Below are 57,671 nucleotides of genomic sequence, written 5' to 3'. Positions count from 1 at the left end.
GCGCGCCGGTTGAACCGAACGCCATTCCAGCAGGCCGCTGGCGATCACGTGCAGCAACCCGCCGTTGTGGCGAATGAGGGTCAGTTCCAGGCTGTGGACCTGCTCGTCGGCGGGTGGATTGGCAAACAGCAAGCGCAAAGCCCGTACAGACTCGACGCTGTAGAAGCGTTCGATCGGCTGGTGCAATGATTCTTCAGGCGCATAGCCCAATTGATCGCTCAAGCTCTCGGACAGGCTGACGAGTAACCCGTCGGCACTCAGGGTGCTGGTAAGCGGCGGGGCCTTCTGGGCCAGGAAATCAAGAGTATCCATCGGTCAATCGGCTCTGGTTGGCTCGGGGGGACCTGACTGTGAATGCTCAGGTGATCAATACAGGGCACATCCCATGCCATGTGCCGCACATTGCACACCACATCCCTGTGAGCGCTTGCGAACTTGTGGCGAGGGGATTCATCCCCGTTGGGTCGCGCAGCGGCCCCAAAACCTTTGCGACTGCTGCGCAGCCGAACGGGGATGAATCCCCTCGCCACAACAGCCTCGTGCCTCGACGGCTGCTACAGGGATGCCGAAGGGTTTGAATGCTGTGATTTTGCAGGTGATGTGCATTTTTGCAGCGCTCGCATCGAGCTTAATGCGTTTTCAGAGGGCAATGAATCTATCCGATCAATGACCATCCTCTTCGCGGCGGGTAAACTGCGCCTCTTTTCAAGGAGTTCATATGAGTTACTACCAGTCGGGCATTCTCGCCACCCCCGTTCCACTTCAAGCCCGTCATATGTTCTTCGCGCTGGAGTCCGTCGATGCACTGCCGGCAGCGCTCGACAAACTCATGCAACTGGTGGACGGCAAGTCGGCCGTGGTCGGTTTTGGTGAGTCGCTGGTGAAAGCGCTGCACGGTCAGATTGATGGTTTGCGCCCGTTTCCGGCAATGACCGGCGTCGGCGTCGACAACCCGTCGACTCAGCACGCACTGTGGTGCTGGCTGCACGGTATCGACCGGGGCGAATTGCTCAATCGCAGTCAGGCCATCGAAACGGCGCTGGCGCCGGCGTTTCGCCTGGTGCAGATGAACGAAACCTTCCGCCACCTCACCGGCCACGACCTCACCGGTTACGAGGACGGGACGGAAAACCCTCACGATGAAGCCGCCGTGGCGGCTGCATTGCTGGGTGAAGGTGCCGAAGGCCTGGTGGGTGGCAGTTTTGCTGCGATCCAGCAGTGGCAGCACGACCTGAAGGGCTTTCGTGCGTTGCCGTCCCATGAAACCGACAACATCATGGGCCGTCGCCTGAGCGACAACGAAGAGCTCGACGATGCGCCGATCTCGGCCCACGTCAAACGCACGGCACAGGAAAGCTTCGCCCCGGAAGCGTTCGTGGTCCGTCGTTCGATGCCGTGGATCGAGGGTGACCGCGCCGGGTTGATGTTCCTGGCGTTCGGCTTTTCCCTCGACGCCTTCGAAGCCCAGCTGCGCCGCATGAGCGGTCTGGAAGACGGGATCACCGACGGCTTGTATCGCATCAGTCGTCCGATCACGGGGGGGTACTACTGGTGCCCGCCGCTCAAGGATGGACATCTGGACCTGCGCGCATTGCGCATCGGCTGATATCAGGAGTGACAATGAACGTGGTGCGCTGGGGCATGATCGGTTGTGGCGACGTTACTGAACGCAAGAGCGGGCCGGCCTTTTACAAGGCACCTGGCTCGGCGTTGGTGGCAGTGATGGGGCGGCGCCTGGACGCGGTGAGTGATTACGCCGCGCGCCATGGCATCGCACGGATTTACACCGACGCCGATGCGTTGATCAACGACCCTGAAGTCGACGCGGTGTACATCGCCACGCCCCCCGACAGTCATCAGGCTTACGCCCTGAAGGTGGCCGCCGCCGGCAAGCATTGCTGCGTCGAGAAACCCATGTCGCTGAGTGCCGGGCAAAGCCAGCAGATGCACCAGGTCTTCGCTGATGCCGGACTGCACCTGTTCGTGTCCTACTATCGGCGTTCCCTGCCGCGTTTTCAGCAAGTGCGCCAATGGCTGGAAGAGGGGCGGATCGGTGAGGTTCGGCACCTCACCTGGACACTGACCAAAGCCCCGTCCGCAACGGACAACGAAGGCGCCGCCAACTGGCGCACCGATCCGGCAATCGCCGGTGGTGGCTACTTCGCCGACCTCGCCAGCCATGGTCTGGACCTGTTCCAGTACCTGCTCGGCGATATCGTCGACGTTGCCGGGTTCACCGCTCGGCAAGCCGGTTTGTATGCCGCCGAAGATGCCGTCAGCGCCTGTTGGCGGTTTGCCAGCGGCGCGACGGGCATGGGTTGCTGGAACTTCGTCGCCGACCGTCGTGAAGACCGGGTAGAGCTGATCGGCAGCCGCGGCCGGATCAGTTTTTCGGTGTTCGACGAACACCCGGTGCAGCTCGAGGCCGAAGAACACCTGAGTATGCACATCGACCATCACCCGCACATCCAGTGGCATCACGTACTGGGCATGAATGCTCATATTCGCGGTGAGTCGCAGCACCCTGCGGTGGCCGAGGAGGCATTGAAAACCGACTGGGTGATGGACCGTATTCTCGGCAGAATCTGAACCTTCGGCCCTATCTCGTATGGGAGCAAGGCTTGCTCGCGATGGCGGACTGAAAGCCGACAGGTTTCTTCCAGATACCCCCGGATCAAACTGTGGGAGCTGGCTTGCCGGCGATTGCGGTCTGATTGGCGGTGAGATTGTTGCTGGTGTACATATCCGTTTCTGCGGTCATGGCCGCTATTGGTTTCGCCCTTACGGCGAGTCACTTGGAAAAGCGCGCCAAGTAACCAACCGCTCTTGCCCCTTTCGTCCGGTGCCTCGCCTGGGCTCGGCCTTCCCAAGGGGCAAGAAGATCAAGATCAACAGCAACAACGAGGCGGCCTTCGAGCCGACCTGACGCTTCAGGCCTGCGCATTTCCCTGTAGGAGTGAGCCTGCTCGCGATAGCGCACTGGCATTCAACATCAATGTCGACTGATCCACCGCTTCGCGAGCAGGCTCACTCCTACAGGGGATCAATGGGATCAAAAGGATTTGCTGACACTCGCCACCACCGTCGCGCCGCACACGTCGTCGAAGCCCCAGTTGCTGGTGCACTGGCTCTTCGACAGGTCGGTATCGATGTAGCTCAACCCCAGCATCGCCCCGGCCAGTTCGTGGGTCAGTTTGACCTCCCATTCGCGGTACGAGTCCTCGGCTTCGCCCGAGCTTGAGTACAGATGCGGATCCTTGAAATCCATGTCGCCGTAGCGCAGCTTCAGCCCCACGCCATAGGGCAATTCGGTCTCGTAACCGACATAGCTGTAGAGCGAGTTCTGCTTGCTGTCGATCCCTGGCGCATCGTCGGAATAATAGGCGCCAAGCTTCACCCCATAGACGCTGAGAATGCCGTAGACCTCGCTCTGGTTGAACTGGCTTTCTTTCGGGTAGGTATATTTCAGGTAACCGAGGTCGAGGTTGACGTCTTCGGTGGCCTCCCAGAACCAACCGCCGTAGTAATCGACTTCCTGCCGGGTTTTCAGGCCGCCGCCGAAGTCGACGTTTGAGCTCCAAGCCCCCACGTACAGGCCGCTGCTGTGGTTAAGGGTGGCAGCCGCCTGAAGGGCCGGATCGTTCTGGGTCTGCGAGATGCCACGGGTGCGGTAGTCGCTGGCCAGGGTCACGTCCAGCACCACGGCGAAGTCATCGTTCAATGGGATGGCCTGGCTGCTCAAGGGCAGCAGACTCAAGGAACCTAGGGCGAACAAGGTGAAAGCTTTCATGGGGGCACGTTCCGCTATTGTGATTGTTTTGGGCAGATGTCGGGCAAGGCTGCGCCGGGCCTCGTGTGGACAACACGAGGTCGGGCAGTAAAGGGGTTGCGGTTTTTATTAGAGGGTTGGGGCGTAGACCTGGCGGCCGGCGAACCAGGTCTGCAGCACCTGGGTGTCGTTCAGGGCTTTTTCGTCGACCTTGAACACATCGCGGTCCACCACGATGAAGTCGGCCTGTTTGCCAGCGCTCAGGGAGCCGATCTGTTTGTCCAGGCCGATGGTGCGGGCGGCGTTGATGGTGTAGGCGTAGAACATGGTCTCGCGGTCGATGCGCTCATCGGCGTTGAGCACCCCCAGCGGGCCGATTCGGGTCATCGCCTGGGCCATGGCGTTCCACGGGTTGGGCGTGGACACCGGCCAATCGCTGGCCCCGGAGATAGTCGCGCCCTGTTTCAGCAGCGAGTGCGCAGGGTATTGGTAGCGGAACGCCTCGGCGCTGACGTAAGGCTTGATCATGTCGGTGGTGTAATCGTCGGCGCTGGCCCAGAGCAACTGCATCGAGGCGATGACGTTGAGCGGTTTGAACCGGGCAAACTCAGTCGGGTTGACCATCTGCAGGTGGGTGATGGAGTGCGTCACACCGCTCTGGCGGTCTTTGCGCGCCTGCTCGATACCATTGAGCGATTCACGCACCGCGCGGTCGCCAATGGCGTGAATGTGCACCAGCCAGCCGCGCTGATCGATGGCACTGACCAGTTCACCGAAATGCTTGGGATCGATCAGCAACTCACCCGGTTTGTGCGAGTTGGTGTAGGGATCGATCATCGCTGCGCTTTGCGCCGGGTACTCGATCACGCCGTCGGCGAAGATCTTCACCCCGGGCAGCGTCAGGTTGGGAATGCCCTGAAATTGCTGGCGGACCTTGTCCAGTGTATCGAGGTCGGCGGGAACGCTTTTGCCGTTGGCCACCAGCAGCGCTGCGACGTGGGCGGTCATGCCACCGCTTTCCGACAGCGCCTTGTACACCGGAAGCACGCCGACGGTTTTCTCCGTGGGTTTGAGGGCGAATATCGGCTCCCCGGGCGCGGCGTTGGCGGCGGGGTCCATCCACGCTGTGATGCCGAGGCTGTTGTTATAACTCACGGCCGTTTGGGCCGCTTTGAGCATGGCCGCAGCACTCGGCGCCGGCATCTTCGAGGCCACCCGGTCCCAACCGGCGTCGACGAGGAAGCCGCTCGGACGGCCGTCTTCAAGTTTGCCAATGGTGTCGCGTTCAGCTTCCGGCAATGACGTGAGCAGCGCGGCATCAATGCCGGCGCGCTTGAGCATCACGTCGTTGGCCCAGGCCGTGTGGTGGTCGCTGCCGACAAACACCACGGGGACGCTGGCCCATTCGCCAGTGTTGAATTTTTTGCCCAGCGCTTCGGATTGCGCCCAGTAACCCGAGCTCATGCCGGCTACAACCAGCACATCTTCATGCTTCGCCGTGCCGTCTTCACGCCAGGTCCGCAGGCGTTTTTCCAGTTCGTCGAGCTCGACCATCTCATCCGCCATGTTGGCCTGGACCCTTTCCAGTCCGCCGAAAATCGCGTGGGAATGGCTGTCGATCAGGCCGGGCATCAGCGTCTTGCCACCCAGGTCGATGACTTGGGTGCCAGGCTCGATCAGGGCCTTGATCTGCGCATCGCTGCCGACTTTCAGCACTTTGCCGTCTTGTACCGCCAGGGCTTGGGCCTTGGGCTGGTTGTGGTCAGCAGTGAAAATCTTGCCGTTCAACAACACCAGATCAGCCGCCGCCATGGCTTCCAACGAGGCAAAACTCACTGCCGCTACCAATAGATTCGGGATGAATCTTTTCATTGAATGTTTCCTTGTTATTGCGTCTGATGGCGAGACTAATGGCTTGCCGCGCTCGGCAGAACGCCTCGCTCACGAAAAACGTTTTTGCCTGAATGGAAAAAGAATGGACAAGTTGGGTGCACTGAAAATGTTCGTGGTCACGGCGCAACTGGGCAGTTTCAGTCGTGCCGCCGAGCAACTGGGCAAGACCCCGTCGGCCTTGACCAAGGCGGTCAACCACCTGGAGGCCGAACTCGGGGCCCGTCTGTTCGAACGCAGCACCCGGCGGATTTCGCTGACGGAATCGGGCCGGCTTTACCTGGACACCGCGCGCCAGGTCTTGCAGCGTCTGGACGAGGCCGGCGAAGAAATCGAGCAGTTACAGCATGGCCTGCGCGGCAGCCTGAAAGTCACCGCGCCGCTGGCGTATGGGCAGGCGTTTCTCGATCAGGTGTGTGGTGGTTTTCTTGAGCAATACCCGCAAATCAACCTGCAAGTGGACTTGTGTGACGAGTTCGTCAATTTGCTGGAGAGCGGTTACGACCTGGCCTTGCGCGAAGGTCATGACAACTTGCCGGGCCTGATCGCGCGCGTGGTCGGCAGCAATCGCCTGGCGCTGTGCGCCAGCCCGCAATACCTGGCGCGCAAGGGTGTGCCGGTCACCCCGCACACCCTCGATGACCACGATTGGCTGCTGTACAGCCACCCTTTGCTCAGCCGTGAATTCTGGTGGGCCGAGCGCGACGGCCAGCGCCTGAGCCTGCCGCAGCCCCAGGCACCGCGCTTGCGCAGTGACAATTATGACTTGCTGCTGGCCAATGCCCTGGCCGGGCGTGGTCTGCTGCACACGCCACTGTGGAGCGCCGCGCCGTATCTGGCCGATGGACGCCTGGTGCGCCTGATGGCCGACTACGCCATCGACCCTGACAGCTTTGGCCCGCACATTCTGGCGGTGTACCCGAGTCACCGCCGGGCCACGGCCAAAGTGCTGGCGTTCATCGACTACATCACCGGGTTTCTGGCGTCCCGTGGTCTGGATGACAACGCTCACCCCCTGTAGGAGCTGAGCTTGCTCGCGATGACGGCCTGATAGCCAACTCATATCGCCCAGATCCACCCGGATTAACTGTAGGAGTGAGCCTGCTCGCGATGACTGCCTGATAGCCGACAGGTTTCTTCCAGATGTTCCCGGATCAAACTGTAGGAGTGAGCCTGCTCGCGATAGCGGTCTGATCGGCGGTGAGATTCTTGCTGGTGTACATATCCATTCCTGCGGTCACGGCGGCTATTGGTTTCGCCCTTACGGCGAGTCACTTGGAGGAGCGCCAAGTAACCAAACGCTCTTGCCCCTTTCGTCCGGTGCCTCGCCAGGGCTCGGCATTCCCTCACTCCGGTCCTGCTTCGTGGGCCCGCCGCGATCGGCCATCCATGGCCGTGCGCGGCTAACCCGGCATCCATGCCGGGTTACCCACTGCGCAGAACCTGCGCTCGGCCTGCCGATGGGGCAAGAAGATCAAAAACAAAGCGAGGCGGCCTGACAGCCGACCTGACTTTCGGAGCGTGCGCGTTCTCCTGTGGGAGCCGGGCTTGCTCGCGATGGCGGCCTGACAGTCGCGCATTTCTGGCGGGTGTTCCCCTATCAACTGTGGGAGCTGGCTTGCCAGCGATGACGGTCTGACAGCCAACCCATATCTCATTGATCCACCCGGATCAAACTGTAGGAGTGAGCCTGCTCGCGATAGCGGTCTGATCGGCGGTGAGATTCTTGCTGGTGTACATATCCATTCCTGCGGTCACGGCGGCTATTGGTTTCGCCCTTACGGCGAGTCACTTGGAGGAGCGCCAAGTAACCAAACGCTCTTGCCCCTTTCGTCCGGTGCCTCGCCTGGGCTCGGCATACCCTCACTCCGGTCCTGCTTCGTGGGCCCGCCGCGATCGGCCATCCATGGCCGTGCGCTCGGCCTGCCGAGGGGGCAAGAAGATCAAAAGCAGATCAAAAACAAAGCGAGGCGGCCTGACAGCCGACCTGACGTTGGGGCGTTCCTCCCTCCAACGTTTCATCGGACATTTCCTATAAGTCCTTGCCAGAAAAAAACCGAAAGAGTACAAATGTACTCCATGACGACTCTCACTCCCCGCCGTACCGCCATCCTGACTTTTATCCGCGAACGCATCGCTGAGAAAGGTCAGTCCCCGAGCCTCGCTGAAATCAGCGAGGCGTTTGGTTTTGCCTCCCGCAGCGTGGCGCGCAAGCATGTGCTGGCGCTGACCGATGCCGGTTTTATCGAGGTCAACCCGCATCAGGCCCGAGGCATTCGCTTGCTCGGGCAAGCACCGCGCCCCGAGCTGCTGGACATTCCGGTCCTTGGCCGGGTTGCGGCCGGTGCGCCGATTGGCGCCGATGCCGAGGTGCATAGTCGCCTGCTGCTCGATCCGTCGATCTTCTCCCGGGTGCCGGACTACATGCTGCGGGTTCGCGGTGACTCGATGATCGGGGACGGCATTCTCGACGGTGATCTGGTGGGCGTGCACCGCAGCCCCGAAGCGGTCAATGGCCAGATCGTCGTGGCGCGACTTGACGGCGAAGTCACGATCAAGCGTTTCGAGCGGGTCGGCGACACGGTTCGCCTGTTGCCACGCAACCCGGCCTATCAACCGATCATCGTCGAAGACGACCAGGACCTGGCCATCGAAGGCGTGTTCTGCGGTCTGGTGAGGCAAGGCTGATGGGTGCCGTCGTTGCGTTGGATACGCTGTTCAATGGCGGCCAGGTCTGGAAGGGTCGGCCTGCGCCCCCGGCCGTCAGCCCGCAACCCACCGGGCATGCCACGCTGGATGCGGCATTGCCCACCGGTGGCTGGCCGGAAGCGGCATTGACCGAAATTCTGTTGGCCGGGCAGGGCGTCGGCGAGTTGCAACTGGTGTGGCCGGCGCTGGCCAGGCTGTCGGCGGCGGGCGAGCGCATCGTGCTGGTGGCACCGCCTCACGTGCCGTACCCCCAGGCCTGGCAGAACGCCGGGGTCGATCTGCGCCAGTTGTCGATCATCCAGGCCAGCGAGCGCGATGCGCTGTGGGCGGCGGAACAATGCCTGCGCTCGGGCAGTTGCGGCGCGGTGCTGTGCTGGCCGCACAAGGCCGACGACCGCGCCTTGCGCCGCTTGCAGGTGGCGGCAGAAACCGGCTCGACCCTGGCGTTCGCCTATCGCTCCATCAGTGAAGCCATCAACCCGTCGCCCGCGGCCCTGCGCATTGCCATCGATGCCAGGCCCGCGCAATTGCGCGTGCTCAAGTGCCGGGGCGGCCTGGCCCGTTCGGCACCGATTGCTTTTCCCGTGGGGCATTGAGGTTGCCATGCGCTGGGTGTGCATTCTTTTCCCGCAATTGGCGCTGGACGCGGTCCTGCGTCAGCGCGCCAATCCCGAGGAGCCGCTGGCGCTGCTGACCGGTCCGGCCCAGCGCCGGGTGTTGCAGGCGGTCAACGGTCCGGCGCGGGCGCTGGGTTTACGCCCCGGCCAGTCCATGAGCGCTGCTCAGGCGTTGAGCAAAGGCTTTGTCACGGCCGAGTACGACGTCGCCGACATCGAACACTGGCAGCAATTTCTGGCGGCCTGGGCCTACCGGTTCAGCTCCCAGGTCAGCGTGCATTACCCGCGTGCGCTGGTGTTTGAGATCGAGTCCAGCCTGGGACTGTTTGGTGCCTGGCCGCAATTCGAGGCGCGCTTGCGCAACGAACTCGGCGAGCTGGGCTTTCGCCACCGCATTGTCGCCGCGCCCAACCCGGTGGCGGCGCGGGTGCTGGCCAACGCCTATGACGGTCTGGTGGTGCCCGACGATCAAGCCTTGCAGGATCGCCTCGGGCAAATGCCGGTCGACCGGGTCGGGCTGGAAGCCGATGTCGCCACGGCGCTGTCGCGCATGGGGCTGCGCACCCTGAGTCAGGTGCAGGCGCTGCCCCGGCACAGCCTGGCCCGGCGTTTCGAAGCGCAAGTGCTCAAGCACCTGGACGCGCTGCTCGGGTTGCGACGGCTGGCGCTGGTGTACTACCTGCCGCCGGACCGTTTCGATGTGCGCATCGAGCTCAACTTCGATGTGCAATCCCATCAGGCCTTGCTGTTTCCGCTGCGGCGCTTGACCGGCGACCTGTCGGCGTTTCTCTGCGGTCGTGACAGCGGCGTGCAGCGTTTCGACCTGCACCTGGAACACGCAGGGTTGCCGGACAGCGTGATCAAGGTCGGCCTGCTCAGCGCCGAACGCGATCCGGCGATGCTGTTCGAACTGGCCCGGGGGCGGCTGGAGCAGGTTCAGGTCGAAGCCCCAGTGCGCGGTTTTCGCCTGTGTGCCGAAGACTTGCCGGCCTTTGTGCCGCAGTTTCAGGAACTGTTCGACGATCGTCCGCAGCAATCCTTGCCCTGGGAGCAACTGCGTGAACGGCTGCGCGCACGGCTGGGGGATGACGCGGTGCATGGCTTGCGTTTCCAGGCCGATCACCGCCCCGAGTGCGCGTGGCAGGCCAGTGCCGACAGCCAGCCTTGCGCAGGCTTTGGCAGCGTGCAACGGCCGGGCTGGTTGCTCAGCGAACCGCTGGCGATCCACGAAGGCTCGACCCGCATCCTCATGGGGCCGGAACGCATCGAGTCCGGATGGTGGGACGGCGACGACGTGCGCCGGGATTACTACCTGATCGAAACCCGTGCCGGCCAACAGGGGTGGGCCTACCGTGCGGTGGGCGAGGGCGGCCCGTTGTGGCTGCAGGGCTGGTTCTCATGAGCATCGGGTATGCCGAACTGCACTGCCTGTCGAACTTCAGTTTCCAGCGCGGTGCCTCCAGTGCCCTGGAGCTGTTTCAACGGGCGAAAAAACACGGCTATCAGGCGCTGGCGATCACCGATGAGTGCACCCTGGCCGGGATCGTCCGCGCCTGGCAGGCGGCCAAATCCGTTGAGCTGCCGCTGATCATCGGCAGCGAAATCCGCATCGAGAAGGGGCCGAAACTGGTGTTGCTGGTGGAGAACCTCGAGGGCTACCAGACCTTGTGCCGACTGATCACCCGAGCCCGGCGTCGCACGCAAAAAGGCCAGTATCAGCTGCTGCGGGAAGATTTCAGCGAGCCGTTGCCGGGATTGCTGGCGTTGTGGGTGCCGGACGCGGTCGATGCCCTGGAAGAGGGCCACTGGCTGAAGCAGGTCTTCGCTGAACGCCTGTGGCTGGCGGTGCAGCTGCATTGCGGTCAGGACGATAGCCGGCGCCTGCACGATCTGTGGGCCCTGGCCCGGGAGCTGGGCATTGCGGCGGTGGCCAGCGGCGATGTGCACATGCACGCGCGCGGGCGCCGGGCCTTGCAGGACACCATGACCGCGATCCGTCATCACCTGCCGGTGGCGGACGCCGGGCTGCGCCTGCACCCCAACGGCGAGCGGCATTTGCGCAGCCTCGATGCCTTGCAGTCGATCTATCCGCAGGCCCTGCTCGACGAAACCCTGAACATCGCCCGGCGCTGCACCTTCGACCTTGGACAGTTGCGTTATCAGTATCCCCGGGAGTTGGTGCCGCAAGGTCACAGCGCAACGTCCTGGCTGAGTGAGCTGACCGAACGCGGCATTCGCGAGCGCTGGCCGGAAGGGGCCAGCCCGAAGGTGCGCGGGTTGATCGACAAGGAGCTGGGACTGATCGCCGAGCTCGGTTATGAAAGCTATTTTCTCACCGTTCAGGACATCGTGGCCTTCGCCCGTGGGCAGAAAATTCTCTGTCAGGGCCGAGGCTCGGCGGCCAACTCGGCGGTGTGTTTCGCCTTGGGCATCACAGAAATCGACCCTGAGCGGATGAACATGCTGTTCGAGCGCTTCCTCTCCAAGGAACGTAATGAGCCGCCAGACATCGACGTGGATTTCGAGCATGAGCGCCGCGAGGAAGTCCTCCAGTACGTGTTCCAGCGCTATGGTCGCAATCGTGCGGCGCTGACGGCGGTCGTCAGCAGCTATCACGGCGCCGGCGCGGTGCGCGATGTGGCCAAGGCGCTGGGCCTGCCGCCGGATCAGGTCAATGCGCTGGCCGACTGCTGTGGTCACTGGAGTGATCAGGCGCCGCCACTTGAGCGCCTGCGCGAAGGCGGCTTCGACCCCGACAGCCCGGTGCTGCGCCGGGTGTTGAGTCTGACGCAACAGCTGATCGGTTTCCCCCGTCACCTGTCCCAGCACCCCGGCGGTTTCGTCATTTCCGAGCAACCACTGGACAGTCTGGTGCCGGTGGAAAATGCCGCCATGGCCGAGCGCACGATCATCCAGTGGGACAAAGACGATCTCGACGCGGTCGGGCTGCTCAAGGTGGATATTCTGGCGTTGGGCATGCTCAGCGCGATTCGTCGTTGCTTCGATTTGCTGCGACGCCATCGTCATCTCGACTTGAGCCTGGCATCGATCCCTTCCGAGGACCCACAGACCTACGACATGATTGGCCGTGCCGATACTGTCGGCGTGTTCCAGATTGAATCCCGGGCGCAGATGTCGATGCTGCCCAGGCTCAAGCCTCGCACGTTTTATGACCTGGTGATCGAGGTGGCCATCGTCCGCCCCGGACCGATTCAGGGCGGCATGGTGCATCCGTATCTGCGGCGTCGAAACAAGGAAGAGCTCGAAAGCTATCCTTCCGAACAGCTACGCGATGTGTTGAAGCGCACGCTGGGTGTGCCGCTGTTTCAGGAACAGGTGATGCAGATCGCCATCGTCGCCGCTGACTATAGCCCCGGCGAGGCGGATCAGTTGCGTCGTTCCATGGCGGCCTGGAAGCGTCACGGCGGACTCGAGCCGCACAAGGAACGACTGGCGGCCGGAATGAAGAAAAACGGCTACACGGCGGAGTTCGCCGCGCAGATTTTCGAGCAGATCAAAGGCTTTGGCAGCTATGGGTTTCCCGAGTCCCACGCTGCCAGTTTTGCCTTGCTGACCTACGCCAGTTGCTGGTTGAAATGCCATGAACCCGCGGCATTCGCCTGTGCGCTGATCAACAGTTGGCCCATGGGTTTCTACAGCCCGGACCAGATTCTGCAGGACGCGCGGCGTCATCACTTGCAGATTCGCCCGGTGGACGTACGGGCCAGCGACTGGGATTGCAGCCTCGAACCGATCATGGGGGCGCAGCCGGCCATTCGCATGGGGATGCGCATGATCAAGGGCTTTCGCGAGGACGATGCCCGGCGCATCGAGGTGGCACGGGCACGGGGGGGATTTGTCGACATCGCCGACCTCGGCGAACGGGCACGACTGGACGCTCGCGCCCAGGAACAACTGGCCGACTCCGGTGCTCTGCGCGGGCTGGCCGGTGATCGGCATCGGGCACGCTGGGAAGTGGCGGGGGTGGAAAAACAGCTCGGCCTCTTCGCTGGCCTGCCGCGGCAGGAGGAGGGCGCGGTGGCGTTGCCCAAACCCACGGTCGGCGAAGACCTGCTGGCCGATTACAACAGCGTCGGCACTACCCTCGGGCCACATCCGCTGGCGTTGTTGCGCACTGAGCTGAAGGCCCGGCGCTGCCGCAGTTCGAAGGAACTGCTTGAGGTCGAGCATGGGCGACCGGTAAGCGTGGCCGGACTGGTGACCGGCCGACAACGTCCGGGCACGGCCAGTGGCGTGACCTTCGTCACCCTGGAAGACGAGTTCGGCAACGTCAACGTGATCGTCTGGCGCGACCTGGCCGAGCGGCAACGGCAAGTACTGGTGGGCTCGCAGTTGCTCAAGGTCGATGGGCGCTGGGAGAAGGAAGGCGAGGTCCGGCATTTGATCGCCGGACGCATGAGTGACCTGAGTGAACTGCTGGACGGCATCAGCGTGCGGAGCCGGGATTTCCGCTGAACTGTTGCGAAGGAATGCCTGCATTGCCTGCTATTGGAAATGGAAAACCTGTGGGAACCTGCTCGCGATGAGGCCGGCACATCCAACATCACCTTCGCCTGACACACTGCCATCGCGAGCAGGCTCACAGGGATGGGTGGTCGTTCGCAGATTTTGTGCCCGCTACAGTTCACTGTAGGAGTGAGCCTGCTCGCGATGAGGCCGGCACATCCAACATCACCTTCGACTGACACACCACCATCGCGAGCAAGCCCGCTCCCACAGGTTATGTGTGAAGGCTGGTTACTTGGTGTCAGGCCAAAAACGTTCGCCACCGCCCGGTGCATCTGTCCATGCCTGCAACGAGCGTGTCGGCAGGTCGAAATAATCACGGGTGCGCGCATAACCATGGCCGCCCATCCGGCCAATGGCATCCAGCCCCAGTTGATCGATGTACAGGGTTTTGGGGTCGATCAGTTCGTCGCGCACATGGGCCATCAGCACTTCGCCAAAGATGATCTCCCGGGATTGCCCGATGGACAGCGCCATCATCCGTCGGCATTCAAGCGCTACCGGTGCTTCGCCGATGCGTGGGCATTTGACCGTGGTGCCGGGGATGGCCGTGAGGCCGGCAGCGGTCAGTTCGTCGAAGCCCGGCGCGAAGGGCACGGCGCAGACGTTCATGGCTTCCACCAGCGCATCGCTGACGATGTTGACGGTGAATTCCTGGTTGAGCTGAATGTTGCGCGTGGTGTCCTTGGGGCTTTGGTCGCCGTAGTTTTCCACGCCCAGCGCAAGGATCGGCGGATCGGCGGACAGCGCATTGAAGAAGCTGAACGGCGCGGCGTTGATGCGGCCTTCGCCGTCGATGGTGGTCACCAGTGCAATCGGCCGTGGCACCACACTGCCGATCAGGATTTTGTATTTGTCACGGGCACTCAATGTGCTGAAGTCGAAGCTTTGCATAGGCAGAAAACTCTAAAGGAGAGGATCAATCGCGCTCAATGGCGCGTGTGCGCTGTAGTCGTCGGCGAACGGGATGGCCGGTTGGAAAAGACCTTTCCAGTCCGGTTGGCCAAAGGCCCGGTCGCTGTGACTGCGCATCAGTTTTTCGAATTGTTGTTGGGCCTGGCGTTGCAGGGCGGGGTAGTCGACGCCCTGGACCTGACCGTCCTGCATCACGCAGCGGCCATCGATGTAGCTGGCGATACAGTCGTCACCGCGCCCGGCCAGCACCAGGTTTTTCAAGGGATCAAACAGCGGCCCCAGGTGCAGACCGCGCAGGCTGAACACAGTAATGTCGGCCTTGCACCCCGGTGCCAGCCGGCCGAGGTCATCACGACCCAAGGCTTTGGCGCCGCCGAGGGTGGCAGCGTTGTAAAAGTCCAGTGCACAGGTCAAAGCACCATCGCCTTCCATCAAACGGGCGATGTTCAAGCCCTGGCGCATGTTGTCCAGCAAGTCCGCCGGCCAGGTATCGGTGCCCAAGGCGAAGTTGATGCCTTTTGCCCGGTAGCGACCAAACGAATTCAGCGCCTCACCATCCCGGGCAAACACCACCGGGCAGTGCACCAGGCTCGCACCGCCGTCCACCACCCGTTGCAGGTCATCATCGCCACGGGTGTAGATGCCGTGGGGCAGCAGGCTGCGCTGGGTCAAAAGCCCAAGCTGCTGCAACCAGCCCAGGGGTGAAACACCACGAAGCTGCTCGACCATCGCCACCTCACCGAGCCCTTGACAGCAGTGCAGCCGCATCGGCGCGTTGAGTTCGCGGCTCAGCGCGGCCGTGCGTTGCAGCAGCGCCGGGGTGCAGGTCTGGATGCGGTCGGGCAGCAACGCACCGCGAATCAGGCCGTTGTTCGCACCGTCGAAATCCCGAAAGAAACGTTCAGCGGCATCGAGCCCGGCCATGCCACGGGCTTCATCCCAGTGGTGCGCCAACGTGCCGTCGGCCTGCCAGTAACTCATGCCGCTCATGTAGCAGGGACCGAGGTAGGTGCGCAGGCCCAACTCGGTCGCCACACCGGCCACGGCAGAAAACTCGTCGTAGGTTTCCGCCCACTCGCGGTAGTACATCGAGGTGATCGGCATGGCGGTGGTGATGCCGTTGCGGATCAACTGAGTGAAGGCGTAGCGGTACTTGAAGACCTCTTCCTGCGGGCTGTAACTCTCGCGCGGACCGCTGGCCAGATAGTCCGAAGACCACATCCGGCCCATGTCACGCTCGTCGCCGTTGTCCAGGGTCAGCACGGTGGAATCGAGATCACCCAGCGCATCCAGATCGATAAAGCCGGGGCCGATCAGGGCATTGCCGTAGTCGATCCACTGATCCACCGGCCCGCCATAGCCGCGCCCGACAAACAGGATGCGCGAACCTTCGAAGACCACCTCGCCATCGCGCCACAGCACGTGCTGCGTGCCGTCGAAACCGACCACGCAGCTGGCTTTAAGGCCGACTGTTTTGACCGCTCCGGGTTTCACAGGCGGCTTTCCAGCAAGCGTCCATCGGCGGCGATCAAAACACCCGCGCGATAGACCTGCCGCAGCGGCCGCGAAACCACCGCTTCACCGAGGGTCGGCACCGGCATCAGCAGAAAGTCCGCTGGCTGGCCGATCTCCAGACCATAACCTTCACACCCCAGTGCCCGAGCGCCATTCACCGTCGCCGCCTCGAACGCCGCCGCCAGTTCATCGTCCTTGTTCAAATCGAAACGAAATGCCAGCAGCATCGCCCGTTCCAGCATGTCGCCGTTGCCCATGGGCGACCAGGCATCGCGAATCCCGTCCGAACCCAGGCACACATTCACCCCCGCTTCACGCAACGCGAGGAACGGCGGCACCGCGCAATCGGCCGGTGCCGAGCTCATCAACGAAATACCCAAGGCGGCCAGACGTTCGGCGACGGGTTTGACCTGGCTCCACGGCAGCATGCCGAGGCAGTAGGCGTGGCTGATCATCACCCGACCCTGAAGCCCAAAGCGTTCGGTGTAGTCGGCAATCAGCGAAATTTGCCACAGGCCCAACTCACCTTTGTCGTGCAGGTGAATGTCCACGCCACGCTCGAATTCGCTGGCCAGTTTGAAGACGAAATCGAGCTGTGCGATCGGGTCGTTGTCGATCCCGCACGGATCCAGTCCGCCGACATTCTCCACGCCAAGGGCCATGGCTTCGCGCATCAGTTCGGCGGTGCCGGGACGGCTGATCAGACCGGTTTGCGGGAACACCACCAGTTGCAGGTCGATCAGGTCACGGTATTTTTCACGCAATTGCTGCATGGCTTCGACGTGGCGCAGGCCGAATTCCGGGTCGATGTCGACGTGACAGCGCAGGGTCAGCGAGCCACGGGCGATGCAGTTTTCCAGCAGCGCGCCGGCGCGTTGGGCGATGGGGGTTTCGACTTCACGCAGGATGCGGCGCTCGTTGGCGATGTAGTCCTTGAGCGTGGGACCTGCGCTATTGGGGCGCCAGGGTTGGCCCCAGAGGGTTTTGTCGAGGTGCACGTGGCTTTCCACCAGGGCCGGGGTGAGGAGCTGGTGTTGGCCATCGATGTCGGTGGCCAGCAGCTCGGTGGTCGAGGCGGGGCGACGTTGGGTGAACCGGCCGTTTTCGATCAGCAGGTCTTCGGCGGTGGCGCCGTAGGGGCGCACGTTGCGTAGCCAGCGGGGTTTGGACATATAAACCTCATTCATTCTTTAAATCAGCGGTGTTCCGGCTGGCCTCATCGCTAGCAGGCTAGCTCCCACAGTGGTTTTGTGTGGGGCCAGAATCTGAGGCAACCCCCACAGTAGTTTTGTGTGGGTCACAGAATCCGGGGCAACCCCGAATCCTGTGGGAGCTAGCCTGCTAGCGATGGCCGCGACCTGGTTTCAAGTCAAACGATCAGCCTTTAAGCTTCGCCCAGATCCGGTCCTGCAGTTCCCGCGCCTTGTTGCTGCATTCCTTTTCAGGCCGCAGACGCGAGGCGAATTCGTCGGGCATGTTGATGGCGTCCATGACCTTCCATTTGGCGTCGAGCAGCTTGTCGCTCTGGATGCCGTTGGCGTAGGCAATGGCGTTGGACACGGCGGCAGCGTTTTCCGGTTTCATCATCCAGTCGATGAACACCTTCGCGTTGCCAGGGTGCGGCGCGCTTTTGGGTACGGCGAAGTTGTCCTGGAACATCGCCACACCTTCACGCGGATAAACGTACTTGATGGTGTTCTTTTGCAAGGTCGCCCGCGCCGTCGAACCGTTCCAGTTCTGCATCATGATCACTTCACCGGAGGCCATGCGGTCGACGGTGTTGTCCGAGCTGTACATCTTCAGGAACGGCTTCTGTTTTTGCAGCAGCTCCAGAATCCGCTTGGCGTCCTGCGGGTTTTCGCTGCATTCGTCGACATCCAGGTAATGACTGGCAGCGTTGATCACACTGCTGGAGGTGTCGAGCGCCGCCAGTTGGCCTTGCAGTTCCTTGCGCGGCTCGAAGAACTCCTTCCAGGAATCGTCCAGCTTGCCGCCAGGCACCCGCGCACTGTCATAGGAGAATCCGGTGGTGCCCCACAGGTACGGCGCCGAGAACTTGCGGCCGGGGTCGAAGCTGGGGTCGCGGAACGCCGGTTTGACGTACTGGAAGTTGGGCAGGGCCGACGCGTCGATTTCCAGCAGCAGGTCCTGTTTGATCAGGGTTTGCATGATCGACTGCGACGGCACGATCACGTCATAGGCCGCACCGCCGGCCTGCAATTTGGCCAGCAGGGTTTCGTTGCTGTCGTAGCCGTCCATGGTGACCTTGATGCCGGTCTCTTTTTCGAACTTGGTCAGCAGCTCGACCGGGTAGTAATCGGTCCAGTTGTAGAAGAACAATTCTTTGGGCTCGGCGGCCTGTGCGCCGAACGCAGTGAGTGCGGTGAAGCAACTGAGGGCCAGGCCGGCGACGCCGCAACGCATGCTTTTATTTTTCATCGAGAACGCTCCAGAGGGAAAAGGACTCATTGGTTTTTGCCGCGCTGTCCCAGCCAGAAGGCCAGCACCACCAGCACGATGGAGATCACCAGCATCAGGGTCGAGATCGCGTTGATCTCCGGCGTCACGCCGGCCTTGATGGCCGAGAAGATGTACACCGGCAAGGTCGTGGAACCAGGGCCGGCAACGAAGAACGTCATGATGAAATCGTCGAGGCTGACCACGAACGCCAGCACCGAACCGGACAACACCGCAGGCCACAGCAACGGCAACGTGACTCGACGGAACACCTGCCACGGATTGGCGTACAAGTCGTTCGCCGCCTCCAGCAGGCTCTTGTCCAGATCATTGAGCCGGGCACGGATGGGCAGGTAGGCGAAGGGAATGCAGAAGCCGACGTGCGCCACGATCACCGTGAGCAAACCGAGCTTGATCCCCAGTGCCATGAACAGCAGCAGGGTGGCGACGGCGGTGACGATCTCCGGCAGGATCAGCGGCAGGTTGATCCCGCCCTCGACCATCTTCTGTCCATAAAAAGGCCGGTAGGTCGCCAGCGCTGCGAGCAAGGCAATCGCCGTGGCGCAGACCGTGGCGATGCTGGCAACGATGATCGAGTTCAGTGCGGCGGTCTGTATCGACGGGTTGGCCAGGATCCGCCCGTACCAGGCGAAGGAAAACTCGGTCCACACCGTCGCCGAACGGTTGGCGTTGAAGCTGTAGGCGATCAGCACGAAGATCGGCACGTACAGATAGGCCAGGATCAGCAGGCTGACTTCGCGGGTGAGCGGCAGTTTTTTCAGGTGCAGGGCGATCATGCGGTGGCTCCCCGACGAAGAGTTTTGGCGGCGCTGCGGCTATAGAGGGCGTACAGCACCAGCGACAGCAACAGAATCCCCAGCAGCAGGAATGACAGCGAGCTGCCCAGCGGCCAGTTGCGCGCCGTGCCGAACTGCTGCTGGATCAGGTTGCCGATCATCAGCGTCTTGCCGCCGCCGAGAATCGCCGGGGTGATGAACGCGCCGAGGCTCGGCACAAACACCAGCAGCGCACCGGCAATCACCCCCGGCATCGACAGCGGCAGGATGATCCGCTTCAGCGCATGCCAGCGATTGGCACCCAGGTCGTAGGCGGCTTCGACAAGCCGCCAGTCGAGTTTTTCCAGGGTCGAGTAGATCGGTAAAATCATGAACGGCAGGAAGCTGTAGACCAGCCCGACGCTGACCGCGAAGTCGTTGTAAAGCAGGGTGATGCCACCGGCCTGGGGGAACAGCGCGTTGAGGCTTTGCGCCACCCAGCCGTGCTCGCGCAAGATGATCAGCCAGGCGTAGTTGCGGATCAGCAGGTTGGTCCAGAACGGAATGGTGATGAGCAAGACCATGAGGTTACGTCGGCGGGGGGTGAGGCTCGACATCCACAACGCCACCGGAAAGCCGAACAGGAAACACAACACCGTGGTGCCGCCGGCCTGGAAAACCGAGCGTAACAATGCCTGGGCGTAGACCCAGTTGAGCTCGAGTTCACCGTCGAAACCTTCCTGGTAAAACAGCTGCACATAGCTTTGCAATTGCCAGTTGGCCTGCCAGTCGACACCGCCATAGACGTTGCGAGGTAGCAGGCTGATATAGCCCATGATCCCCAGCGGGATGGCGATCAGGGCCAGCAGGGTCAGAACCACCGGGCTGAGCAACAGCGCACGGTTGAGGGCGGGGGAAGTGCTGCTGACGCTCATCTCAGGCCTCCATCAACAGGCAGGCATGGGGCGGCAGATTGACCGCGACGCGATCACCGACCAGCCGGCCGCGGTTCAGGCCTTCGTTGTTCTCGCGCAGCATGACCTTGATGTCGTTGTTCAAACGGCATTGATAGAGCGTCGCGGTGCCGACATACAGCACCGCTTCGATCACGCCCCGCAGGTGATGGGGTTGCGTCGGGTCGACCAGTTGCGAACGCTCCGGGCGGAACGCCAATTGCACCTTGGCGCTGTCGACGCCTTGAGGCGCGCAGGGGATTTCCACCGGCATGCCATTGGGGATGAACAGGTTTTCGTTGTGCAGGCCGCGCTTGAGGTGGCCGGGAAGGAAGTTGATGTCGCCGATGAACTGCGCCACGAATTGATGTTGCGGGCGTTCGTAGATGTCGTTCGGGGTACCGATCTGCAAGATCTTGCCGGCGGACATCACGGCAATGCGATCGGACAGGGTCAGGGCTTCCTCCTGATCGTGGGTCACGAAAATGAACGTGATCCCGGCTTCCTTCTGCACGCGCTTGAGTTCGACCTGCATCTCTTTGCGCAACTTGAGGTCGAGGGCCGACAAGGGCTCATCCAGCAACAACACTTTCGGTTTCGGCGCCAATGCCCGTGCCAGCGCGACACGCTGCTGCTGGCCGCCGGACAATTCGGCGGGTTTGCGTTGAGCCAGGTGCTGCATTTGCACCAGGGCGAGCATCTCTTCCACTCGCTGGGCCGTCTGCTTGCAATCAAGACCCTGCATCTCGAGGCCGAAGGCGATATTCTGCGCGACACTCATGTGTGGAAACAGCGCGTAACTCTGGAACACCGTATTGACCCGACGTTTGAAGGGCGGCAAGTGGTTGACCGGTTCGCCAGCCAGGCGGATCTCGCCGTCGCTGACGTGCTCGAAACCGGCAATGGTGCGCAGCAGGGTGGTTTTGCCGCAGCCGGAGGGGCCGAGCAGGGTGAAGAATTCGTTGTCGGCAATGTCTACAGAGACATTGTCGAGGGCGGGCGCCAGCCCGGGATCGTCGGAATACCGCTTGGAAACGTTACGCACTTCAATCGCGACTGGATGACCCATAATGGTGCATTCCTCTAATTATTGTATGCAATATCTGGATGCAATCTAGAAATAACCGGATTAATCTGCCTGTGCAACCCCCTTTTTCAATGGCTGCTCATCGCCAGGGGCTGGTTGCTCAGCGCATCAGGAGTGTTCAGATGACCGACAAAAAACTCGAGACGACCGTCGACCGCGTCTACCAAGGGGTTTACGAGGCGATCAGCAAACGTTCTTTACGCCCGGGCATGAAGCTGGGCGAGGCGTCACTGGCCGAACTTTTTAATGTCAGCCGGACGTCGGTTCGTGCCGCGCTCAAGCAATTGGAGGCGGATGGGCTGGTCACGACCGAGCCCAATAAAGGTGCGTCGGTGTCGTTGCCGAGTGACGAGGAGATCCGTTCGTTGTTTGAAACCCGGCGCCTGGTCGAGATCGGCATCGTCAGTGAACTGTGCCGTCGGCGGGACACTTCCGTAACCCGGGACCTGCGCGATCACTTGTTGCTGGAAGATGAAGCGCATCAAAGCGGTGACCACGAACGGCTGATTCATTTGTTGGGCGAGTTCCACATCAAGCTCGCGCGCAGCCTGAACAACCCGGTGCTGCTCGACTGGTTCCAGAAGCTGATTTCCCGTGCCTCGCTGTATGCGGCAGCGCTGGATGACGACAGCCACGAAGCCTGCCGTGACGACGAACACCTGCGTTTGATCGAGTACATCGAGGCGGGTAACCAGAGCGCGGCGATCGAACTCACCTGCCTGCATTTGAACGGCATCGAAAAGGCCATCCTCGACGTCGCGGCCACGCTGAAAACTGGCTACCATCCGTTTAAGCATTTGATTGAGGTGTGACGCTCGATCCATAGCCGCCACCAACCTTGTAGCAGCTGCCGAGGTACGAGGCTGCGTTGCGTGTCCGCAGGACCGCCCAGGGGTCGCTTCGCAACCCAACGCAGCCTCGTACCTCGGCAGCTGCTACAGAATCTGCAAAGCGGCCCCGGGGGCGGTCCTGCGGACACGCAACGCAGCCTCGTGCCTCGGCAGCTGCTACAAGGTCACTAAGGAACGTTCGGTCATACCTTAATGAAACCATTGGCGCCCCAAGTGCTCGAAGCAAACAGGTGTCATTTCAGGGACAAAAGAGTCAGTCAATGCAGTTTCTAGACGATAGCCACGGGTGTGCCGGATGGAACGGCGAAATGGCCGGACGCATTCGTGCTTTCGACTGGAGTCTGACCGACCTTGGAAGCTTTGACGCCTGGCCCAAAAGCCTGCGCAGTGCCGTGCAGATGATGCTCGCCTCGCCGCTGCCAATCGTGATGCTCTGGGGGCGGGCCGGGTACATGGTCTACAACGATGCGTACTCCGAATTCGCCGGTGGCCGGCACCCTTATCTGCTGGGTTCGCCGGTGGAGCTGGGCTGGCCGGAAGTCGCCGACTTCAACCGCCATGTAGTGGATACCTGCCTGGCCGGCGGGACCTTGTCCTATCGCAATAAAGAACTGGTGCTGCTTCGCAACGGTGTACCCGAGGACGTCTGGCTCGACCTGTATTACAGCCCGGTCGCCGATGATACCGGGTGTCCTGCCGGCGTCATCGCGATGGTGGTCGAAACCACCGACCATGTGATTTCCGAACGCCGGCGACAGGCTGCCGAAGACGCCTATCGCGCCGACAACGAGCGGGTACGCCTGGCGCTCAATGCCGGGGCATTGCTGGGCTCGTTTGTCTGGGACATCAAGGACAACGTGCTCTCCGGTGATGAACGTTTCGCCCGGACATTCACCTACCCGACTGACCAGGACCTGGTCAACTTGCCCATGGACATCGCCGAGTCGCGGATTCATCCGGACGATTTCAGCTGGGTTCAGGACCAGGTTAAACAAGCGGTGAAAACCGGTGAACCGTTTAACGCCGAATACCGCGTACGTCGCCCCGACGGCAGTTACCTGTGGGTACTGGCGAGCGGTTGTTGCGAGTTCGATGAACAGGGCAAACCGCTGCGCTTTCCCGGCGTGCTGATCGACATCAACGAGCGCAAGAACGCTGAAGAATCCTTGCTGCGGTTCACTCGCAACCTGGAGCAGCGCGTGGCTGAAGAGGTCGAGGCGCGCCTGGCGGCGGAAGAGCAACTGCGTCAATCGCAGAAGCTCGAAGCCATCGGAGGCCTGACTGGCGGCGTGGCCCACGACTTCAATAATCTGCTGCAGGTCATCGCTGGCAACCTGCATTTGCTGGCGCGGCATGAGCCGGACAATTCCAACGTTCAACGCCGGGTCAAGGCGTCGATTGTTGCGGTTGAACGCGGCGCCAAACTGTCCTCGCAGTTGCTGGCGTTTGCCCGCCGCCAGCCGCTGTCGCCTGCGGTACATCACCCCCGGCAGATCTTCGAAAGCCTCGGTGAACTGTTGCAACGCACGCTCGGGGAAACCCTGCAGATCGCGGTGCGGATGCCGCTGGATTCCTGGTACCTGCACGTGGACCGTAACCAACTGGAAAACGCCATCCTCAACCTGGCGATCAACGCCCGCGATGCCATGCAGGGTGAAGGTATCCTGGAGCTGAGCGCCGAGAACATTGTTCTCGATCGCGAGTTCTGTGCCGGCAAAGGCATTGTGCCCGGTGACTATGTGCGTGTTGCCGTGGTCGACAGCGGCGTCGGCATGTCGCCCGACGTCCTTGCCCAGGCATTCGAGCCGTTCTTCACCACCAAGGCTGATGGCCAGGGCACGGGGCTTGGGCTGAGCATGGTGTTCGGCTTCGTCAAGCAGAGCGGCGGCCATATCGAAATGACCAGCGTCGAAGGGCAGGGCACGCGGGTGCAGCTGTATTTCCCGCGCAGCCTTCGTGCACCGCAGAGTGAAACGATCACCCAGGAGGCACACTCTCTTGGCGGTCATGAAACCATTCTGGTGGTCGAGGATAACGAAGCGGTGCGCGTCGCCGCAGTGGAGTTGCTGCAGGAAGAGGGTTACACGGTCCTGACGGCCGCCAACGGCGATGCGGCCATGCAGATGCTGCTGGAGGGTTGGGAGGTAGACCTGATTTTCACCGACGTGGTCATGCCGGGGCTGATCAAGAGTTCGGACCTGGCGGCATGGGCCAAGGTGCAGAAGCCGCCGGTGGCCGTGTTGTTCACGTCGGGGCATACCCGCGACATCATTTCGCGCAATCACCAGCTCAGCGCTGATACCTTTCTGCTGAGTAAACCCTACGGGCCGGACGCGCTCACCCGCATGGTGCGCAGCGTGCTCAGCGGCTGAATACATACCCCCGTAGGAGCTGCCGAAGGCTGCGATCTTTTGATCTTGATTTTTCGGGTGAGATCGCCAAACAAAGATCAAAAGATCGCAGCCTTCGGCAGCTCCTACAGGGGATCGCATTCCAAATTGATCAAGGCGGCCTATGACTTCCAATCCAACCTCCGGCATGGTCAGGGTGCGGGGTGCCCGGGAGCACAATCTCAAGAATGTCGATGTCGACATTCCCCGTGACGCCCTGGTGGTGTTCACCGGTGTGTCGGGCTCGGGGAAATCCTCCCTGGCGTTTTCGACGCTCTATGCCGAAGCGCAGCGCCGCTATTTCGAATCCGTGGCGCCTTATGCGCGACGTCTGATCGATCAGGTCGGCGTGCCGGATGTCGACTCCATAGAGGGCTTGCCGCCGGCCGTGGCCTTGCAGCAACAGCGCGGCACACCGAGCACCCGCTCTTCAGTGGGCAGTGTGACGACCCTGTCGAGCCTGATCCGCATGCTCTATTCCCGCGCCGGCAGTTACCCGCCGGGCCAGCCGATGCTGTACGCCGAAGATTTCTCCCCCAACACGCCGCAAGGCGCTTGCCCGCAATGCCACGGTCTTGGCCGGGTCTATGAAGTCACCGAAGCGCTGATGGTCCCGGACCCGAGCCTGACCATCCGCCAGCGTGCCGTCGCGTCATGGCCCATGGCGTGGCAGGGACAGAACCTGCGAGACATCCTCGTGACCCTGGGGTACGACGTCGACAAGCCATGGCGCGATCTGCCGAAAAAGCAGCGCGACTGGATTCTCTTCACCGAAGAGACGCCGACGGTGCCGGTGTACGCCGGCCTCACGCCTGACGAAACCAAAGTCGCGCTCAAGCGCAAAATGGAACCCAGTTACCAGGGCACGTTCACCGGTGCCCGGCGCTACATCCTGCATACCTTCACTCACTCTCAAAGCGCGCTGATGAAGAAGCGCGTCTCGCAATTCATGCTCGGCAGCCCGTGTCCGTTGTGCGAGGGCAAGCGGCTGAAGCGTGAGGCGTTGTCGGTGACCTTTGCCGGATACGACATTGGCGAGTTGTCGCAGATGCCGTTGCTGCAAGTCGCCGAGGTGTTGAAACCGGTGGCGGCGCACAGCTACCTCGAACAGGCGGACGAGGCGGGCGACGTGTTGACGCACGTGCAGACCCGCGAAGCCCGTGAGCAGCGTGTGGCCCATGGCGCCAGTGGTCACGCCAATGCGCCAGATGTGCGCCACACGCCCAATCTGTCCGTGGAAAAACGCCTGGCGGCGCAGCGCATTGCCCAGGATCTGCTGGAGCGGGTCAGTACGCTCACGGACCTGGGGCTGGGGTATCTGGCGCTGGAACGCAGCACGCCGACCCTGTCCTCCGGCGAGTTGCAGCGATTGCGCCTGGCGACTCAATTGGGTTCGCAATTGTTCGGGGTGATTTACGTGCTGGACGAACCATCGGCCGGCCTGCACCCGGCGGATGGCGAGGCGCTGTTCGACGCACTGCAACGCCTGAAAGCCTCCGGCAATACCTTGTTCGTGGTCGAGCATGACCTGGAAACGATGCGCCGCGCTGACTGGCTGATCGATGTCGGCCCCGCAGCGGGTGAGCATGGTGGCCGTATTCTGTACAGCGGTCCGCCTGCAGGCCTGGCCCATGTCGTGGAATCGCAGACCCGTGATTACTTGTTCGCAGCGCAGGTCGTCCAGCCACGAGACAGCCGCAAGCCGTCCGACTGGTTGCGCCTGGAGGGCATCACCCGCAACAACCTGAACAACGTCAGCGTCGAGTTTCCGCTGGGCTGTTTCACCTCGGTCACCGGGGTGTCCGGCTCCGGAAAGTCCAGCCTGGTCAGCCAGGCATTGCTGGAACTGGTGGGCGCGCACCTCGGCCGCGTGGTGAGTGACAACGACGCGCCAGAGCCGAGCCTTGAAGACGACGCACCGCAAGTCAGCGGCGGCCAGGTCACGGCGGGGTTGGGGTCGATCAAGCGTCTGGTGCAGGTCGACCAGAAACCCATCGGCCGCACGCCGCGCTCGAACCTGGCGACGTATACCGGTCTGTTCGACAACGTGCGCAAGCTTTACGCCGCGACGGACGAGGCGCGGAAGAAGCACTACGACGCCGGGCAATTTTCTTTCAACGTTGCCAAGGGCCGGTGCCCGACGTGTGAAGGCGAAGGTTTTGTCAGTGTCGAGTTGCTGTTCATGCCCAGCGTTTATGCGCCATGCCCGACCTGCCACGGCGCGCGCTACAACCCCGAGACACTGGCCATCACCTGGCAGGGCTTGAACATCGCCCAGGTGTTGCAGTTGACGGTGGACGAAGCGGTCGAGGTGTTCGCCGAGCAAGCGGGGATTCGTCGTTCGCTGGAGGTGCTGCGCGATATCGGCCTGGGTTACCTGCGTCTCGGCCAGCCGGCGACAGAACTGTCAGGCGGTGAGGCGCAACGCATCAAACTGGCCACCGAACTGCAGCGCAATCAGCGCGGGGCGACGTTGTACGTGCTCGACGAACCCACCACCGGGCTGCATCCAAGGGACGTTGACCGGTTGATGGAACAATTGAATACCCTGGTGACGGCGGGGCACACGGTGATTGTTGTCGAGCACGAAATGCGCGTGGTTGCGCAGAGTGACTGGGTGATTGATATCGGGCCGGGAGCGGGGGATCAGGGCGGGAAAATTGTCGTGGCGGGGGTGCCGAAGAAGGTGGCCGGGAGCAAGAAAAGCAAGACCGCGCCGTTTTTGGCTAGGGTACTTGGGTGAATCAAAAGATCGCAGCCTGCGGCAGCTCCTACAAGTGTACGCCGGCCCCATGTAGGAGCTGCCGCAGGCTGCGATCTTTTGATCTTAGGCACCATCAATCGTGCGTCGTACCTTGTCCAGCAGTTCACTGATCTGGAACGGCTTGACCAGCATCTCCATGCCATCGCCTAGAAATACCTGACGATTGATCGCGTTTTCCGCGTAGCCGGTCATGAACAGGATCGGCAACTTCTCGCGCCAGTCCCGCGCCACATCCGCCAGCTCCCGGCCGGTCATCCGGGGCAGGCCGACATCGGTCAGCAACAGGTCAATGGACGGGTCGTTCTGCAAGCGTTCAAGTGCGCCTTCAATGTCACCCACCTGGGTGCATCGGTAACCGGCATCCACCAACACTTCTGCCACGAACATGCGCACCGACGGCATGTCCTCGACGATCAACACATGTTCACCCTCACCCTGAGCGTCGACGAGGGTCGGAGCCACCTTGCTGATGGTCGGGTCGGAGCTGGCCGGCAGCATGATGGTGACTTCGGTGCCCCGTCGGGCCACGCTGCGGATGTGCGCATCGCCGCCGGATTGACGGGCGAAACCGTAGATGGTCGACAGCCCCAGCCCCGTGCCCTGGCCTAACGGCTTGGTGGTGAAGAATGGATCGAACACCTTGTCGATGACGCTGTGGTCGATGCCGGTCCCGTCATCGCGTACGGACAGGGCGACGTAGGCGCCATCCGCCAGATTAGGGTCGCCGTGGGAGTAGGCGGCGTAGGTGCTGACCCAGACATTGCCACCCTGTGGCAGCGCGTCGCGGGCGTTGATCACCAGATTGAGGACGGCACTTTCAAGCTGGATCGGATCGACCAGCGCGATGGCGGGTTTGGAGGTCAGCTCCAGCTTCAGGGCAATGCGTTCACCCATGGTGCGCGCCAGCAATTCCTCAAGGGAGCGAACGTGCTCGTTGATGTCCACGGGCCGGGTATCCAGCGGCTGCTGACGGGCGAAGGCCAGCAGGCGATGGGTCAGGGAGGCTGCGCTCATGGCCGAGTTCAACGCCGCTTCGGCATAGAACTGAACCTTGTCGGTGCGGGAGTCGGCGACGCGTTTCTGGATCAGTTCGAGGCTGGTGATGATGCCGGTCAGCAAGTTGTTGAAGTCGTGGGCGATACCGCCTGTCAGCTTGCCCAAGGCATCCATTTTTTGCACTTGCAGCAATTGGGCCTCGGTGCGCACGCGTTCGGCGACTTCCTTGGCCAGTTGGGTCGTGGCGTCATCGAGACGAGCCAGATGCGAGCGTTCGCGGTGGCGGTGCTCGGTGACGTCTTCGACGAACACCAGGCTCAGTTCGGGGGTGCGGTAAGGTGAAATCTGCCATTCGGCCTCACGGACCTCACCCTGGACGCGCATGTTCAGGGTGCCTCTCCAGCGTTCGCCGTACGCCAGACGCAGGCGCAGCTCGTCGATGACGGCGCCCTGGTCTGGCGCGAAGCATTCACGCAGGGTGTCTGGATCGAGGTTGTCCTGAATCAGCTGGGCGAACGCATGGTTGCACTCGTGGACGTTGAGTTGTGCATCCAGCACCGCAATGGGGGCGGACACATTGACGAAGATCTCGCGAAAGCGCGCCTCGCTTTCACGCAGGGCATTTTCGGTTTCGCGCACCCGCAGCAAGGTGCGCAGGGTCGCCAGCAGTACATCCGGGTCGACCGGGTGAATCAGGTAGGCATCGGCGCCGGCGTCGAGACCGGTGATGATGTCGCCCGTCTGGATCGACGCCGCCGACACGTGAATCACCGGCAACAGCGCCGTCGCGCTTTCGGAGCGCAGTTTGCGCACGATGTCGAAACCGCTCATGTCCGGCAGGTTGACGTCGAGGATCAACGCATCAAGCTCGACGTTGTCGATCAGGTCCAGCCCCTCGCCACCCGTACCTGCTTCCAGCACCTCGTAGCCGTGGCTTTCCAAACGCCGGCGCAAGGCATAGCGCGTAGCCACGTTGTCATCGACGATCAGCAAGCGGATGTCACGTTTCATCGGCAGGCTCCATGGCAATGGCTAGCGGGATGATCACGAAAAAGGTCGAACCTGCGCCGGGTTTGCTTTCGAGCCCCACTTCGCCACCCAGTAACGCAGCAAAGCGTTTGCACAAGGATAGCCCGAGTCCGGTACCGCGAAGACGTTTCTGCAAGGGGGAGTCAACCTGAGAGAAGTCCTCGAACAATGCGCCATGTAGCTCCGGCGCGATACCTATTCCGGTATCGCTGACCGCAAAGCGTACGTGAGCATCGCCCTGGAGCCGCGCCGAGACCCGTATTTCGCCGCGTGTGGTGAACTTCAACGAGTTGGATATGAAGTTGCGCAGGATCTGCGCGAGCTTCTTGTCGTCGGTATACAACCGGGGCAAGCCCACGGGCTCTTCGAAGATCAGGTCCACGGCGCTGGCGTCGACAATCGGCCGGAACATGCCGCGCAGGGCCGCGAACAGGTCGAACATGTCGAACCAGGCCGGGGAAATGCTGATACGCCCGGCTTCGATCTTCGCCAGGTCCAGCAGGTCGTCGACCATGTCGCTGAGTTCCCGCGCAGCAGTGCTGACGAACGCCACCTGCTTGTGTTGCTCGGCACTCAAAGGGCCATCGAGCTCGTCGGTCAACAGGCCGGTGATGCTCAGGATCGAGCCCAGCGGCGTGCGGAATTCATGGCTCATGTACGACAGGAAACGGCTTTTCAGGTCCGAGGCCTGGCGCAGCTCTTCGGCCTGGTTGTCGAGCTCGGCGTACAGCGCCAACACGCCCTGGTTGGTTTCATCCAGCTCTTCGCGCAGGGCGTTGGCTTCGCTTTGCAAGCGTGCAACCAGTGCCGTTTGCTCGTCCAACTGACTCATGGGTGTATCAGCCATGGGCGGCCTCCAGAGCAATTACCACCACCGTGACGTCATCGCGTCCCCGGCAAAAATCCCGGTGCAGAATGGCCGCAATCACGGCGGGATGGCGATGCACCAGGCCGGGGTAATCTTGCAGGTTCCATCGGGACTGCAGGCCGTCGCTGTACATGATCAATAGTTGTCCGTTCACTTGAGCATAGTCAAAGGGTTGCGCCTTTCGATATTGGCCACCGACGATGCCAGGGTGGGAGGCCAGGCCGCGTGATTTTCCAGGTTCTATCAGGCTGGCGCCAATGTTACCGATACCGACGAATCTCAGCGCATCCCGGTGGCTGTCAAACTGCGCGATGGCCAGCGCGCCGCCCCGGGTGGCAAGCATGTCGCGATGGATGTCTTCCACAAGATGCACCGGCGTCGAAAACGGTGCCTGCGCGAAAGCTTTCTCACCGGCACGGCCCGCTCGTTCGGCGTCTTCGCCATGGCCCAAACCGTCGATCACCAGCGCGCTGATGCAGGCCCCGTCAAACGCCAGGTGCCAGACATCGCCGCAGGCCGGGTCGTTGTGCAGCGAGTGCTGGCTGACACCAAACCGCTGATCCGGCGCCTTGTCGCCGCGTGGATACAGGCGTGCCAACAGCACGGCGCCCCGGGCATCCGCGTAGACGTCGAACACTTCAGTCTGGCGCGACACCGCTCCGAGCCCGATGCCCTGAGTGCCCCGGGTGGAAAACCCGTCGGCCAGGCAGGCGTCCACGTCGAAGCCACCGGCGCGATCCACGGCGATCATTTCAATGCCGGCGCCTGAGGCCCTGGGCAGTATTCGCAAGTGCAATTCGCCGCGGGTCGCATGTTTGAGAATGTTGCTCGCCAGCTCGGTGGCCACCAGCGCCACGCGCCCGCAATCGGTCGCATCGAAGCCATTTCTCTCCGCGAGTTGCTGGACGGTACGGCGTGCGTGGCCGATCTGGCTGCTGTCTTCGATGGGTAATACCTGCGTCATCGAACCGCTGATCGTCATGCCCATCGCGTTATCGTTATTCGAGTGCCTTTGCCTGGCTCGGTTTCGAGTTCGAACTCTTCTACCAGGCGTTTCGCCCCCGTCAGGCCGAGCCCAAGGCCGCCGCCGGAGGTCCAGCCGTCGGTCATGGCCAGCTTCAGGTCGGGAATGCCCGGGCCTTCATCGCGGAAAATCAGGCGCAGACCGGTGCGGGCGTTGTCCTCGAGGATCTGCCAGTCCATGTCGCCGCCACCGCCATAGACCATGGTGTTGCGGGCCAGCTCGCTGACGGCGGTCACCAGTTTGGTCAGGTCGATCAGGCGCATGCCGCACTCGGTGGCCAGCTTGCGCGCCGTCTGGCGCGCCAGGACGACGTCCTGTTCGATGGCGATGGGTTGGCTGCCGCTGCTGCGCACGTTCATTGCTCGCGTACTCGATCCTGCAGCAGTTTCATCCCGCGCTCGACGTTCAGCGCGGTGCTGACGCCTGGCAACGTCAGCCCCAGTTCTACGAGGGTGATGGCGACGGCGGGCTGCATGCCGACCAGCACGGTCTGGGCATCCATGATTTTCGACAAGCCGGAAATGGTGCCGATCATCCGTCCGATGAACGAGTCGACCATGTCCAGCGCGGAAATATCAATCAACACGCCCCGGGCGGAGGTTCGGCTGATGCGCTCGGACAGATCGTCCTGAAGCGTCAAGGCCAACTGGTCATGCATGTCGACCTGAATGGTCACCAGCAAAAAGTCGCCCATCTGCAAAATAGGGATGCGATCCATGGGCTCAGCCCGCCTTGTTGACGGACAGGCCCAGTCGGGTAAGGGCCAGTTTCAGGGCATCGGCCAGGTTGGCTTTGGTGACCACGCCTTGCAGGTCCAGCCCCAGGTGCACGATGGTTTGGGCGATTTGCGGTCGCACGCCGCTGATGATGCAGTCGGCACCCATCAGGCGAATGGCGGTAACGGTTTTGAGCAGGTGCTGTGCCACCAGGGTATCGACGGTTGGCACGCCAGTGATGTCGATAATGGCGATTTCGGAGCCGGTGTCGACGATGCGCTGCAACAGCGATTCCATCACCACCTGAGTACGCTGCGAATCGAGGGTGCCGATCATCGGCAACGCGAGTACGCCATCCCACAGCTTGACCACCGGGGTCGACAGCTCCAGCAGTTCTTCCTGCTGACGCTTGATCACCGCTTCGCGGGACTTCTGGAAGGTGCGGATGGTGTGCATGCCCAGGGCGTCGAGCAATTCAGAGATTTCCCAGAGTTGTTCGGCCAGCAGCGCAGGGTTGTCCTGATAGTGATTCTGCAGCATCGAAAACATCGGGCCTTTGAGCGAGAAGATGAAGCTGGCGGTCTGGTGCGAGTCCTGGCCCAACAGGGCGCGGCTGTGGGAGAGCTTTTCGAGAAACAGGCGGATCTCGTCCCAGCCTGGCGCCGCCACATTCTGGCCGTTGCCGCTTTCAAGTCCCGAGACGATCAGGTGCAGGAGTTCCGTGGTCTGTTGCTTGAGGTCCTGCTCTTTAAGGTTGCGCGTCGCACCATTGGCTTCGAGGCGATGAGTCCAATCATTCAACAGTTGCGCCTGGTTGTGTTTCATCGCATCGAGTGTGCTGGTCTGCAGTGCCGCCATGTGCCTGAACTCCTTGAAAGTGTTGGCCGATTCCGTAAATGTTGATCGGCGCAAGTCAGTGACATTTGCCGTGCAAAATAGTTGTTCGCTTGCACAGGAATTTTTATCTCAAACGACATTAAGTGTAGGAGCTGCCGAAGGCTGCGATCTTTTAATGTTTTTTTAAAGGGCAAGATCAAAAGATCGCAGCCTCGTTTCTCTCGACAGCTCTTATAGAACAAACGTTAAGCCATTGATTTTAAAAATGAGTTTTTTGATCATCTTTAGATATTTTGCAACGCGGCAAGCACCCAGGTCTTTGCGCGACAGCGCGGCGTCGAAGACGTGGCGGCACCTCCGACAGGATAACGGTGAGCGGGGCGCGCACGCAAAGTCAGGTCGGCTGTCAGGCCGCCTCGCTTTGGCTTTTGATCTGCTTTTGATTTTCTTGCCCCATCGGAAGGCCGAGCGCAGGTTCTGCGCAGTGGGCAACCCGGCATGGATGCCGGGTTAGCCGCGCACGGCCATGGATGGCCGATCGCGGCGGGCCCACGGAGCAGGACCGGAGTGAGGGTATGCCGAGCCCAGGCGAGGCACCGCACGAAAGGGGCAAGAACCCTTGGTTACTTGGGGCTTTTCCAAGTGACTCGCCGTAAGGGCGAAACCAATAGAAGCCGTGACCGCAGGAATGGGTATGTACATAAGCAAGAATCTCACCGCCGATCAGGCAGCCATCGCGAGCAAGCTCGGCTCCCACAGTTTGATCCGGGTACATCAGGGGAATTCCCGTCGGCTATGAAACCGCCATCGCCGGCAGGCCAGCTCACACAGTTTGATCGAGTGCGTCAGGAAAATTTGGATCGGCTGTAAGCCCGTCATCGCGAGCAACTCTTTTAGAACAAACGTTAAGATATTGACTTTAAACAGGTGTTTTTTACTCATCTTTAGATATTTTTCAATGTGGCGAGCACCCAGTTCTTTGTGCGACAGCGCGGCGTCGAAGACGTGGTGGCGCCTTCTACAGGCCTACAGGCCTACAGGATAGGTGATCAGCCGGGGGAAGTGATTGGGCAGGGGTGATCAGCGGATGCCGGTGATTATCCAATGGAACCTTGCGGTCAGAGAAGGCTTCGAATCTACAAGGCCCGGCTGCTTCAGCTGTGCATTTGTACTGTTTTACGAGGTGATCATGAAAGACGATTCAATGACGCAAGGGCAGGATCAAGCAATTGATCGAAATGATCCGGCCATTGATCCGCAGACGCCGGGGGCAAGCGAAGCCGGGCAACAGCAGCACACCGCCAAACCGGAAAGTGCCGACACCGAGGTCGATCAGAAAAACCAGCATAACGAAAACGACAACGAGTTCAGTCCGGGCTTCGAGCCGGAACCTGATCGGGCCAAACCCGGTGAGGACACTGACGCGGACATTGATACCGACGGCGGCTAGGTTGAGCGCTCTCGAGCGTCAATAAAAAAGGCCGCATCCGGGGATGCGGCCTTTTTAATGGGTGCAGCGATTATTTACTTGGGTGGGCGGCTTGCAGTTTTTTCGCCATATCCAGGTGTTTTTCCAGCGCTGGCAACATTTCCTGCGCAAACGCTTTCAGTTCGGTCGCGCCTTTTACTTTGTCGTCAGTGACGGTGCCGGCTTCTTTCTTGAATAGTTCGATGGTTTCTTCGTGGGCCTTGACCTGATTGTTGGCATAGGCCGCATCGAAGGATTCATCGCGCATTTCGAGGATCTTTTCCTTGGCCTGCTTGACGAACGTCGTGGTGTCCGGCACCTCGATGTCGTTCTTTTTCGCCAGTGCCTCCAGTTGGGTGTTCGCCTTGGTGTGATCAGTGATCATCATGTTGGCGAATGCCTTGATGTCAGCGGATGAGCTCTTCTCCAGCGCCAGTTTGCTGGTCTCGACTTCCGCGATGCCACCTTTGGCAGCGTTGTCGACGAAATCATTGGAAGTAGCGGCGAACGCCGTGCCCATGCTGGTGCTCAAGGCTACGGCCAGGGCGAGGTTACGCAGGGTGAATCCGTCCATTGGTCATTCTCCACACAGGTTTTATAGGCGATCCAGTGATCGTTATTAAGTGGAGGCTGTTGGATGGATAAAGGTTTTATCGCATTGCCGGCAGGGCGACGAACGGACATCACCGGCCTCGACAGAACCGTCCAACCGAGGCCATTCTGATGGTTGGTGAGCGCAATCGATCGCACTTGCCACCGATCAACAAACGGAGGTGTTCCATGCCGGTGCCACACGACCTTTATCAGGATCTCAAGTTTTCAAAGGAAGATATCCAGCAAAAACGCACCAAGGATCCGTTACTGGATTCACTGATCAACAAGTATGTTCAGGCGGACGCCGAAGTTGTCAAAGCCGAGACTGCGAAGTCGGATGCGCCCAGTGATGATGCGCTGAAGAAGCTCAAGGAGCGCCGCTTGCAGGTCAAGGACAAGATCGTTCAACAACTTCAGACACCGTCCTGACCTGCCATACCAGGCCACCGACGACCGGTGACTGAAAAATTGGAACGGGGACGAATACCAGCACCTCGAATGAACAGAGTTCCACTCACGGCTTCATTCGAGGTGCCTTATGAACGAACCAAAATTCCCCAGCGAAGAGCAGGGCGGGTATGACCCGATTCCGACCCATCCCGAACCTTTGAGTCCGGGGCGCACGACCGTTAACCCGGAAGACGAACCGGGCATCGACGAACTACCGGATAACGAAGGCGTACGGCCGATTGACGAAGACGACGTCACCGCCATCGATCCTGAGCGTGTGCGTGAAGAAACTGATAATGCGGTGCGCGATGGTCAGATAGACCCTCGCTGATGGGTGCCATACAGCCCCTGTGGGAGCGGGCTTGCCCGCGATGAGGTGATACCAGGCGACATCGACGTTGAATGTCCCACCGTCATCGCGAGCAGGCTCACTCCTACAGGATTTGGGTTCGACGCGGACTCGTGTTTACCACTGATCAAAGGTAGGAGTGAGCCTGCTCGCGATGAGGCAGTGTCAGGCGCTGTAAGTGCTGGAACAGGGTCACCTTCTCCGGCCATCGCATTACTTCTCCAGCGCCTTGCCCAGCGGCAATCGCGCCATGTGATCTGCCTTCAGCGACCCGAAGTACAACCAGTCCCCGTATTCACGCACGGTGGTAATCGGTGAGTAGTTATTGCTGCTCGCGTCCTGCAGATTTGCGATCACCTTACCGTCCAGATCCAGTCCCAGAACGAAGGCCCGCTTCTCGACGGGTTTAGGTAAAACCATCATCGCCCGCACGATCATCTTGCGCACGAACGGATGCGGTGCGGTGGCGTCCAGCAGGGCATTGCGCGGGGAATAAAGCGCGACCCAAAAGCGCGAATGACCGTTGAATGACAGGTTGTCCGGCAGACCAGGCAGGTTATCGATGAACAGGTCGTGAGTGCCGGCTTTCGGCCCGCTCAGCCAGTAACGAGTGATGCGATAAGCACCGGTTTCGTTGACCAGCACAAAGGCATCGTCCGGCCCCAGCGTCACACCGTTGGCAAACTCCAGCGCGTCCAGCAGCACGGCCGTCTTGCCGGTCTGGAAGTCATAACGCAGCAAGCGGCCGTCGCCGCCGTGTTCAAGGATGGCCTCTCCGTCCTTGCCGTAGCCAAAACGGCTGGATGCGTCGCTGAAGTAGGCGTAGTGCCCGGACTTGTCGATGGCCACGTCGTCGGTGAAACCGAAGGGCACGCCGTTGGCGGTGGTGGTCAAAGGAATCAATTGCCCCTGAGCGTCCAGGGACAGCAAGCCCTTGACCCCGTCGGCGATCACCAACAGGCCATTCGGATGTCGGGCCAGGCCCAACGGTCGTCCGCCAGTATCTGCCAGTACCTTGGTGGTCTTGCCATCAAGGCTGGTCCGGATCACTCGGCCGTCATGCAGGCCGGTGATCAGGAAATCTTCCTCCAGCAGCAAGGCTTCCGGCCCTTCGATACTGGCCGCACCTACCGGCTCGAGACCCTTGAGGCGTTGGTTGTCGGCATAGAGGCCGCTGGTGAGTGAAGGTGCGGGTGGGGGTGTCCAGGCCACGGGTTTGACCTTAGTGGGCATCAACAGCAAAAAGGCCGCGATGGCGACGATGACCAGCAGCACTACATGACGAAACCTGACCACTCGACTCACACGATGACTCCTGTCGGTACCAGCTGTTTTTGTGCCATTTCACGCAACGCGCGCATGGACTCCGCAGACTCGCGATCAATGCGCTGCTTGAGCACCAGCCGGTTGGCCATGCGCATGACCCATCCGCTGAACTGATACTCCAGCGTGCGCACAAAGCGCGTGTCACTGCCCGATGTTTCGCACTCGTAGGTCAGCACCAGCGACAGCCCGTGATCACCTTGTGCCCGAGCGCGCCAGCGACGTCCCGGCAGATACTCATCGACCACCCAGCTCAAATGCCCCTCACGCCCGCCGGCGCGAATGTCTTCCTCAAATCGCGAGCCGGCATGCAGCGGGCCGCTTTGGCCATCGACATTGAGGGAGGAAGGGTGCCACTCCGGCCAGCGGGTCACCGTGCTGGCGTACGCGAGTACGGCAATCGGGTTTCCGGCGATGTCGATCTGGTGCTGCATGCGCGTCATGGCGATTCTCGTCGAGTCTGTGGTGGTGTCTTCCGGCTCCCAATAGAGGGTGCCAAACAGGTAATCCATCAACGGAAAAACGATATTGAAATTGCGTTCCTGCATGACCTCGCGACGATGATGCAATTCGTGCAGACGACGCATCTGGCGAATCCACGGCAGGCGTGTGACCGGGTTGCGTGGAGGCAAATGTTCGCAGGCATGGAACACTTCATACAGGAGGTAACCGAGCACCAGGCAGCCACCCAACAACCCGGCCACGTTGGCGTTGAGCTGTGAAACCAGCCACCACAAGGGCAGGGTGATGACCACGGTGTGGACCACGATCAGCCACGCCGGAAACAGAATCACCCGCCAGTCCCGGGCACTGTCGTAGGTCATGTGGCCGGGGGTGAAAAAGCTGTGATGGTCGCCGGCGTGGCGTGCGTAAAACATCCGCGCGAAACTTTTTTTGTGGTGCCCCAGGTGGCGATGGACCATGTACACACCGAAGTTGAAGAACAGCAGGGCGATTGGCACGGCCAGCCATTCCAGCGGCTGAACCTGATGCACGGTGCTCCAGAACCCGCCGATGGCCAAGCCGCCGAACAACAACACGAAGGTGCCGTGCAACCAGGGGTTGTAGCGCGGGTGAATGTCGGCTCGGTAGCGGCTGCGGAATGTATCGGTGGTCTGCCTCACTGCAATCACCTGATCTGATGGTTATCACCAGCAGATTAGCCGATTCCGGCCATTCGGCTTTCCGAACATTGAGGACACAAACGACATGCTCCGGTGCAAACCGTCATCAGGTCAGCGGGTCCCAGCGTTGCGACCAGTCATCGTCGTTCTTGATGACCTCGCGTAGAAGTTCGAACGCTTGCTGTAACGTTGCCGAATCACGATCACGGGAGTACACCAGATAGGTCGGATAGTTGAATTCCGGGGCCTTTGGCACCTTCTCCATCACGCCGCTTTCCAGATAGCTCTGGACCACCCGGGTACGAAAATAGCCGCTGCCGCCGTGTTCCAGGATGAACTGCAACGCCAACGGGCCGAGGTTGAAGCTCAACGCTGCCTTGGCCTTGTCCGGCAGTGCCGCATCGCGCTGGCGGCGAAAATCCGGGCCCCAATCGACGTAGACATAGGGGTCGGGCCTGGCGACCAGGCGCACAAGGATGAGTTTTTCTTCCAGCACCTGCTCGACTTGCAGCCGTGGCCAATACTCAGGCTGGAAGACCAGCGCCGCGTCCAGGACGCCCAGTTCCAGTTGGCGCAACAGGTTCTCACCGTCGCGAATTTCCAGTCTCAGCGCGTGGCTGGGAATCCTCTCCCGCAGTTCGCCGGCCCAACTGAGCATCAGCGGGTTGCACAGGCTGACCTCACCACCGATATGCAACACGTTGTGGTAGCCCTCGGGCAACGGCAAATCCCGGCGGGCGGCTTCCCAGGTTTCCACCAGTTGATTGGCGTACACCACGAACGCCTCGCCATTGGGCGTCAGGCGGGCACCGGCGCGATTGCGCACAAACAAGGTGCTGCCCAACTGGCCCTCGAGTTTTTGCACCCGTGCGGTGATGGCGGTCTGGGTGACGTGGAGTTTCTCCGCCGCCGCCGCGAGGCTGCCGTGACGGACGATTTCCAGGAAGGTGCGGGCGAGTTCGATGTCCATGGGGTGGCCGGTGTGGGAGGTGGGCAGAGTGTAAATGTTAATCCACACTCGTGTAGCCGATGGCGAACCCTGTGGCGAGGAGATTTATCGGAATGCCGCACCACCCCGTCCGGCGGCGCAGCAGTCGCCTGCCAGCGCCTGCCTTGTGTTGTTCCATGCGTATTGTCATGGGGCGACCGGGCGCGGGTTGGGGGCGAGTCATCAAACGGGGTGGCCGGCGTTGGTGGCGTTGTTGTTGCAGCGGTAAAGCATCCACTTCGCTGCCACAGAGTTCACCTGTGGGAGCAAAGCTTGCTCGCGATGACGATTTTTCATTCAACATTGATATTGCCTGTGCCATCGTTTTCGCGAGCAAGCTTTGCTCGCCACAGAGGGCTTCGGTTATCTGGCAGTAGCCGTTCAAAACGCGAAGCACGAACAGCCGAACGCTCCCCAGAATCCTTGGAAATCGCTGACCGGCGCTGAGGATAATCGCGCCCGTTCATGGCTGTGGGCGTGCACCGCACATGCCCCGACGCAGTGATGAACTTGCGCCGTCATCGGCGCCAGGGGTTTCCAGTGCCCCGGCACGTTGACCACTGGCGACCATTCCGGCACGACCGGCACTGGCGGTGGCCCGAGTTTTTCGAACTCCGCCGTGCCGTAGACGATCTTGCCATCCACTATCGTCAGCACCGACTCGATCCATTTGACGGCTTCATCCTCGATGTGGAAATAGTCGGCAGACAGCGCGATCAGGTCCGCCAGTTGCCCGGCTTTGATCTGGCCTTTCTTGCCTTGTTCGGACGAAAACCAGGCGCTGCCATGGGTGAACAACTCCAGCGCCGTGTCGCGGCTCAAGCCCTGGGGATACAGCTCCAGGCCGCCGACGGTACGGCCGCTGACCAGCCAGTAGAGGGAGGTCCACGGGTTGTAACTGGACACCCGCGTGGCATCGGTGCCGGCGCCGACCGGAATACCTTCGGCAAGCATGCGCGCAATGGGAGGCGTGTGCTCGGCCGCTTTGGCGCCGTACCGGTCAACGAAATACTCGCCCTGAAACGCCATGCGATCCTGGATCGCAATGCCGCCGCCGAGGGCTTTGACCCGTTCGATGTTCTGCGGGGTGATGGTTTCGGCATGGTCGAAGAACCACGGCAAACCATCGAATGGTATATCGCGATTGACCTTCTCGAAGACGTCGAGCATGCGGCTGATGGATTCGTTGTAAGTGGCGTGCAGGCGAAACGGCCAGCGTTGTTCCACCAGATGCCGCACCACCGGTTCCAGTTCCTGTTCCATGGTGTGCGGCAGGTCGGGACGAGGTTCGAGGAAATCCTCGAAATCCGCCGCCGAGAACACCAGCATCTCCCCGGCGCCGTTGTGTCGTAAAAAGTCATCGCCCTGACCGTAACGGGAAGTGCTGGTCCAGTTTTTGAAGTCGGTCAGCTCTTCCTTGGGTTTTTGGGTGAACAGGTTGTAGGCAATGCGGACGGTCAGTTGCTTGTCCCTGGCCAGTTGCTGGATGACCTGATAATCGTCCGGGTAGTTCTGATAACCGCCGCCGGCATCGATGGCGCTGGTGACCCCCAGGCGATTGAGTTCGCGCATGAACTGGCGGGTGGAATTGACCTGATACTCCAGGGGCAATTTCGGGCCTTTGGCGAGGGTCGAGTACAGAATCATCGCGTTCGGGCGGGCGATCAGCATGCCCGTCGGCTCACCGTTGGCGTCGCGCTGGATCTCGCCGCCAGGCGGATTCGGGGTGTCTCGGGTGTAGCCCACCACTTTCAATGCCGCGCGGTTGAGCAGGGCGCGGTCGTAGAGGTGCAGGACGAATACGGGGGTGTCCGGTGCGGCTTTGTTCAGTTCTTCAATGGTCGGCAGGCGTTTTTCGGCGAACTGGAACTCGTTCCAGCCACCGACCACCCGCACCCATTGCGGCGTTGGTGTGCGGTCCGCCTGGTCCTTGAGCAGGCGGAGGGCGTCGGCAAGGGAGGGTACGCCTTCCCAGCGCAGTTCAAGGTTGTAATTGAGCCCTCCTCGTATCAAGTGCAGGTGCGAGTCGTTGAGACCGGGAATCACCGTGCGACCGTGGAGGTCGACGATTTGTGTGCCGGGACCTTGCAGGGCCATGGCCTGGGCGTCGCTGCCGACCACCACGAAACGTCCGTCCTTGATCGCGACGGCGCTGGCCTGGGGTTTCTTGCGATCGACTGTGTGCAAGCGTCCGTTGTACAGAATGAGGTCGGCCGGGGCATCAGGCATGGTTTTACTCCCTGCGAATAGCGGGCTGATCCAGGCACCGACGGCACCCGCCGACAGGCCTTGCAGTACACGTCGGCGGTTGTAGCCATCGTGATCATCAGGTGGGCTCATGGCAGTGCTCCGCGTAAAACGATCGGGGGCAAGCGGCCGATGTCTGACGCGAGCGGCCAGAAGGAATATAGACGGCAAATCCACAGACAGCGTTTTAACGGGACGAAAAACGACGAATCCCGCCTCGAAGGGCGGGATTCGTTTGCAGCCAGACGTGCCCCCGAAGGTCGGGAGCGGCGTGCTTAGGCCGGGAACAGCTCGGACAGTTTCATGGCCAGCATCATGTCGCCTTCGGCGCGCAGTTTGCCGCCCATGAAGGCTTGCATGCCGTCGGTCGAACCGTCGACGATACCTTGCAGCGTCTCGCCGTCCATCACCAATGTCACCTGGGCGTCAGGGTTTTCGCCTTCTTTCAGTTCGCAGGTGCTGTCTTTGACGATCAGCGAGAAGTTCTTGGTGTCGTCAATGCGGAAACCGAATACCAGGTCCAGACCGGCTGCAGCGGCTGGGTTGAACTTGGCTTTCATTGCTTGTACGGCGTCAGCTACGGAGGTCATGGTTCGATCCTTTCTTGGGTAATTAGAGCTGGGTGATTACAGCCAGGGTCACAATAGTCCGGACTCAACGAAACGTGATGAGGTCCGGGGCCTTCAACAGTTGCAGGTGTGCATGGTTGTTGAAGGAAGCCAGGGCCTCCTCGCGACCACGAAACTTCAAGTGGTTGAGCGAGGTGTTGACGATTTGCCAGTTCAATTCAAAGGCCTGGCGGGCAGGCATTTGCGTAATGAGGTGGAGCAGGGCAGTGATGGTGCCGCCGGAGGTAAAGACGGCGATTTTCTGGGTGTTGTCAGCCTGTTCAAGGATGCGCTGCAAACCCGCTTGCACGCGCTCGACGAACCCCAGCCAGCTTTCGAGTCCTGGCGTGTCGTAGGTGCCGGCCAGCCAGCGCTCGATGATCAAAGCGAAGATGCGCTGGAACTCGGCGCGGTTTTGCGCGGCGTTGCGCAGGACATGCAGGGCTTCAGGTTCATCCTCCAACATGGCCGGCAGCAGGGCGCGGATCACCGCATCGGCGTCGAATTCGTTGAATGCGGCATCGGTTTCCAGGGTCGGGACGGGCAAGCCCACGGCAGCGAACTGCTCAAGCGCACTGCTGGCCGTGTGTTGCTGGCGACGCAAGTCGCCCGAGAGGCAGCGATCGAAGCTGATACCGAGCTCCGCCAGGTGCTGGCCGAGGATTTCTGCCTGGCGAATACCGGTCGGCGACAGGACGTCATAGTCGTCTGCACCAAAGGAGGCCTGGCCATGTCGAATCAGATAGATGCTGCCCACGTCCACGTCATCCCGCTACGTTGAAGGTTTGGCGAGGTTATGAGGATGGCGATGAGCTGTCAATGAAAAAACATACGCTTGTTTGAAATGCCCGTTGCAGGCCTGTTGCCAGAGGTTTCGCGGCTGGTCGACAAGCCGGCGCATGGGTATGCTGGACATATCCCGCGCCTGTTTAAGCCGCGCCTAGTATTGAAGGAGTCCCTGTGGAGTTTTTTGCCGAGTACGCCAGTTTTCTGGCCAAGACCGTGACACTGGTGGTCGCCATTCTGGTGGTCATGGCCAGCTTCGCGGCGTTGCGCAGCAAAGGCCGACGCAAATCGGCCGGCCAATTGCAGGTCAGCAAGCTCAATGATTTCTATAAGGGCCTGCGCGACCGCCTGGAGCAGACGTTGCTCGACAAGGACCAGCTCAAGGCCCTGCGCAAATCCCAGGCCAAGACCGAGAAGAAGCAAAAGAAGAAGCCTGAAGCCAAACCCCGGGTGTTTGTGCTCGATTTCGACGGCGACATCAAGGCATCAGCCACTGAAAGCCTGCGGCACGAGATTACCGCGTTGCTGACCTTGGCCACGCCCAAGGACGAAGTCGTGCTGCGCCTGGAAAGCGGCGGCGGCATGGTGCACAGCTACGGTCTGGCCTCCTCGCAACTGGCGCGCATCCGTGACGCGGGCGTGCCGCTGACGGTGTGCATCGACAAGGTCGCAGCCAGCGGCGGCTACATGATGGCGTGCATCGGCGAGAAGATTATCAGCGCACCCTTTGCGATCCTGGGTTCCATCGGTGTGGTTGCGCAGCTGCCCAACGTCAATCGCCTGTTGAGAAAGCACGACATCGACTTCGAAGTGCTGACCGCCGGTGAATACAAACGCACCTTGACCGTGTTCGGCGAGAACACCGATAAGGGTCGCGAGAAGTTCCAGGAAGACCTGGACGTTACCCATCAGTTGTTCAAGAACTTCGTGTCCCGCTACCGTCCTCAGTTGGCCATCGACGAAGTGGCCACGGGCGAAATCTGGCTGGGTATCGCGGCGCTGGACATGCAACTGGTGGACGAACTCAAGACCAGCGATGAATACCTCGCCGAGCGGGCCAAAAAATCCGAGCTGTATCACCTGCACTACGCCGAACGTAAAACGCTGCAAGAGCGCATTGGCATGGCGGCCAGCGGTTCAGTTGACCGTGTCTTGCTGACCTGGTGGAGCCGGTTGACTCAACAACGTTTCTGGTAAATCACACGCTGCAAGGGCCTTGATACCGTGTACGGGTACAAGGCCCTTTGAGTGGTTGCCTGTCTATCCATTGTCTGGAACAACGAAACCGGGGCACACCCGGTTTTTTCGTGTCTGGTAGCCGGTTTCTGTATTCACTGAGGATTTTTCCGAGCGAGTTTTCCGCTCTTTCCTGCTTTTGCACAGTACGTGCTGAAGTAGTGTGAACGCTCAATGAATTGCAATGGAATGCACTATGAGCAAGCTCCCGCATGATGATGTCGCCGGACCCCATCCTTCCCCAACCTGGCAAATGCGCAACGATCTGAAAGGCATCGTTGACCTTGCGTTGCCGCAAACCCCTGACCAGTTCGGTGAGCAGCAGATCAAGGAAAAATGGGGGCAGGGCATCGACCCACAGACCACCTTGCTGGTAACACTCGATTACGATTACAACGGGCATCCTGCTCAGGGCGCAATTCATCAGGGGCAGGTCGCAAACTCACAATCGCTTCTTCAGGTACTGCTGCTCAATTACCAGACTGTCGGTGACGGACGCTTCGGGGAGACAGCGTTCGGCCTCTACACTCCTCCGGAGGTTGGCCCGCAGGTTCGGATCGTGGAAAAGGTCGAGGAGTTCGCCTACCACGGTAGCGGTAACCACCAAACCTATGAGGGCATCTATCGGCAAACCGTTCCGCAGACCTACGGACCCGAAACGCAATTGGCCCTGAGGCCGGCTGATTTCAAGAAGTGGGTCTGGGAACTGGAGTTGCAGGACCTGTACAGCGCATACGTTGATCAAGCGTGGCCATCAGACGAGGTGCTGCTGGCGCCTGCGCCTTACGCTTTGAGGACCTCGATCAAGGCCGCTTTTGTGATGAGTGCCTGGCTGCAGCGCGGTGAACGACGGTTGACCAAAAAGGGGCTGGAAATGGCCCTGCAGGCCGCCGGGTTATCGCCTGATCAACTTTGGGAAACATTAACGGTCGATCAGCTGCAGGCACCCACTTTGGCCCGCGGTGCAGTCACGGCGCGTCGCTTGAAGCTCTATCGATATACCGCGCGCGATATCTGGGTCTTGCGCAGCCAGTCCAGCGCCCGGCTCTTGATGTACATCCCCGGCAATTCATCGCCATTGCATGACTTCACCGACGCCGCGCATCTGCGCCAATGGGTGGTGGCGCAGGGCCGCGCTGGCGAAACGAAACAGGCACTGGCGGCGCACTTTACCGATGAAGATCGCATCGACGGTAGCTTCCACGCCGGCGTTCTGACAGCGCTGGAGGGTATGGCGATGTACCCGAAAGAACACCGGCTCAGCAAAGAGGCCGGCTTCTTCAACAATGATGGCTACTGGGACCCTGCCGATTACATCGGCTTTGATGACGCCGACGCAGACACCGACCCGTTTGCGCAGCTGGTGTTGACCATGAAGCAGGCAGCGTTGGCCAGCATCAAGACCATTCGTGACGATGCCCAGGTCAATCGCGATAATTTGAGCGCTGTGGTCGAGCCGATCGTGCAATGGATCAACCGGTTTGGTCCCCTTGCCTTGTTCGTTCCGGGGGGCGAAGGCCTGCTTGCGTTGGCGGGGCTGATCGATGCTGGCTATGGTCTGGATCAGGCCATCAACGGCGAAACGGCAAGCGAGCGTTCCGAAGGTGTGACGCGCACCGTGTTTGGCTTGCTCAATGCACTGCCGATCGCCGGGGGCGCGGCCTTGGCCAAGGGTGATGGAATTGATATTGAAGCGTTGGCGAAAACCGATCACCGCGCCGGCGAACCTTCTGTCGCCCCGAGTGCGCCGCATATCCCCGCGGGTCCGACTTCCACGATACCGACTCGCCTGGTACTGCTGCGGGGCGTCGGCCCGTCGGTCGCCACCTTCAGTGATGAAATGCTGGCACAGATCGGCAAGGTCAGCGCCGTTGATGATGACATGCTGCGCCTGATGCAAACCGGACGCCCGCCAACGCCGTTGCTGGCGGATACGATCAGCCGTTTTCGGATCGATCAGGACCTGGGGCTGGCAGGACGCCCGGAGCTGTTCAACAGCCGTTATCAAGCACTTCAACAGTCGGAGCATGAATGGGTCCGGTTGTTTCAACGTGAGTACCCGGACCTGCCCAAAAGCGCGATCGAACAAATGCTTGATCGCTATGGTGTGGATGTTCTGGAACCACCCAAGGCTGACGAAGCACTGCACGTATTCAAGCGACTGGACAGCAAAGCTCGTCAGTATCAGCAGCACGTTCGGCTCAATCGAGCGTACGAGGGCCTGTACCTTCGTTCGATGCTCAACCCTGAGTCGGATACGCTGGCCTTGCACTCGCTCAAAAATCTCCCCGGCTGGCCGGATAATCTTCGGGTCGACGTCCTGGACCAGTCCGCTGTCGGGCGAGTGCTCGATCGTACAGGCCCACTCGATGCTCCGGATGTCCGGCGCCTGATCAAGACGGGAAACCACTATCAGGACAACGCCCTGCAAACGGACTTTTACGGCGCCATTCTCGGGGTGTTGTCTGACAGTGAGCGCGCAGCGATGCGCCTCACATCGCTGGATCAGGCCAGTGAGCTACGGCTAAAGATCGGTGATCACGCCCTGTCCCGGTCGCAATACATGCTCGGCCAGGCAAGGATGGACAGTCAACTTCCCTTTGAGGCCCAGGGGCTCAGAGGCGGTGGTTTTCCCGATACGCCTCTGGCCGGGGCTATGACGCATGAAATGATGCGACTGCAGCTCAAGGACATTTACCCTGAATTTTCCACTGCAGAGGTCGATGAAGTGCTGCATCGGGTGGGTACACGCGCCCAGGCGCATATCGATGGATTGCAGCAGCAGTTTCAGCAATTGAACAGCGATTTGACCGGCTGGATCGATGAATCAGCCGACGATGTCGAAGACATGGACCTGGACTTTCTGGAAGTCGGAGATGCAGAGGCGCAGGGAATGACCCCCATGGAGGTCGAGGCGCATAACCTGGCGTTGCTCCAGGACACTGTGCGCTACGAACGAGAAACCAGGGCCGAACTGGCGGATGAATTGATAGCCATCTGGCAAAAGCGCGCGGCGCAAGAACAGGCGCATTATTCAGGCAGCCATTTGACGGGCTTCAAGATCGATCTGGAGTTCGAGGATTTCCATCGTTTACCGGCGCTGAACATTCGACTTGACGATGTGACCGAGCTGTCGATGCGGGGTTTTCACGTGTTCGAGCGCGAGACTTTGAGTGATTTTCTGGAGGCTTTTCCAAACTTGCGCACGTTGAGTCTTGAAAGTGTGGACCTTCGTCTTTTCGGTGAAGGCGGAAATCTTGTCAGCACCTTTCCACCCACACTGTTTAAGTTGCGACAGCTAACGTCGTTGAATCTCAGGTCCACTCATCTGGCATTCACCGAAACCATGGCCTCTCGGCTGAGCGAGCTGAAGCTGTTGCAACGACTGGACTTGAGTGACAACCCGCTGGGGGTTCCGCCCTTGATAGTGGGCATGGAAGACTTGCGCTGGTTGAACCTGAGGAATACCCAGATCACCTCATGCCCGATAGGGATCATGGACCCACCGCATATGGACCTGCTGGACCTGCGACACAATCAGATCGCCAGGGTGCCACCGGCCATCCTGAACCAGGCCATCACACCGGAGCGTGTGTTGTTGCAGGGCAATCCATTGACCGACGAAGACACCTTGTTGCGCCTGGTGGAGCATCGCCAACAAACCGGCATCAACCTCTGGCTGGGCGAACCGGGGCCCAACTATGGGGACGTAGAGGAGTGGTTGCAGGTCGCCGACGAAGAACAACGCCACGCCAGGCTTTCGATCTGGTTACGGTTGGAAGACAAGCGGTTTGGCTCACGCTTTTTGAGAACCATCAGCGGCCTGAGTTTGACGGCGGACTTTCGGGTGGATTACCTGACGCTCCAGGCACGAGTCTGGCGTTTGCTGGGTGAAGCCGATGCGTCGCAAGCGTTGTGGACTCAGCTGGCTCAGGATGTGGAGGTGAGTGAAGCGGATGCCGATAATCCGTTTGCGATTTTCATGGCGCTGGAAAATCGGGCGAGGCTTTACCGGGACTGGGTGTCCATGGGACGCCCGTTTCCGTTAAACGCGGAATAGGAGAGGGGGCCTTGAACCCCGGGCGGGGTTCAAGGTTTGACGATCAGCGGCGACGGAACAGTGGCAGCGGTTCGTCAGTGGCGGCCTGATAGGTCACCGAGAAGTCCTGGAGGCTTTCCAGTGCTTCGTAAGGGTCTTTATCGGCGCGCAATGCAAAGGCGTCAAAACCGCAGCGACGCAGATAGAACAACTGGTCGCGCAGCACATCGCCAATCGCCCGCAACTCACCTTTGAAACCGTAACGGTCACGCAGGAGGCGCGCATTGGAGTAGTTGCGACCATCGGTGAAGGCAGGGAAGTTCAGGGCGATGACCTGAAAGTTGTCCACGTCTTCACCGATTTCTTCGGCTTCTTCATCGGCATCCAGCCAAACGCCCAGGCCGCCGTCGCGAGCCTTGAGCATCCGGGCGTGTTCGCGCCACAGCGTCAGCGGGACGATCAGGTCGTCGCAGTTGCTGATCTCGTCGATATTGAAATCCTTGGGCAGCAAGTGCCAGGTTTCGTCGACGACTTCGTTGTTCTTAATGATTCGCTGCATAGACGCGTTCCTTGAAGAGGTCGATGCCGATACGTTGATAGGTGTCGATGAAGCGCTCGTCTTCGGTACGTTGTTCTACGTACACGTTGATCAGCTTCTCGATCACATCGGGCATGGCGTCCTGGGCGAAGGACGGGCCGAGGATCTTGCCCAGGCTCGCATCGCGACTGGCGCTGCCACCCAGGGAGACCTGGTAGAACTCTTCGCCTTTCTTGTCCACCCCGAGAATGCCGATGTGGCCCACATGGTGGTGACCACAGGCGTTCATGCAGCCCGAGATGTTCAGGTCCAGTTCGCCGATGTCGAACAGGTAGTCCAGATTGTCGAAACGACGCTGGATCGATTCGGCAATCGGGATCGACTTGGCGTTGGCCAGGGAGCAGAAGTCACCGCCCGGGCAGCAGATGATGTCAGTCAGCAAGCCGATGTTTGGTGTGGCGAAACCTTGCTCGCGCAATTCGCCCCACATCGCGAACAGTTGGCTCTGTTCAACGTCGGCCAGAATGATGTTCTGCTCGTGGGACGTACGCAGTTGACCGAAGCTGTAACGATCGGCCAGGTCGGCCACGGCGTCGAGCTGCTTGTCGGTGATATCGCCTGGGGCAACACCGGTCGGCTTCAGGGACAGGGTCACGGCGACATAACCCGGCTTCTTGTGGGCCAGGGTGTTGCGCGTGCGCCAGCGAGCGAAGCCAGGGTGCTGCTGGTCGAGTTCGGCCAGTTCGGCGGACAGGTTGTCCAGCGACTTGTAGTCCGGGTCGACGAAGTGTTTGGCGACACGGTGCACTTCGGCGTCGGTCAGCGTGGTCTGGCCACCGCGAAGGTGTTCCATTTCCGCGTCGACTTTTTGCGCGAACACTTCCGGCGTGAGCGCCTTGACCAGAATCTTGATCCGGGCTTTGTACTTGTTGTCGCGACGGCCATAGCGGTTGTACACACGCAGAATGGCGTCGAGGTAGCTCAACAGGTCTTGCCACGGCAGGAATTCGTTGATGAACGCGCCCACCACTGGCGTACGGCCCAGGCCACCACCGACCAGAACGCGGAAACCCAGTTCGCCTGCGGCGTTGTGCACCGGCTCAAGGCCGATGTCATGGACTTCGATGGCGGCGCGGTCCGAGGTCGACCCGTTGATGGCGATCTTGAACTTGCGCGGCAGGTAGGCGAATTCCGGGTGGAACGTTGTCCACTGGCGGACGATCTCGCACCAGGGGCGCGGATCGATCAGTTCGTCGGCAGCGACACCGGCGAACTGGTCGGTGGTGACGTTGCGCAGGCAGTTGCCGCTGGTCTGGATAGCGTGCATCTGCACGGTAGCCAATTCAGCCAGGATGTCTGGAATATCTTCCAGTGCTGGCCAGTTGAACTGCACGTTCTGCCGGGTACTGATATGGGCATAGCCCTTGTCGAAGTCACGGGCAATCTTGGCCATCATCCGCGTCTGGCGCGAAGTCAGCTGGCCGTAAGGCACCGCGACCCGCAACATCGGCGCGAAACGCTGGATGTAAAGGCCATTTTGCAGGCGCAGGGGGCGGAATTCTTCTTCGCTCAGCTCGCCTGCCAGATAGCGTCGGGTCTGATCTCGGAACTGCTTGACGCGGTCCTCGATGATCCGCTGATCGTACTCGTCGTATACGTACATATAAGTCCTGTTCTCAGGCTTGGGCCGGTCGGTTCCAGCGGCTTTTAGTGACTTGCTGAAGTCCGATACTGCCTCGGCAATTCTGCGCGCACGGCCGCGCACTCCCAACGGAGCCGGGGCAAGATACCAGTTTGCAGTTATGCGCAAAAGTGATGTTTGAGTATATGTAAAGAACCAAAACGACTAACGAGGATCGTTGTTGATAAACCCGCGTTTGTGGTGTGGGCAATCATCGTCTTAACTGTGATCGAGTCTTCGTGCAATCACCGATAAAACCGACAAGAGGCGATGCAATGAGCAACCCTACAAAAGCTTCGAAACCCGATAGCACAGTGGATGCCTGGGCCATTTTGTTCCTGATTATCCTGGTCGTGGGCACTGCGATTTTCTGGGTCAGTCATCAGTAAACGACCTCGTCCGGGCCTTGTTCCGACGATTGTTGGACAAAAACCGTAGTGAGCGCCGTTTTACGGGAGTCCGCCGGCTATAATGCCCGGCGGATTTTCGGGGCCCGGACGATCAATGCTCAAATTTTTCTACACCTTCCTGCTGCTGACCCTTGCAGGCTACGGTCAGGTTGCGCGAGCCGAGTCGGTGCTGTTCCTGAACCCGGGGGCCACTGATGAAACGTTCTGGGTCACCTATACGCAGTTCATGCAGGCGGCCGCCGACGATTTGGGCATTGATCTGCGAACCCTCTATGCCGAGCGCATGCCGGAGCGGACGCTGGCGCAAGCGCGCCAGGCACTGCAAGGCCCCGATCGTCCGGACTATCTGGTCTTCGTCAACGAACAATATGTCGCCCCGCAAATCATGCGCATGGCCCAAGGCAGCGGCGTGAAGCTGTTCATGGTCAATGCGTCGTTGACGCCTGATCAGTTGAACCTGGTGGGCCAGCGGCCTGATTTGTTGGGTAGCCTGGTCCCTAACGATGAGGAGGGCGGCTACCTGATGCTCAAAGAGCTGATTCGCCAGCATCCACCCGTGGCGCCTGGCCAGGTGATCGAATTGCTGGCGTTCTCTGGCCTGAAGATCACACCGTCGGCACAACTGCGCGAACGAGGCATGCAGCGTGCCCTGGCCGAACACCCTGAGGTGCGGTTGCGCCAGCTGGTTTACAGCGGTTGGAACCGGGAACGGGCGCATGAACAGGCCAAGCTGCTGTTTCAGCGCTATCCGAAGGTGTCGCTGGTATGGTCGGCCAATGATGAAATGGCGTTTGGCGCCATGCAGGCGTTTGCGGAGGCGGGGGGCGTGCCGGGCAAGGACGCGCTGTTCAGCGCGGTAAACACCTCGCCCGAGGCGTTGCAGGCAAAGATCGACGGGCGCCTGAGCGCGTTGCTGGGGGGGCATTTCACGTTGGGTGGCTGGGCGCTGGTGGAGTTGCATGACCTTGATCAGGGGGTCGACCTGAGCCAGTACGGTGGCCGTGATCGAAAGATCTCGCTGCTACAGGTGATTGACAAGACGCAGGCGCGGCGATTGCTGGCCATGAAGACATCGACAGATTACGGCGTCGATTTCCGCCGCCTGTCCGCGAAAGGTAAGCCGACTTCCTACCGCTATCCATTCACCTTGCAAACGTTGATGCGTTAACGCCGCGTCATACGCCTGCCAAATGCAGAATCAGTTTGACGATGGCAAACAGCGTCAACGCGAACACCGCTGTGAACAAAATTCCCAGAATGACAAAGTGGCTCGGTTTGCCATGGGTGAAGTCGCGGGCGCGATTCTTTCCGCTTTGCACCCCGAACGCCGCGGCCATGACGCTGTGGAGCATCTGCCAGAAGCTGGGCGGTTTATTGTCGACCGGATCGTCCATAAATCCCTCGTTACGAAAGTCACGTTTACAGAGCATAGACAATTCGCCAACGAGTGCCGTCATTGCGCACTTCGCGGACATTATTTATGTACCGCAGTCGGGGTCGCCTTAAGTGATGTGCTGTTGCTCCCTATTAACAGGAGTGACTCATGTCTTCGCAATCGCACGACCCCGCCAAAAACCAAAAGCCTTCGGCCACTGACAGTATCCATGGCGATTTTCTTGAAAAGTCCATTCCTCAGTGGCTTGTCGACGCAGCACCGCAAAGAAGGAAGGCGATCAAGGACGCTGGAACGGTTTTGCCGGATTGGTACCTGAATGCCACCCCCGAACAACGACAGGACCTTAATCAGAGCTTCAACGCCAGTGCCACCGCCCAGGCCCGGCTGGATAATACGATGTCGACCTTCAAAGACATCGACACCTTTGCCGAACCGCTGCTGCTCAAGGCACTGAGGGACCAATACGCAGTGGAAGTGGATGTCAACACGACTCTCTTGTGTCTGAGGCGGCCTTTGGAGGTCGGTGTTCTTGCAGTGGAACTTTCGTCGTTCGAATTTTTGAAGCTGACGATGTTGCAAGCCGCGTTGCATAACTTCGAAGCCTGGGAGTGCAAGCCTGGGGCATACCATCAAACATCCGGATTCATGGTGAGTACCGCCACCCCCGGCACGTACGCGCCAGTGGCCGTGAACCTGACCATCAGCCAGTTCACGACCCTGTGTCGACGTCTTGATATCGGGGCGAAATACCAGGTCTATCTGAAGTCATTTTTTCATCCTGCGGACACAAGAGTCGAAGCGACACTTCGACAGGATTTCATCGCCAGCCAAAAAGCAGCCATGCGAGCCGCTGCAGAACAGGCGTTGTTAACCAAGGACATTGAACCCGGGGACTACGCGATGATCCTGTCGGTCATCAATGGAGAGAACCATCCCTGGATGGGCAACAAGCAAGTCTGGTTTCACGACATGGGTTTGATGAAGCACCGAATGACCGGTTGCGTGGGATTCGTGATCTGTGAAAAGTATCGTTATAACGACGAGGTAATTCTCTATATCCCCAACGATCCGGCGCACCCGCTCAAGCGGTACAGCGGATCGCGAATGAAGCAGGAGTTCAAGCGTCTGTTCCTGGACCGGGACGGCATGGAGCCGGGTGCTACGGGCCCGACCAGCTACCAGCGCTTCTACAGTCAATTTGTACCCTACGATCAGCGGCCCTATTACTTCAGCCAGTTTACTCAAAAGTCAGCCGACTCCCCGAGCGACTTCTTCAGATCGCCCTGGATAACAATCGTCGAATTCATCAGTCCCGCTTCATCCCTGACTTACATCAGGGAGTTGCCGCCAGAGCGTCCTGGCAAAATGGAGCCGGTGCCTGATCCGTACATCGCACCCTCGACCGTCACCCGTAAAGGACGAGGTATCTGGGCTGAGAACGTGGATCTCTGGACGTATCTTTACGAACAGCACCGCGACAAGGTCATCGCCGATGCCCGCAGCCATGCGGTTTCTTCTGATGAAGTTGACGTTAAGGCGCGGGAGGCAAAACTGGCCCATCTCCTTCAGGTCGGCTTGCTGGGAGTGAACATGGTGTCGATGTTCGTTCCGGTGCTGGGCGAAGTGATGATGGTGGTGATGGCCGGGCAGTTGTTGTACGAGTCCCTGGAAGGGGCGATTGAATGGAGCGAAGGCGATAAAAGAGCGGCCAAGGCGCATCTGGTCGATGTGGCAGAGAACCTGGCGTTGATCGGGGTGATGGCGGGTGTCGGGGTGGGGGTCGGCAAGCTGACAGCGGTCAAGCCAGAGCCTGTGATTGAAAACCTGCATCCTGTCACGCTGCCCAATGGGCAAATACGTCTGTGGAAGCCGGACTTGAGCGCTTATGAAAGCCGCGTTTCTCTGGACGCGAGTACCGGGCCGAACGCCTTGGGCCACCACGTCGTGGGCGGTAAAACCTACATTCGTCCAGGCGGCAAGGTTTACGAAACGTTCTTTGACAGGTCGATCCAGAAATGGCGCATCCGGCATCCGACCGACACCAATGCCTATCAACCCATTCTAGAAGGCAACGGTCGCGGTGCCTGGCGCCACACGCTTGAGCGCCCGATGCAGTGGGATCGTCTGGATTTGTTGCGACGCATGGGGCATGAAACCGAGGCGTTCTCGGATGAAGCACTGCTGCAGGTCGCCGATGTCAGTGGCGTCACCGACAACGCCCTGAGAAAAATGCACATGGATCATGCCGCGCCTCCGCCCGAGCTGACCGATGCCATGCGCCTGTTTAACGCTGATTCGGGGGCGCTGCAGGTGCTTGAGCAGCTGCGCGGGACGAGGTCGATCGACAATCGTTACTTACAGGCATTGCCGTTGGTGACCCGGATGCCGAGGTGGCCGGAGGCTCGGGTGCTGGAAGTCTTTGAAGGCCCCGGCCTGTCGGGTAAGTCGATCAAATTCGGCACCGAGCGTGCGTGGCGTGGTGATGGGGGCAAACCGGTGATCAAGGTGAGCCAGGCGGATGTCTTGAAAGGTGAATTGCCCACTCGCATTCTGGCAGCGCTGAATGAATCTGAAATCACCCGCCTGCTGGGGGCAGAGGGTGCACGTGTGCGCGCATCAAGAGCCGAAGAGCTGGGCAAGCAATTTGCCGATTACGCTCAATCCCGCCAGTCAGCGATTTTTGACGCGCTTTACAAGGGCAACGAACCGGTCGATGCCCGGATCAAACAGTTGCAGCGCGAGTGCCCTGGTCTCAGTGAGGCCGCCGCGCAGGAGGTTCTGGCCCATGGCAGTGCCGATGACCTCACTCGTTTTGAAGTGACGAAACGGCCCCCTTTGAAACTGCTCGAAGAAGCTCGATGGTATGCGCGCCAAGGACGGCAGACTCGTGCATACGCAGATTTGCGCAGTGAGAACATTGCCTCGGCGGACAGTCGACGGCTGGCATTGAATGCCCTGGAAAACCTGCCGGGTTGGCCGGATACGTTGCGTTTGGAGGTTCGCGAGGGAAGTGATACGGGGACGTTGCTTGATAGCATCGGCGACGAGAACGCACCCGTCAAAAAGTACCTGGTCAAAAATGGCCCTCGCTACCAGGCCTTCAATGAGCGAGGAGAAACGCTCAACAGCGTTCCCAGGGAAGGCGACAACTTTTACGCCTCCATCATGCACGCCTTGCCCGATGACGCCCGTTCCGCCCTTGACTTGCCCCACGTCAGTCAGGCGAGCGAGTTGCAAAGGATAATCATCGCGTATGCGGACGCTCATCGCAGTCAAGCAGGACGCATGCTCGAGCCACAAACCGGACGGTTCAAGCCCCCGGTGCGGGTCAACGACCAACTGTTGGGCTATTACGCCAGTGGGCGCGGCAGAGGGCTGGACCCATCCCTGACTTCAAGGGTAGAGGTGCTGTATCCCGCGCAAGCACAGGCCGATGCCTTTATCCGACAGCAGGTGGGTAAGACCAACAAGCAAATCTACAGTGTTCTGGAAACACGTACGCGTGATTGGCAGGCACTGAACTGGACACTTGATCAATGGACAGGAACTCCCGGGAGTTCCAGTTTTCACCACAGAACTCAAATCGCCCAGGCGCTCAAGGCCAGTTGGCGAAACGCACCACTATCAGCCGAGGTGCCCGAAGCGGGCCGCTTAACGCTTTTTTGTGATGAGCAGTTACCAGGGATCGATGCGGATTTTTCCCATGTGCATGATTTGACCGTAGCGGGGCGCGGCCTCACAGACGCCAATGCCGATGCCTTTCTGACGCGCTTCCCTAATGTCCGAAAACTCTCGATAGGCGGCGAGGGCAGTTCTTTTGCCAGGCTCGCATCCAGAAGCCAACCGCTCACGTCACTGCCGAAAACCGTCACCGAGATGCAGCAGCTGACGAATTTGACGTTGTCTTCAGGCGCGCACACCTTTGCAGCTGATTTCCCCACGCGCCTGACCGCGTTGACGAATCTGAAAACGTTGTACCTCGACTACACCGGTTTCAATTCGAATGCGCTTAGCGGGCTCGATTTGACAGCGTTGAGCGAATTGAAGTCATTGCGAATCGACGCCTCTTTCGCCGCGATGGAGTGGCCGGAGTATGTGCAGAACCTGAAGCAGCTTGAACGGCTGGACCTCGCAAAGACCTCGATCAATCACGTTCCCGATTGGCTTTATAGCGGGCACGAAAAACTTTGGTTCGGGTTGTCGCTGGATTGGTCGAGGTTTTCCCATGAGGCCTTTAAACCGGCCTTTGAATACGTACAAAATTATTCGGGACCGCTGGGGCACTTGAGTGATGTGCATCAGATGGTGAGTGAGTACGCACGCGGCGAACTGACCTTCCTGACGGGCCTTCCAAATTTCACGGATCGTCCATTACAGCCAGAAATCATGGGCCTCTGGAATACACCTCGAACCCGCCTGGCGGCTATTGAAGCCCTGAGCGCGGAACATGCGGGGATTTTCCGAACCTTCTATCAAGAACCGGTCTCGGGCCTGGGACTGCGTAAGGCGCAGCGGACTATCGAGTCGGTGTCGGGTCATAACGCCGGCGTGTTTCATGCGCTTGAGAAAAGCTGGCGCGGGGCAGTGCGCCAACGCTATGGCTTGCCCGCGGATGTATCAGTGTTTGAATTACCAGACATGGGGTTGCAGATGTCTGAAATGCTCCGCGACGGGAAAATCGTTCAGCTTCCACGGTTGCCAGCGGGCAGTTTTTCCCATGTTCAAACCCTGCGTCTGGGATGGCTGGACGCGCCTGTCGAGCAGGTCCGCAGCTTTATCAGTGCGTTCAGCGGCACGCGTACCCTTGAAATTACCAGCAATGGTTTCACGGAACTGCCGATTGCACCCGGGGCCTTGCCTGAGTTAACCCGGCTCGATCTGCACAACAACCATATTGCCGTTACGACAGCCGTCCAGAATCAATTCAATGGATTGTTGAACCTTGAGTACTTGAACCTTGGCAATAATCCGTTGGGCAATCTGGATGTCAGCGCGCTGACTCGGCTAAAGGCACTCAATCTGCGGGGGACGACGTTACAGGCGTGGCCAACCGGCGCCGAAAAATTGCCGAAGTTATCGTGGCTCGACTTGCGTGACAACGAGCTGTCGTCGCTCTCGCAGGAGGCGTTGTCCGACGAAGACGCGCTGATGAAAACCCAGTTGACCGGTAACGAATTCAGCACTACAGGCGCGGCCGCCCTGGAAGCGGCGCGGCGGCGTATTGAAGCCGCCAAGGGCCTGCCCGAGGGAACGCTGGAGCGATTTGCCCAGGAAGCAGTACCTGCGCAATTCCCGCCGACGGAGACGGGCTGGTCTATTGCCAGCCACCTGTTATCACTGCCCGAACGAACGCCTGTCACCCCTGGTGCTGGCGGGTTTGCCGAACGCTTGCAGCGTTTGAACCCGGTCATGACCGGGGAGCAAGCCCTTAAAAGGATCCAGCAACTGCGCAACGATGGAATGAACGATGTCCACATTGATGCGCAGATCAACACCTGGCACCAGACCTGTGAATCACTGACCCGTCAACTCAATGGCTGGTTGTATTCCCGGGAAGTGCCGATGCGCCGAGCGATCGTATCTTCGCAAGCCCGCTCGCTCGCCGCGTTGCGCCTTCGCGATGTGTGGCGGGAGGGACTGCTGGATGGCTCCGGTGGAGCAGGAAAAGAGTTGAGCTTTAATGGCCTGGTCACAGGTGATTTGCCTGAACTTGTGGCGCAACTGCCCCAAGTGACCCGCCTGGA

44 protein-coding genes (2 of these 44 running past the window's edge) are annotated in these 57,671 nt (G+C 60.3%); 18 read left to right on the top strand and 26 right to left on the bottom strand.

Going from position 1 to position 57,671, the window contains the following annotated elements:
• Nucleotides 1-312, bottom strand: the 5' portion of a protein-coding gene (locus tag AC3ZVB_RS11305; RefSeq protein ID WP_490146570.1) for a PAS domain-containing protein. 819 nt of this gene lie to the left of the window's left edge; 312 of the gene's 1,131 nt are visible here — the first part of the coding sequence; the start codon lies at nucleotides 310-312; its stop codon lies beyond the left edge, outside the window.
• Nucleotides 313-718: 406 nt separating this feature from the next.
• Here AC3ZVB_RS11305 and AC3ZVB_RS11300 point away from each other — a divergent pair, with 406 nt between their 5' ends.
• Both AC3ZVB_RS11300 and AC3ZVB_RS11295 read left to right on the top strand, forming a co-directional pair.
• Entirely contained in the window at nucleotides 719-1,606 is an 888-nt protein-coding gene (locus AC3ZVB_RS11300) for a Dyp-type peroxidase (protein ID WP_490146569.1), read from the top strand.
• 14 nt (nucleotides 1,607-1,620) lie between these two features.
• Nucleotides 1,621-2,589 (top strand): Gfo/Idh/MocA family protein, encoded by a 969-nt coding sequence (locus AC3ZVB_RS11295; protein ID WP_490146568.1) that lies wholly within the window; start codon nucleotides 1,621-1,623, stop codon nucleotides 2,587-2,589.
• 463 nt (nucleotides 2,590-3,052) lie between these two features.
• On the opposite strand, the gene AC3ZVB_RS11290 is transcribed toward AC3ZVB_RS11295, so the two are convergent.
• Entirely contained in the window at nucleotides 3,053-3,790 is a 738-nt protein-coding gene (locus AC3ZVB_RS11290) for a TorF family putative porin (RefSeq protein ID WP_162440922.1), read from the bottom strand.
• Between the two features lie 108 nt (nucleotides 3,791-3,898).
• Nucleotides 3,899-5,641: an amidohydrolase gene (locus AC3ZVB_RS11285; protein ID WP_490146567.1), complete on the bottom strand. Its 1,743-nt coding sequence runs from the start codon at nucleotides 5,639-5,641 to the stop codon at nucleotides 3,899-3,901.
• Between the two features lie 103 nt (nucleotides 5,642-5,744).
• On the opposite strand from AC3ZVB_RS11285, the gene AC3ZVB_RS11280 reads away from it, so the two are divergent.
• From AC3ZVB_RS11280 to AC3ZVB_RS11260, 5 genes are all read left to right on the top strand, one after another.
• The gene (locus tag AC3ZVB_RS11280; protein ID WP_490146566.1) at nucleotides 5,745-6,680 is read left to right on the top strand and encodes a LysR family transcriptional regulator; all 936 of its coding nucleotides are present in this window, start codon (nucleotides 5,745-5,747) and stop codon (nucleotides 6,678-6,680) included.
• 1,049 nt (nucleotides 6,681-7,729) lie between these two features.
• Nucleotides 7,730-8,347: a transcriptional repressor LexA gene (lexA, locus tag AC3ZVB_RS11275; protein ID WP_490146565.1), complete on the top strand. Its 618-nt coding sequence runs from the start codon at nucleotides 7,730-7,732 to the stop codon at nucleotides 8,345-8,347.
• Nucleotides 8,347-8,964: a translesion DNA synthesis-associated protein ImuA gene (gene imuA, locus AC3ZVB_RS11270; RefSeq protein WP_490146564.1), complete on the top strand. Its 618-nt coding sequence runs from the start codon at nucleotides 8,347-8,349 to the stop codon at nucleotides 8,962-8,964. The genes lexA and imuA overlap by 1 nt, the downstream gene beginning before the upstream one ends.
• A 7-nt stretch (nucleotides 8,965-8,971) precedes the next feature.
• A complete protein-coding gene (locus AC3ZVB_RS11265; RefSeq protein ID WP_490146563.1) occupies nucleotides 8,972-10,387 on the top strand; it encodes a Y-family DNA polymerase in 1,416 nt (471 codons plus the stop codon).
• On the top strand, nucleotides 10,363-13,461 hold the full coding sequence (locus AC3ZVB_RS11260) for an error-prone DNA polymerase (RefSeq protein ID WP_490146562.1): 3,099 nt from the start codon (nucleotides 10,363-10,365) through the stop codon (nucleotides 13,459-13,461). Before AC3ZVB_RS11265 ends, AC3ZVB_RS11260 begins: the two co-directional genes overlap by 25 nt.
• Before the next feature lie 282 nt (nucleotides 13,462-13,743).
• On the opposite strand, the gene AC3ZVB_RS11255 is transcribed toward AC3ZVB_RS11260, so the two are convergent.
• The 7 genes from AC3ZVB_RS11255 to AC3ZVB_RS11225 all read right to left on the bottom strand — a co-directional run bounded on the left by AC3ZVB_RS11255 (nucleotide 13,744) and on the right by AC3ZVB_RS11225 (nucleotide 21,197).
• Nucleotides 13,744-14,406, bottom strand: coding sequence for a flavin reductase family protein (locus tag AC3ZVB_RS11255; RefSeq protein WP_162439298.1), 663 nt, complete (start codon nucleotides 14,404-14,406; stop codon nucleotides 13,744-13,746).
• Nucleotides 14,407-14,418: 12 nt separating this feature from the next.
• Nucleotides 14,419-15,921 carry an amidohydrolase family protein gene (locus tag AC3ZVB_RS11250; protein WP_490146561.1) on the bottom strand — a complete coding sequence of 501 codons (1,503 nt, stop codon included), beginning with the start codon at nucleotides 15,919-15,921 and terminating at the stop codon, nucleotides 14,419-14,421.
• A complete protein-coding gene (locus AC3ZVB_RS11245) occupies nucleotides 15,918-17,114 on the bottom strand; it encodes an amidohydrolase family protein (protein ID WP_490146560.1) in 1,197 nt (398 codons plus the stop codon). Before AC3ZVB_RS11245 ends, AC3ZVB_RS11250 begins: the two co-directional genes overlap by 4 nt.
• Nucleotides 17,115-17,319: 205 nt before the next feature.
• On the bottom strand, nucleotides 17,320-18,381 hold the full coding sequence (locus tag AC3ZVB_RS11240; protein WP_490146559.1) for an extracellular solute-binding protein: 1,062 nt from the start codon (nucleotides 18,379-18,381) through the stop codon (nucleotides 17,320-17,322).
• Between the two features lie 26 nt (nucleotides 18,382-18,407).
• Nucleotides 18,408-19,196 (bottom strand): ABC transporter permease, encoded by a 789-nt coding sequence (locus AC3ZVB_RS11235; RefSeq protein ID WP_008031524.1) that lies wholly within the window; start codon nucleotides 19,194-19,196, stop codon nucleotides 18,408-18,410.
• Nucleotides 19,193-20,110, bottom strand: coding sequence for an ABC transporter permease (locus tag AC3ZVB_RS11230; protein ID WP_162439302.1), 918 nt, complete (start codon nucleotides 20,108-20,110; stop codon nucleotides 19,193-19,195). Before AC3ZVB_RS11230 ends, AC3ZVB_RS11235 begins: the two co-directional genes overlap by 4 nt.
• A gap of 1 nt (nucleotide 20,111) precedes the next feature.
• On the bottom strand, nucleotides 20,112-21,197 hold the full coding sequence (locus AC3ZVB_RS11225) for an ABC transporter ATP-binding protein (protein WP_490146558.1): 1,086 nt from the start codon (nucleotides 21,195-21,197) through the stop codon (nucleotides 20,112-20,114).
• 140 nt (nucleotides 21,198-21,337) lie between these two features.
• Between AC3ZVB_RS11225 and AC3ZVB_RS11220 the strand changes: the two genes are divergently transcribed.
• The 3 genes from AC3ZVB_RS11220 (at nucleotide 21,338) to AC3ZVB_RS11210 (ending at nucleotide 27,199) form a co-directional block, all read left to right on the top strand.
• Nucleotides 21,338-22,027, top strand: coding sequence for a GntR family transcriptional regulator (locus AC3ZVB_RS11220; protein ID WP_162439304.1), 690 nt, complete (start codon nucleotides 21,338-21,340; stop codon nucleotides 22,025-22,027).
• A gap of 299 nt (nucleotides 22,028-22,326) precedes the next feature.
• Nucleotides 22,327-24,438 carry a hybrid sensor histidine kinase/response regulator gene (locus AC3ZVB_RS11215; RefSeq protein WP_162439305.1) on the top strand — a complete coding sequence of 704 codons (2,112 nt, stop codon included), beginning with the start codon at nucleotides 22,327-22,329 and terminating at the stop codon, nucleotides 24,436-24,438.
• A 142-nt stretch (nucleotides 24,439-24,580) separates the two neighbouring features.
• A complete protein-coding gene (locus AC3ZVB_RS11210; RefSeq protein ID WP_490146557.1) occupies nucleotides 24,581-27,199 on the top strand; it encodes an excinuclease ABC subunit UvrA in 2,619 nt (872 codons plus the stop codon).
• Between the two features lie 84 nt (nucleotides 27,200-27,283).
• Here the strand turns inward: AC3ZVB_RS11210 and AC3ZVB_RS11205 are convergent, their stop codons facing one another.
• The 6 genes from AC3ZVB_RS11205 to AC3ZVB_RS11180 are packed head-to-tail and all read right to left on the bottom strand — an operon-like array spanning nucleotide 27,284 to nucleotide 32,711.
• Nucleotides 27,284-29,227, bottom strand: a complete 1,944-nt coding sequence (locus AC3ZVB_RS11205) for a response regulator (RefSeq protein WP_490146556.1) — start codon at nucleotides 29,225-29,227, stop codon at nucleotides 27,284-27,286.
• Entirely contained in the window at nucleotides 29,217-30,092 is an 876-nt protein-coding gene (locus AC3ZVB_RS11200) for a sensor histidine kinase (RefSeq protein ID WP_490146555.1), read from the bottom strand. The genes AC3ZVB_RS11205 and AC3ZVB_RS11200 overlap by 11 nt, the downstream gene beginning before the upstream one ends.
• Nucleotides 30,085-31,095 (bottom strand): ATP-binding protein, encoded by a 1,011-nt coding sequence (locus AC3ZVB_RS11195; RefSeq protein WP_490146578.1) that lies wholly within the window; start codon nucleotides 31,093-31,095, stop codon nucleotides 30,085-30,087. The genes AC3ZVB_RS11200 and AC3ZVB_RS11195 overlap by 8 nt, the downstream gene beginning before the upstream one ends.
• Nucleotides 31,092-31,496, bottom strand: a complete 405-nt coding sequence (locus AC3ZVB_RS11190) for an anti-sigma regulatory factor (RefSeq protein ID WP_194692023.1) — start codon at nucleotides 31,494-31,496, stop codon at nucleotides 31,092-31,094. The genes AC3ZVB_RS11195 and AC3ZVB_RS11190 overlap by 4 nt, the downstream gene beginning before the upstream one ends.
• A complete protein-coding gene (locus AC3ZVB_RS11185) occupies nucleotides 31,493-31,855 on the bottom strand; it encodes an STAS domain-containing protein (protein ID WP_162439310.1) in 363 nt (120 codons plus the stop codon). The genes AC3ZVB_RS11190 and AC3ZVB_RS11185 overlap by 4 nt, the downstream gene beginning before the upstream one ends.
• Before the next feature lie 4 nt (nucleotides 31,856-31,859).
• Entirely contained in the window at nucleotides 31,860-32,711 is an 852-nt protein-coding gene (locus AC3ZVB_RS11180) for an STAS domain-containing protein (protein ID WP_194692024.1), read from the bottom strand.
• Nucleotides 32,712-33,879: 1,168 nt separating this feature from the next.
• Between AC3ZVB_RS11180 and AC3ZVB_RS11175 the strand changes: the two genes are divergently transcribed.
• Nucleotides 33,880-34,140, top strand: a complete 261-nt coding sequence (locus tag AC3ZVB_RS11175) for a hypothetical protein (RefSeq protein ID WP_490146554.1) — start codon at nucleotides 33,880-33,882, stop codon at nucleotides 34,138-34,140.
• 70 nt (nucleotides 34,141-34,210) lie between these two features.
• Here AC3ZVB_RS11175 and AC3ZVB_RS11170 read toward each other — a convergent pair whose 3' ends face one another.
• Nucleotides 34,211-34,732: a DUF4142 domain-containing protein gene (locus AC3ZVB_RS11170; RefSeq protein ID WP_162439313.1), complete on the bottom strand. Its 522-nt coding sequence runs from the start codon at nucleotides 34,730-34,732 to the stop codon at nucleotides 34,211-34,213.
• Between the two features lie 206 nt (nucleotides 34,733-34,938).
• On the opposite strand from AC3ZVB_RS11170, the gene AC3ZVB_RS11165 reads away from it, so the two are divergent.
• Together AC3ZVB_RS11165 and AC3ZVB_RS11160 are read left to right on the top strand one after the other, a co-directional pair.
• Complete coding sequence (locus AC3ZVB_RS11165; protein ID WP_162439314.1) at nucleotides 34,939-35,181, top strand: DUF465 domain-containing protein; 243 nt, start codon at nucleotides 34,939-34,941, stop codon at nucleotides 35,179-35,181.
• A gap of 109 nt (nucleotides 35,182-35,290) precedes the next feature.
• Nucleotides 35,291-35,533, top strand: a complete 243-nt coding sequence (locus AC3ZVB_RS11160; RefSeq protein ID WP_194692026.1) for a hypothetical protein — start codon at nucleotides 35,291-35,293, stop codon at nucleotides 35,531-35,533.
• Nucleotides 35,534-35,764: 231 nt separating this feature from the next.
• On the opposite strand, the gene AC3ZVB_RS11155 is transcribed toward AC3ZVB_RS11160, so the two are convergent.
• From AC3ZVB_RS11155 to AC3ZVB_RS11145, 3 genes are all read right to left on the bottom strand, one after another.
• Nucleotides 35,765-36,856 (bottom strand): SMP-30/gluconolactonase/LRE family protein, encoded by a 1,092-nt coding sequence (locus tag AC3ZVB_RS11155; RefSeq protein WP_490146553.1) that lies wholly within the window; start codon nucleotides 36,854-36,856, stop codon nucleotides 35,765-35,767.
• Nucleotides 36,853-37,998 carry an SRPBCC family protein gene (locus AC3ZVB_RS11150; protein WP_490146552.1) on the bottom strand — a complete coding sequence of 382 codons (1,146 nt, stop codon included), beginning with the start codon at nucleotides 37,996-37,998 and terminating at the stop codon, nucleotides 36,853-36,855. Before AC3ZVB_RS11150 ends, AC3ZVB_RS11155 begins: the two co-directional genes overlap by 4 nt.
• Nucleotides 37,999-38,104: 106 nt before the next feature.
• Nucleotides 38,105-38,968, bottom strand: a complete 864-nt coding sequence (locus tag AC3ZVB_RS11145; protein WP_490146551.1) for a LysR family transcriptional regulator — start codon at nucleotides 38,966-38,968, stop codon at nucleotides 38,105-38,107.
• A gap of 34 nt (nucleotides 38,969-39,002) precedes the next feature.
• Between AC3ZVB_RS11145 and AC3ZVB_RS11140 the strand changes: the two genes are divergently transcribed.
• On the top strand, nucleotides 39,003-39,215 hold the full coding sequence (locus tag AC3ZVB_RS11140) for a hypothetical protein (protein WP_162439297.1): 213 nt from the start codon (nucleotides 39,003-39,005) through the stop codon (nucleotides 39,213-39,215).
• Nucleotides 39,216-39,367: 152 nt separating this feature from the next.
• Here the strand turns inward: AC3ZVB_RS11140 and AC3ZVB_RS11135 are convergent, their stop codons facing one another.
• The 3 genes from AC3ZVB_RS11135 to AC3ZVB_RS11125 all read right to left on the bottom strand — a co-directional run bounded on the left by AC3ZVB_RS11135 (nucleotide 39,368) and on the right by AC3ZVB_RS11125 (nucleotide 42,598).
• Entirely contained in the window at nucleotides 39,368-41,215 is a 1,848-nt protein-coding gene (locus tag AC3ZVB_RS11135; RefSeq protein ID WP_490146577.1) for an amidohydrolase, read from the bottom strand.
• A 293-nt stretch (nucleotides 41,216-41,508) separates the two neighbouring features.
• Complete coding sequence (locus AC3ZVB_RS11130; protein WP_162439319.1) at nucleotides 41,509-41,823, bottom strand: SCP2 sterol-binding domain-containing protein; 315 nt, start codon at nucleotides 41,821-41,823, stop codon at nucleotides 41,509-41,511.
• A gap of 64 nt (nucleotides 41,824-41,887) precedes the next feature.
• Nucleotides 41,888-42,598 carry a histidine phosphatase family protein gene (locus tag AC3ZVB_RS11125; protein WP_490146550.1) on the bottom strand — a complete coding sequence of 237 codons (711 nt, stop codon included), beginning with the start codon at nucleotides 42,596-42,598 and terminating at the stop codon, nucleotides 41,888-41,890.
• A gap of 203 nt (nucleotides 42,599-42,801) precedes the next feature.
• Here AC3ZVB_RS11125 and sohB point away from each other — a divergent pair, with 203 nt between their 5' ends.
• On the top strand, nucleotides 42,802-43,824 hold the full coding sequence (gene sohB, locus AC3ZVB_RS11120) for a protease SohB (protein ID WP_490146549.1): 1,023 nt from the start codon (nucleotides 42,802-42,804) through the stop codon (nucleotides 43,822-43,824).
• Nucleotides 43,825-44,059: 235 nt separating this feature from the next.
• Entirely contained in the window at nucleotides 44,060-47,923 is a 3,864-nt protein-coding gene (locus AC3ZVB_RS11115; RefSeq protein WP_490146548.1) for a dermonecrotic toxin domain-containing protein, read from the top strand.
• A gap of 43 nt (nucleotides 47,924-47,966) precedes the next feature.
• On the opposite strand, the gene AC3ZVB_RS11110 is transcribed toward AC3ZVB_RS11115, so the two are convergent.
• Entirely contained in the window at nucleotides 47,967-48,461 is a 495-nt protein-coding gene (locus tag AC3ZVB_RS11110; protein WP_162439323.1) for a DUF934 domain-containing protein, read from the bottom strand.
• Nucleotides 48,445-50,103, bottom strand: a complete 1,659-nt coding sequence (locus tag AC3ZVB_RS11105; RefSeq protein ID WP_490146547.1) for a nitrite/sulfite reductase — start codon at nucleotides 50,101-50,103, stop codon at nucleotides 48,445-48,447. Before AC3ZVB_RS11105 ends, AC3ZVB_RS11110 begins: the two co-directional genes overlap by 17 nt.
• 522 nt (nucleotides 50,104-50,625) lie before the next feature.
• On the opposite strand from AC3ZVB_RS11105, the gene AC3ZVB_RS11100 reads away from it, so the two are divergent.
• Entirely contained in the window at nucleotides 50,626-51,699 is a 1,074-nt protein-coding gene (locus tag AC3ZVB_RS11100) for an ABC transporter substrate-binding protein (protein ID WP_490146546.1), read from the top strand.
• 7 nt (nucleotides 51,700-51,706) lie between these two features.
• On the opposite strand, the gene AC3ZVB_RS11095 is transcribed toward AC3ZVB_RS11100, so the two are convergent.
• Nucleotides 51,707-51,925, bottom strand: coding sequence for a DUF2970 domain-containing protein (locus tag AC3ZVB_RS11095; RefSeq protein ID WP_162439339.1), 219 nt, complete (start codon nucleotides 51,923-51,925; stop codon nucleotides 51,707-51,709).
• 149 nt (nucleotides 51,926-52,074) lie between these two features.
• Between AC3ZVB_RS11095 and AC3ZVB_RS11090 the strand changes: the two genes are divergently transcribed.
• Nucleotides 52,075-57,671, top strand: partial view of an NEL-type E3 ubiquitin ligase domain-containing protein gene (locus AC3ZVB_RS11090; RefSeq protein WP_490146545.1) — the 5' portion only. It continues 1,633 nt past the right edge of the window; the window shows 5,597 of its 7,230 coding nt (coding positions 1-5,597); it begins with the start codon at nucleotides 52,075-52,077; its stop codon lies beyond the right edge, outside the window.

The organism is Pseudomonas sp. MDV22-iso1 (genome assembly GCF_058145095.1).
This window is presented reverse-complemented; position numbering and strand designations above follow the sequence as displayed.

Excerpts from the sequence above, each read along its gene's own strand:
- AC3ZVB_RS11300 (WP_490146569.1), top strand. The coding sequence starts at position 719 with ATGAGTTACTACCAGTCGGGCATTCTCGCCACCCCCGTTCCACTTCAA.
- AC3ZVB_RS11295 (WP_490146568.1), top strand. The coding sequence starts at position 1,621 with ATGAACGTGGTGCGCTGGGGCATGATCGGTTGTGGCGACGTTACTGAA.
- AC3ZVB_RS11290 (WP_162440922.1), bottom strand. The coding sequence starts at position 3,790 with ATGAAAGCTTTCACCTTGTTCGCCCTAGGTTCCTTGAGTCTGCTGCCC.
- AC3ZVB_RS11285 (WP_490146567.1), bottom strand. The coding sequence starts at position 5,641 with ATGAAAAGATTCATCCCGAATCTATTGGTAGCGGCAGTGAGTTTTGCC.
- AC3ZVB_RS11280 (WP_490146566.1), top strand. The coding sequence starts at position 5,745 with ATGGACAAGTTGGGTGCACTGAAAATGTTCGTGGTCACGGCGCAACTG.
- lexA (WP_490146565.1), top strand. The coding sequence starts at position 7,730 with ATGTACTCCATGACGACTCTCACTCCCCGCCGTACCGCCATCCTGACT.
- imuA (WP_490146564.1), top strand. The coding sequence starts at position 8,347 with ATGGGTGCCGTCGTTGCGTTGGATACGCTGTTCAATGGCGGCCAGGTC.
- AC3ZVB_RS11265 (WP_490146563.1), top strand. The coding sequence starts at position 8,972 with ATGCGCTGGGTGTGCATTCTTTTCCCGCAATTGGCGCTGGACGCGGTC.
- AC3ZVB_RS11255 (WP_162439298.1), bottom strand. The coding sequence starts at position 14,406 with ATGCAAAGCTTCGACTTCAGCACATTGAGTGCCCGTGACAAATACAAA.
- AC3ZVB_RS11245 (WP_490146560.1), bottom strand. The coding sequence starts at position 17,114 with ATGTCCAAACCCCGCTGGCTACGCAACGTGCGCCCCTACGGCGCCACC.
- AC3ZVB_RS11240 (WP_490146559.1), bottom strand. The coding sequence starts at position 18,381 with ATGAAAAATAAAAGCATGCGTTGCGGCGTCGCCGGCCTGGCCCTCAGT.
- AC3ZVB_RS11235 (WP_008031524.1), bottom strand. The coding sequence starts at position 19,196 with ATGATCGCCCTGCACCTGAAAAAACTGCCGCTCACCCGCGAAGTCAGC.
- AC3ZVB_RS11230 (WP_162439302.1), bottom strand. The coding sequence starts at position 20,110 with ATGAGCGTCAGCAGCACTTCCCCCGCCCTCAACCGTGCGCTGTTGCTC.
- AC3ZVB_RS11225 (WP_490146558.1), bottom strand. The coding sequence starts at position 21,197 with ATGGGTCATCCAGTCGCGATTGAAGTGCGTAACGTTTCCAAGCGGTAT.
- AC3ZVB_RS11220 (WP_162439304.1), top strand. The coding sequence starts at position 21,338 with ATGACCGACAAAAAACTCGAGACGACCGTCGACCGCGTCTACCAAGGG.
- AC3ZVB_RS11215 (WP_162439305.1), top strand. The coding sequence starts at position 22,327 with ATGCAGTTTCTAGACGATAGCCACGGGTGTGCCGGATGGAACGGCGAA.
- AC3ZVB_RS11210 (WP_490146557.1), top strand. The coding sequence starts at position 24,581 with ATGACTTCCAATCCAACCTCCGGCATGGTCAGGGTGCGGGGTGCCCGG.
- AC3ZVB_RS11205 (WP_490146556.1), bottom strand. The coding sequence starts at position 29,227 with ATGAAACGTGACATCCGCTTGCTGATCGTCGATGACAACGTGGCTACG.
- AC3ZVB_RS11200 (WP_490146555.1), bottom strand. The coding sequence starts at position 30,092 with ATGGCTGATACACCCATGAGTCAGTTGGACGAGCAAACGGCACTGGTT.
- AC3ZVB_RS11195 (WP_490146578.1), bottom strand. The coding sequence starts at position 31,095 with ATGACGATCAGCGGTTCGATGACGCAGGTATTACCCATCGAAGACAGC.
- AC3ZVB_RS11190 (WP_194692023.1), bottom strand. The coding sequence starts at position 31,496 with ATGAACGTGCGCAGCAGCGGCAGCCAACCCATCGCCATCGAACAGGAC.
- AC3ZVB_RS11185 (WP_162439310.1), bottom strand. The coding sequence starts at position 31,855 with ATGGATCGCATCCCTATTTTGCAGATGGGCGACTTTTTGCTGGTGACC.
- AC3ZVB_RS11180 (WP_194692024.1), bottom strand. The coding sequence starts at position 32,711 with ATGGCGGCACTGCAGACCAGCACACTCGATGCGATGAAACACAACCAG.
- AC3ZVB_RS11175 (WP_490146554.1), top strand. The coding sequence starts at position 33,880 with ATGAAAGACGATTCAATGACGCAAGGGCAGGATCAAGCAATTGATCGA.
- AC3ZVB_RS11170 (WP_162439313.1), bottom strand. The coding sequence starts at position 34,732 with ATGGACGGATTCACCCTGCGTAACCTCGCCCTGGCCGTAGCCTTGAGC.
- AC3ZVB_RS11165 (WP_162439314.1), top strand. The coding sequence starts at position 34,939 with ATGCCGGTGCCACACGACCTTTATCAGGATCTCAAGTTTTCAAAGGAA.
- AC3ZVB_RS11160 (WP_194692026.1), top strand. The coding sequence starts at position 35,291 with ATGAACGAACCAAAATTCCCCAGCGAAGAGCAGGGCGGGTATGACCCG.
- AC3ZVB_RS11145 (WP_490146551.1), bottom strand. The coding sequence starts at position 38,968 with ATGGACATCGAACTCGCCCGCACCTTCCTGGAAATCGTCCGTCACGGC.
- AC3ZVB_RS11140 (WP_162439297.1), top strand. The coding sequence starts at position 39,003 with ATGTTAATCCACACTCGTGTAGCCGATGGCGAACCCTGTGGCGAGGAG.
- AC3ZVB_RS11135 (WP_490146577.1), bottom strand. The coding sequence starts at position 41,215 with ATGCCTGATGCCCCGGCCGACCTCATTCTGTACAACGGACGCTTGCAC.
- AC3ZVB_RS11130 (WP_162439319.1), bottom strand. The coding sequence starts at position 41,823 with ATGACCTCCGTAGCTGACGCCGTACAAGCAATGAAAGCCAAGTTCAAC.
- AC3ZVB_RS11115 (WP_490146548.1), top strand. The coding sequence starts at position 44,060 with ATGAGCAAGCTCCCGCATGATGATGTCGCCGGACCCCATCCTTCCCCA.
- AC3ZVB_RS11110 (WP_162439323.1), bottom strand. The coding sequence starts at position 48,461 with ATGCAGCGAATCATTAAGAACAACGAAGTCGTCGACGAAACCTGGCAC.
- AC3ZVB_RS11105 (WP_490146547.1), bottom strand. The coding sequence starts at position 50,103 with ATGTACGTATACGACGAGTACGATCAGCGGATCATCGAGGACCGCGTC.
- AC3ZVB_RS11100 (WP_490146546.1), top strand. The coding sequence starts at position 50,626 with ATGCTCAAATTTTTCTACACCTTCCTGCTGCTGACCCTTGCAGGCTAC.
- AC3ZVB_RS11095 (WP_162439339.1), bottom strand. The coding sequence starts at position 51,925 with ATGGACGATCCGGTCGACAATAAACCGCCCAGCTTCTGGCAGATGCTC.